A 57,671-nucleotide genomic window follows, 5' to 3' on the forward strand; every position below is an offset into this window, starting at 1 on the left:
AAATTTATTGTTTATATATTTTTAATATAAATTATTTATTTTCTAATTTAAAATTAGAATTTAATTTTATTAAAATTATTAAATCAATATTTATTTTTATTTTTTTTTCGCATTTTTGTTAAATATTTAATTGCATTTAACTGAATTTTTTTAGCAATATTTGATTCTATTCCTTTAATATTAGACCATTCATGTAATGATACATAAGCTAATTCTTCAATAGAAGAAAATCCATGTTGTATTAATAGTTCAGAAATATCCTTCTGCACATTTATTTTTTTTTTAAATAAATTAATTATGTTTTTCTTTTCTTCTATTTTTTTTATATTTAATTCATCTACTGTCATTATATTTAATTCCCAACCACTTAATTGAGAAGCTAATCGAACGTTTTGCCCATTTCTTCCTATAGCTTGAGCAAGATTTTCATTAATTACAGCTACGTCCATTATATTAGAGTTTTCATCTGCTACAATAGAAGACACTTCTGCTGGAGACATAGCGTTTATAACAAATTGAACTGGATCCTTGTCCCATAAAACAATATCTATTCTTTCACCACACAATTCTTCAGAAACAGCTTGTACTCTAGCTCCTCTCATACCAACACATGCACCAACTGGATCTATTCGTGTATCATGAGTTTTTACAGCAATTTTAGCTCTAGATCCAGGATCTCGAGTAGCTGCTTTTATTTCAATAATACCCTCTCCTATTTCTGGCACTTCTATTCGAAAAAGTTCAGTTAACATAGTAATTTGTGATCTACTTACAAATAATTGTGCTCCCTTTGATTCTAAATTTATATTATAAAGTATTCCTCTTATTCTATCACCAGGTCGAAAGTTTTCTCTAGGAAGCATTTCTTCTCGTACAATTAATGCTTCAGCACCGTTTCCTAAGTCTAAAGAAATACTTTCTCTATTTATTTTTTTTACAATTCCAGTAACAATATTACCTATTTTTTCTCTAAATCCTTCAACTATCATCATTCTTTCAGCTTCACGCACTTTTTGAACAATCACTTGTTTAGCTGTTTGAGTTGTTATCCTATCAAAAGTAACAGAAGAAATAATGTCTTCTACATAAGAACCTAACTGAAGAGTAGGATCATCTAATCTGGCAGCTTCTATTGTAATTTCTTTTGTTGGATAACAAACATGATTAACGATTAACCATCTTCTAAAAGTAAGAAAACTTCCATTTTTTCTATTTATACTCACTCGAACTTCTATCTCTTGTTCATATTTTTTCTTAGTAGCAGTAGCTAACGCTAGCTCTAGCGTTTCAAATATTATTTCACGAGGAAGTGATTTTTCATTAGAAACAGCTTCTACAACAGCTAATATTTCTTTGTTCATTTTAAATGATCTCAAATTAAATTATTTATTATTAAAGATAACTTCATATTTTTTAAAATATTTTAATTGTTCAAATTTTTAATGATTTACTATAATAAAATTAATTTTTAATTTTCATTAACAAAAAATTTTTAGACGTAATTATTTTATTAAATATAAAAAATGTAAAAAAAAAAGTTTTTAAAAAATTATTTATTACGAATAATAAGAAGTGTTTTTTAATACATAAAATTATGTATAAACTAAAATAATTTTTGTTAAAATAATAATATAATAATAAAAAACCCCGTTTTTCGGGGCTTTTTTATAAATTCTAGAATTGTTTTTTAATGCACTATATCAATAGTTGGTTTAAAAAACATTTTATTATTTTAGTTCACTAAAAACGAAAAAAATTTATACAAAATTATAGATTTAATCTTATCTGTAAGATAGAAAAAAAAAATTGTGCCGAGAACGGGAATTGAACCCGTACACCTATATTAAGGTACTACTCCCTCAAAGTAGCGTGTATACCAGATTTCACCACCTCGGCAATTTAATAAAATAAATAGTTTTTAGTTTTTAACTATATATATATTTATGTACAGATATGAAAATATATATACGTTTCATATATGAACAATATGATTTGTATCTTTATTAAGGTACATTATATTATTTTTATGTTTAATACTTAAATTAGATAACACTATATTTAATATAAAAAATATTATTGATAAGAAAACTGTAATTTTTACTATAAATTGATTTGTATTACAATTATTATTAAAAATATTAAATATAGAAGAAGAATTTAAATCATAAGATTTATCTATACTTGTTCCTTCTTGTAACATGATAAAAATAATTAAAAAAAATGATGTTAACATAAATAAAAAAAACATAAATTGATACATAAAATATCCTAGAAAATAGCGTATTTTATTTTTTACATCTTAAATTTTATTATACAATATAATTAATACTGTGAGTATATAAAATTAAATTATTGAGTATTTATCTAATAAATACAATTATTTAAAACAATATATTTTTTTTAAAAATAATTAAAAAGACAAACAAATATAAATATAAAATTTAAACAATAATGAATTTTTAAATTTAAAATTTAATAATGCTACATATTATTCAATATTTAAACAATAGTCTTTAATAGATTAAACGACTATTTTTATATAAATAGTTTGTAAAATTTTTTAAAAAATTATTATATATATAGTAAAGAACTGTTTGTATAGATAGCGATAATAGATAACGAATTAAACTTTAGTCGCATTTTAGTACTTATGTACTAAATAAATCAATATTATTTAGAATTAATAATACCACTGTAGTAAATTTATGTTTTTAAGAAATAAAACTTAATATCGAGTATAATTTAATAAAATTAAATAAATATTAAAAGAAATAAATATATTATATATTTTATAAAAATTTAATATTTTGTTTATTCTAGATTTTTTTTATAAAAATACTTATTTTTAGTAATTTAAATATATATTTATAGTATAATCTACAATTAATACTGTTTATTTTAATTCAACTTAATAATGTCATTATATAAATTCAGTTCTTATTAATATAGTTGTAATAAAAAATTAAAAATAAAAAAATAATTTTATTGGTATTAAAAATGAAAAGTTTATATATACAAAATATTTATTTTAATGAGTATAAATATATTTTTTGGTTATATAACTGTAAATAACGATTTAGACTACTAATATTTATATAGATAAAAAATCTTAAAAGATTTTTTATTCTATATATATATATTTTAGTTTACATTTTTTAAATATTAATTTTAATAATATATAATTTGTTATATACAATCAATAATTCATGGTATATACTGATTTTTAAAAAAAAAACAAATTCATTTATTTATATAGGTTTTCTTGACATTAGATTTTCAATTTGGTCGGAATTAATAGTTTCATATTTTATTAAAGCATCTTTCATAGCATGCAAGATATCTAAGTTTTCTTTTAAAATTTTTTTAGCTCTATAATAATTATTATCTATTAATAATTTTACTTCTTCATCAATTATCTTTGCTATTTCATTAGAAATTTGATTAGTTTTCATTGATCTTTTTTCTAAAAAACTATTGTTTTCTTCTTCAGAATATAAAATAGGACCTAATCTAGTTGAAAAACCCCATAAAGTAATCATATTTTTAGCTATATTTGTTGCCATTTTAATATCGTTATATGCTCCAGTAGACACTTGATTTTTTCCATAAATTATTTCTTCTGCTAATCTTCCTCCATATAGAGTTGAAATTTTACTTTCTAATTTTTCTTTATTAATACTAAATTCATCTTCTTCTGGTAAGAAAAAAGTAACACCTAAAGCTTTTCCTCTAGGAATAATAGTTACTTTATGTGCTGGATCGTGATTAGGAACAAGACGTCCAACGATTACATGACCTGATTCATGGTAAGCTGTACATTCTTTTTGTTTATCAGTCATAACTAAAGATCGTCGTTCTGCACCCAATACAATTTTATCTTTTGCTTTTTCTAATTCTAACATAGAAACTGTTTTTCGATTTTTTCTTGCTGCAAATAATGCTGATTCATTTATTAAATTAGCAAGATCTGCTCCTGAAAACCCAGGAGTTCCTCTAGCTATTATTTTAGGATCTACGTTTTTATCTAACGGGATATTTTTCATATGCACTTGTAAAATTTTAGTTCTTCCTTTAATATCCGGAAGATCTACTATTACTTGTCTATCAAATCTTCCTGGTCGTAAAAGAGCGGGATCTAAAATATCTGGACGATTAGTAGCAGCTACAATTATAATTCCAGAATTGTTATCAAATCCATCCATTTCTACTAACATTTGATTTAAAGTTTGTTCTCGTTCTTCATTTCCACTTCCAATATTAAAACCACGTTGACGTCCAACAGCGTCAATTTCATCTATAAAAATTATACACGGTGCTGATTTTCTAGACGTCTCAAACATATCTCTTACTCTAGATGCACCAATTCCAACAAACATTTCTACAAAATCTGAACCAGAAATTGAGAAAAATGGAACTTTTGCTTCTCCTGCAATAGCTTTAGCCAATAAAGTTTTTCCAGTTCCAGGAGGACCAATCATTAACACTCCTTTTGGAATTTTTCCTCCTAATTTTTTAAATTTTAATGGTTCTTTTAAATATTCCACTAATTCTGCTACTTCTTCTTTTGCTTCATCACAACCTTCAACATCTGAAAAAGTAGTTTTAATTTCATTTGAAGAAAGCTTTTTTGCTTTACTTCTTCCAAAAGACATAGGTCCTTTTCCACCACCAATTTGAATGTTGCGAATAAAAAAAAACCATGCTGCAATTAGTAATATCATGGGAAACCAAGAGATAAAAACAGACACAAGTATATTAGGTTTATCTATAATGTTTCCAAAAATTTTTACTTTTTTAATTACTAGATTTTTAATTAATTGTGGATCGTTCATAGGCATGAATGTACGGTAAGTAGTATTATTTTTTTTTATAACTAATATATCGTGTTCATTAATATGCGTTTCTCGAATTTGATTAAGATTAATATCTGATAAAAAAGTAGAGTAGTCTACATTAGGTATATCTTTTTCAATAAAATTAAAACTTTGAAATATAAACATTGATATTAATACAACAACTAGCCATAAGACTAAATTTTTAATCATGTCACTCAAAAGATAAATCTCCTTATAAATAACATAACGGTTTTTAAATAATATCTAGATTAAAATATTTTTTTTAGTCTAGACGCTAAAATATATATTTCGCGAGAAATAGAACGTGATGATTGTGGTTTATAAATTTTAACTAAAACAAAAATCTTGCGCATTTTATCTATGTATTGATTTAATTCTGTTCCCTGAAACGTTTTTACTAAAAAAAAACCATTTTTTTTTAAAACTTTTTTTGCAATAAGTAATGCAATGTTACATAAATTAATAGAACGAACATTATCAACAAGATGAATACCTGTTACATTTGGAGCCATATCTGACATAACTACATTAATAGAAATTGTTTTAAAAAAGTCTAATAATGAGTTTAGTAAACTACTATTGTTAACAATATCGCCTTGATTAAAAATAACATTTTTAATTGGTTTCATTGGTTTTATATCATAAGCATAGACAAGACCTTGATTACCTATTTTAGATGTTGCATATTGTGCCCAGCTTCCTGGAGCTGATCCTAAATCTATTACTTTATTTTTAAGTTTAAACAAACTTTCTTTTGTATCTATTTCTTTTAACTTAAACCATGCTCTAGAACGAATGTTTTTTTTGTAAGATTCTTTAACGTAATAATCATTAATATGATTTTTTATCCAAGAATTAGTTTTAAAAGAAAATTTTTTAATCAAAATTAGATTAAACCTCTTTTATTATAAAATATACATATTATTATTATAATTATTATGTAGTAATAGTACTACACAATAGTAATTTACGTAATATACTTATATATAATTTTTGTTTTAATATTTTAAATATGTTAAATTAATTTTTTATACATAACATTCATTATTAATCATAAATGTAATTTTTTATTATAATAAATATTATTTAAGATCGACTTTAGTTTAATTTTTTTTATATATGTTGAATTTTTAGTATTTTAAAACTTTTTTTTCCGTTTGGTGTCATAATATGAACGATTTGATGCAATTTTTTACTTATTAGTCCTCTTGCTAATGGAGAATTAATAGAAATTAAATTATACTTAATATTTGCTTCGTCATCTCCTACTATTTTATAGGTAATATTTTTATTGTTTTCAGTATTTAAAAGAGTTACTGTTACTCCAAAAATTACTTTTTTGTCATTATTTATTTTTGTTATATCAATAATTTGAGCATTAGCAAGCATTTTTTCAATATTTTGAATTCTTCCTTCACAAAATCCTTGTTCTTCTCTAGCTGAATGATATTCAGCGTTTTCTTTTAAATCACCATGTTTTCTAGCTTCTGAAATAGCAGATATTATTTTTGGACGTTGGACATATTTTAAATATTTTAATTCTTCTCGAAGTTTTTTTTCACCAGATACTGTCATAGGAATATAGTGTACCATAAGCATACCTTCTTTTTTATCTGTCAATTGTTAATTAATTAATTCGAATTGTTTTTTAAAAATCATTTTAATGATATTAATTTTTATAAAATTGTAGATTATTTAGTATAAATATACTATGTTTATTCTTATCTTGAAAAGAATAACTATTCATTTTTAATGAGATTTTTTTATCGAATAAAAAATTTTATTTAGTAAAAACAATGTTTTTAATTTATAATTAAGTTAAAAAATAATTAATATCAATTAAAAACAATAGATCAATTATTATTTTTTACATGAATATTAAGATATACTTAATATGTATTAAGCATTTATATAAAAATTTAAAAAATATTTTAAATGAAAGAATAATAAATTATCTATATTTAGATTAACGTTTAATCATTTTACTTTTTTATTAAAAAAAGTAATAAAATGTTATTATGTGAAATTTGACTATGAAATATAAGAAAATAGAAATTCTATTAAAAACAAATATATGTTTAGAACAAGTATTTGTTAGTGGTGAAAATAATCATATTAATGTAATAGTAATTGGTGATGTATTCATAGGAATGAATCAAGTTAATCGGCAAAAATTAGTATACGAACCATTAATGAAGTACTTTTCTGATGAAAAAATACATTCTATAAATATAGAAGCATATTCTTTAAAAGAATGGAAAAAAAATAAATTGTTAAAATAACAATAAATTACAACATTTTTTACATTTTTAATACATGTATATAATTTAATAAATGATTGTTGTATATTATTTATTGTATATAAATTTCAAAAAAATAAAAATATTTTTTATTTTTGATAAATAATGAATATGTTTATATATATTTTTTATATAGTGAAATATAAAAATATTTAACAAATTATGGTTATACCATTTATTTTTTTTATTAACAAATTATTCAAATATAAAAATTACTATTTTTTAATAATTAAAATGTAATTAATAGGATTTATTTTAAAAAATAAACAAATAAAAATTTTGTTAAATAAATAGTTTTAGACCAAAAATATAGTTTAAATAAACTATATCTTTTACTTAAAACATGAATTAAATAACAAAATTGCGTACAAATAAAATATTTTGTTGGTATAAATAATTTCTGTTTATTTTTATAAAAAATGTATTATAAAAAATATTTTTAATAAATTTTTGATAGTTATATATAAAAAAATTTTAATATTAATTAATAATAATAATCCTTTAAAAATTGAAAATACTTGTAAAGTTAATACATTTTTTAAATTTATAATTATTACTAATAAAAAATAGGTGTTTTTATATGAATACATTAAAAAAAAAACATTTTTTTATTTTTAAATATTTTGAAACTAAATTAATATTATTAATTTGTATGTATAACTATCAATATAAAATATACGAGTATTATTTTTAAATGAAGTGATCATTAGCAATGATTGACATATGCTGGTTTTTATATAAATAACAGGTTTTATATTTTATATCATGTTTTAAATAAAACACATTTAATTATATTTAAGTTTAAATTTTAAATATATTTAATAAAATTAAATTTCATGATTATATATTTAATATACATTAATTTATTTGATAATACATAAACAGAATGGAGAATTATAATGTATGCAATTATTTCAAATGGCGGTAAACAATATAAAGTATGTGTAGGAAAAATTGTTCTATTAGAAAAATTAAATGCTCAAATAGGAGAAAAAATAATATTTAAAAATGTTATCATGCATGTTGGAAAAAAAAATATTAATTTTGGAAATCCGTTTTTAAAAAATGTTTTTATTCATGGAAATATATTAGAACATGGTCGTTTAAAAAAAATACATATTATAAAGTTTAATAGAAGAAAGCATTATAAAAAACAACAAGGTCATAGACAGTGGTTTACAACTATAAAAATTAATAAAATAGAATATAAACATTAAGGAATAGTTTAATTATGGCACAGAAAAAAGCAGGTGGTTCTAGTAGAAACGGACGGGATTCAAAATCTAAAAGATTAGGAATTAAACGTTTTGGAGGAGAAACTGTTACATCTGGAAGTATTATTGTTCGTCAACGTGGAACAAAATTTCATCCTGGTAAAAATATAGGATGTGGAAAAGACCATACTTTATATGCTTTAGTTAACGGATTAGTAAAATTTAAAAAAAAAGGTATAAAAAATAGAAATTATGTTTATATTATAGAAAATAAAACGTAAACAAAACATATTTTTAGTATATTAAATATATAATATATATTTTCAATTTTTACAATGTATTTATTTTAGATTTAGTATACCTACAATTAGGACTTTTCTAAAATGAAATTTGTAGATAAAGTATTCATTAAAGTTATTGCTGGAAATGGAGGAAATGGATGTATTCATTTTAGACGGGAAAAATATACTCCTAAAGGAGGTCCAGATGGAGGGAATGGAGGAGATGGAGGAAATGTTTGGATTCAAGGTGATGAAAACATTAATACTTTAGTAGATTATAGATTTAAAAAAATATTTTTAGCAGGTAATGGTGAATCTGGAAAATCAAATAATTCATCTGGAAGAAAAGGAAAAGATATAACTATTTTCGTTCCATTAGGAACTAGAGTTATAGATTTTGATTCAAAAAATATATTGTTTGATGTGACTATCATGGGACAAAAATTATTATTAGCTAAAGGAGGATGGCATGGATTAGGAAATACTCGATTTAAATCTCCTACTAGAAGAGTTCCTTATAAAAGGACTTTAGGTTCTATAGGAGAAAACAAGGATTTAATTTTAGAATTATTATTAATAGCTAATGTAGGTACATTAGGTTTACCTAATGCAGGAAAATCAACGTTAGTAAATACTATAACAAAAGCTAAACCTAAAATTTCTTCTCATCCATTTACTACCATATATCCTACATTAGGAGTAATTAATAGAATAAAAGATAAAAAAATTATTATTGCCGATATACCTGGTTTAATTTCTGGTTCTTCTAACGGAGTTGGTTTAGGAATAAACTTTTTAAAACATTTGGAACGATGTACTCTTTTATTACATTTAATAGATATTAATCCATATGATAGTTCAAATGTTTGCAATAATATTCAAATAATTATAAACGAATTAAATAACTATAAGAAAAAAATTTTATTAAAAAAACATATTTGGACTGTTTTTACTAAGATTGATTTAGTAAGTCAAAAAAAATTAAATAAATTAGTAAAAACTATTTTGCAGTGCTTTCCTCAAATAAAAAATTATTATCTTATTTCATCAGCTAACTCTTTTGGATTAGAAAAATTATGTAATGACATATCTACTTTCTTTTACAAATAAAAATTTTTATTTATATTTCATAATAAAGGTACATATATACTTTTCTAGAGATAATAATAAGAAATATTAATTTTTATCATGTACATAGATATGTATTTTTGATAGTAAAGTTACTATAAGTAAAATAACCCGGATCGCTCATTTAATTAAACCGGGTTAAATATATGTAAAAAACATAATTAAATGACGATCTTTTATCTAACGTTTAGAAAATTGAGGGCGTCGTCTTGCTTTACGTAATCCTACTTTTTTTCTTTCTACTTCCCTAGAATCTCTAGTTACGAATCCTGATTTTCGAAGTGTAGGTCTAAAAAAATTATCATAATCTATTAAAGCTCTTGTTATTCCTTGTTTAATAGCTCCAGCTTGACTAGATATTCCACCTCCTTTCACTGTTATATATAGATCAAATTTCTCTTTCATATTAATGAGTTCTAAAGGTTGTAAAATTATCATTGAAGAAGTTTTTCTAGAAAAATACTTTTCTAAAGATTTCTTATTAACTATAATTTTTCCTGTTCCTTTTTTTAAAAAAACACGTGCAGAAGAACTTTTTCTTCTTCCAGTTCCATATTTATATGGCATTTTCATAGATATGTCCTAATTAAATTTTTAAATATTGTGGGTTTTGAGCAACATGTAAATGTTTATTTCCTATATATATTTTTAGCTTTTTTAACATAGATTTTCCTAATTGTCCTTTAGGCATCATTCCTTTAACAGCATTATGTAGTATTTTTTTTGCATCTTTTTTAATAAGTTCTTTAAATGTAATTTTTTTTATTCCACCTATATATCCAGTATGATGATAGTAAATTTTATTGTTATTTTTTTTTCCAGTTACTCTTATTTTTTCTGCATTTAAAATAATTAAATAATCTCCTGTGTCTATATTTGGAGTATATTGTTCTTTATGTTTTCCCCTTAGTAAGATAGAAATTTGTGTAGCTAATCTTCCTAAGATTTTATTATTTGCATCTATGTAATACCAAGATTGTAGAAAATTATTTGGTTTGGCAATAAATGTTTTCATGTAAGTTTAACCTAATACGATTTTAGTAAAAATTTAAAAATTTATTTAGTCAAACAAATTTTTTTATAAATATAAGGGTATTTTTATTATAAAATTTTCTTATATAGTTTTTTTTAAATATTTTGTATAAATCTAAATATCATTGATATTCAATCCTAACATATAAATTTATAATTTAAATTTAATAATTTTAAAAAATTAAATATAGTTTTATTTTATATTTGAGTTTTATTAATTTTAAAATTTAAAGTAAAGCACTTTAATATTTAAAGTTTAATTAAATTATTTTAAACATAGAAAATAAAATAATAATTTTGTTATTGATAATAAAATTGTAAAAATGCAAACTGTTTTTAGTTTTGGTTTTCTTGTATATTTATTATTGTATGAACAATTAAGATATAAATATTTTTTTAAATTTTAAAAATAATTAATTAAAATAATATATATACATAAATCTTTTTCTATATAAAATGTATATACACTTATTATAAGTATAAATTTTAAAAAAATAACTATAAATTAGTTTCAAAAAACGTTTGTATAGGAAAAAATTATGACTTTTTTAGATCCTTTATTAGAACTAAGAAAAAACATTAATAATATTGATAAAAAAATAATACTTTTACTGTCAAAAAGACAATTATTAACAAAAAAAATCATTAAAGTTAAAATAAATTATAAAAGAAAAATAAAAGATAAAGAAAGAGAAATAAAAATGTTAAAAACTTTAGTAAAAATAGGAAAAAAAAATAATCTTAATAAAAATTTTATAATATATTTATTTCAAGTTATTATTAAAGAATCAATTCGTGTTCAAAGATATTTATTCGATAAAAATTATTCAAATAAAGAAAGTATTTCAAAAAAAATTTCTTTTCTCGGTCCTAAAGGTTCTTATTCTTATATTGCTTCTTCTCTATTTTTTAAAGAAAAAATAAAAAATATTGAATATTTTCCATGTTCTTCTTTTGAAAAATTAGTTTTGAGTGTAGAAGACAATAAATCTGATTATTGTATTTTACCTATTAGAAACACTTGTTCCGGTCCTATTTTACAAAATTATAAATTACTCTTAACTACTAACTTGAATATTATAGGAGAAATAGAAATTCCTATTAACCACTGTCTATTAACAATTAAAAAGATGTTTATTCAAGACATAAATACTATTTATAGTCATGAAGAAGTTTTTAAACAATGCAGTGTATTTCTTTCTCAGTTTCCACAATGGAAAATTAAATTTGCAAATAGTACTTCTGAAGCAATGAAAATAGTTTCTATGAAAAATAATAAAAATTGTGCTGTTATAGGAAATGAAATTGGGGTTGATCTTTATAATTTATATAAACTAAAGAAAAATTTATCTAATAATATGTTAAATATGACCAGATTCTTTATTTTATCTAAAAAAAATATATTACCTATCAATAAAGAAAATTGCAAAACTACCATACTTTTTAGTATTAATGAAAAAAATAATATTGTTAATAACATTATTTCTTCACTAAAAAAAGTAAATATTTATATAAAAAAAATAAAATTGCTTAATCATTCATTAAACAATGTTAAATCAATATTTCATATGGATATTGCAAATAATTTTTCAAATGAAAAAAAATTAGCAGTTCTTTATAAACTTGTAAAAATAACTAAGTATTTAAAAATATTAGGATGTTATCCATATAAAATAATATAAAAATAGATAAATAATTTTATATATAAACATATATGTATATATATTTAAAAGTTTTAAATTTAGTAAGATACTAACATTAAATATATATTATAAAAGTAGTATGAATGTTATTAAAAATATTTAAGAAATTGACTTTTTTATAAATTTTTTATTTTATTTAAAGATAATAAAAAAAAATAAAATGTAAGATTGTTAACAATCGTTTTTTTACAAAATTTATAATTATTATTATCGAATTAATAATTAAATTAAATATTTAATTCAAAAAAATGTTAAATTGTATTTAAAAAATTCAATAATTATATATTAAATAACATTAACATTATTCAACTTATTATTACAATTAAAGTCAAAAAGTTTTTATTTTTTTTTATTTAATAATTGTTTATATTAGTAAATAACAAAATATAATTTTTATTTTTAATAAATTAAATAAATATTAATTTTATACGTACGAGAAAAAAATATGTTTTATAACCTAACTAAAAGAATTTCAAAATCTATATTTAATATATCAAATAAAGGTAAAATTACAGAATCTAATATACAAAGTACTCTACGTAATATTAGAACGGCTTTATTAGAAGCAGATGTAGCATTAAAAGTAGTTAAAAAATTTATTTTAGATGTAAAAAATGATTCTATTGGAAAAACATTTAATAATAGTTTTACTCCAGGTCAAGAATTTATTAAAATAGTTAAAAAACAGCTAATATATACTATGGGTTCAATTAAAAAAAATGACCATATTTTAAATATGTCTACAGAACCTCCAGCTGTTTTTTTATTAGTAGGTGCGCAAGGAATGGGTAAAACCACTACTGTTGGAAAATTAGCGTTATTTATAAAGAAAGAAAAGAAAAAAAAAGTATTAGTAGTATCAACTGATATTTATCGTCCAGCAGCTATTGAACAACTTGAAATGTTATCTAAACAAGCTTTAGTAGATTTTTTTCCTTGTCATAAAAAAACAGATAGTGTTTTAATTGCTAAAGAAGCATTAAAATATGCAAAAACTAATTTTTATGATGTTTTAATAATAGATACAGTAGGTATAATGTATTCAAATATACACATGATGAATTTAATTCAATCTATAAGTAATAAAGTTAATCCTATAGAAATTTTATTAGTAATAGATGCAATGGTAGGACAGGATGCAATTAATATGATTGAACATTTTAATACATATATACCTATATCTGGTATTATTTTAACAAAGATAGATGGTGACGCTCGTGGAGGTATAGCTTTATCTATAAAATATAGTACAGGAAAAATAATCAAACTTGTAGGAAATGGAGAAAAAATATATGATATTAAATATTTTGAACCTAAAAAAATTGCTGAAAGAATACTAGGAATGGAAAATGTTTTATCAGTAATACAGGAAATTGAAAATAAAATTGATCGTTCTAGTATAAAAAAAATAAAAAATACTTTTTATAACAAAACAGAATTTAATTTATATGATTTTTTAATTCAATTAAAACAAATGAACAAAATAGGAAGTATTGAAAATATATTAGAAAGATTGCCAAATAATAAAATAATTCCAAACGATGTTAAATCGCGCATAAATGATAAATTATTGAAAAAATTTATATCTATAATAAATTCTATGACAAAAAAAGAAAGAATGTTCCCGAATATTATTAAAGGATCTAGAAAAAGAAGAATTGCTTTAGGATCTGGATTTAAAGTACAAGATATAAATAGCATGCTAAAACAGTTTGAAAACATTAAGAGGTTAGTTAAATCAGTAAAAAAAAATGGGATATCTAATATGATCAAAAATATTAGCAATTTTTTTCCTAATAAATTATTTTAAATAAATATAAATGTATATTTACATTAATAAATAAAAAACAGTTTTATATAAATAAATAGTTATTTAATTGAATTTAAATAGAGGTTGATAATATGGTAGTAATTAGATTAGCTAGACATGGAAGAAAAAATTTTCCTTTTTATAAAATAGTAGTATCAGATAGTCGATTTTCAGTAAAAAAAAGATTTATTGAACGTATTGGATTTTTTAATCCTTTTTCATTAGTAAAAGAAAAAAAATTTAACATTAACATAGATCGTTTTCAATATTGGATAAATAAAGGTGCTAAACCATCAGATAGAACTAGAAACTTAATTTCGAAATTTAATTCAATAGATACATAACAGAAACAATTAATTAAATAATGATAATCGTTAAAAATAAATATTTTAAAACAAGCAACGAAACTATTATAGTTGGAAAAGTAGGAAAACCATATGGAATACTTGGTTGGATATATTTAATTTCTTTTACAGAAAAAAAAGAAAATATTTTTAGTTATTTTCCTTGGTTTATAAAGGGAAAAAAAATTATTAATGTGAAATGGAAAAAACATAAACAACGTTATATCTGTTCTGTTGATAAAATTAATGATAGAAATAGTATTTCTATATTTACTAATGAAAATATTGTTATAAATGAAAGTACATTACCTAATTTATCAAATAATGAACTATATTGGAAAGATGTAATTAATTGTCATGTTTTTTCAATACAAAATATATATATTGGAAAAGTTATTGATTTGATCGATAATACTTTTTATGATTTATTAGTTGTAAAAAATAAATATTTTAAAAAAAGTAAAGTAATAACTTTAATTCCTTTTATAGAAATAAAAATTATAAAAAAAATAGATTTAATAAATAAAAATATTATTGTAGACTATAATTTAAGTCTATAAAAAACTAATTATATTTAATAATAATAATTATAAATTATATGCAAATTAATATCATTAGTATTTTTCCAGAAATGTTTTCATCTATAAGTAAATATGGAATTTTAGGAAGAGCTATAAAAAAAAAATTTTTAAAAATAAATTATTTTAATCCTAGACATTTTTCTAAAAATAAAAGAAAAAGAGTTGATAGCAAACCGTATGGTGGTGGACCTGGAATGGTTATGATGTTTCAACCATTAAAATCCGCAATTAATGCTTCTAAAAAAAAATCTAATAATAAAACTAGAGTAATTTATTTAAGTCCTAAAGGTCCTGAATTAAACAAAAAAAAAGCTTTTAGTTTAATAAAACATTCATGCATAACACTAGTCTGCGGTAGATACCAAGGAATTGACGAAAGAATTTTAAAAACAGATATAGATGAAGAATTATCCATTGGAAACTATATCTTAAGTGGAGGAGAATTAGCTGCTATGGTTATAATAGACGTTATTTCTCGATTAATTCCAGGAGTTGTAGGAAATATTAATTCTATTAATTCTGATTCTTTTTCTAATATACTATTAGAACAACCTCAATATACAAAACCAAAAACTATTTTCAATATGTCTGTTCCTAAAATATTATTATCAGGACATCATAAGAATATAAAAGAATGGAAATTAGAAGCGTCTTTGAGAGAAACATTATTAAAAAAACCAGAATTATTATTAAAAAAAAATCTTTCAATTAAAGAACAAAATATTCTTTTATTATTAAAAAAAAAACTATATAAAAAACAGTTTTTAAAATAAATTACTGCAACTTATGTTTTTAAAGGTTACAAAATATGAGTAATATTATTAAAGAATTAGAAAAAAAGGAAATTAATAAAAAAATTATTCCTATGTTTAGACCAGGAGACACATTAGAAATCAATATATGGATTATAGAAGGTACAAAAAAAAGACTACAATCTTTTGAAGGAGTTGTTATTGCTAAAAAAAACCGTGGACTAAATTCTACTTGTACAATTAGAAAAATATCTAATGGAGAAGGAGTAGAACGTGTTTTTTTAGTACATTCTCCAAATATTCATAGTTTTATGATAAAAAGAAAAGGATTAGTAAGAAAAGCTAAATTATATTATTTAAGAAATAGAACAGGAAAATCTGCTCGTATAAAAGAACGTTTAAATTAAATAATATTTAAAATTTACATATATATTTACTATAATAGAATCATGCAGTTCTATTATTTGTTCTGCATGATTATTGTTTAATAATACGATTTACAAACATAGTAAATATATACGAACATAAAATATGTGTCTAATAAAAATTTTTATATTTTATTTTACGGTTCCCCCAACAGTTATTTGATCTATCTTTAAAGTAGGTTGTCCTACTCCAACAGGAAGACTCTGCCCTTCTTTCATGCAAGTCCCAATACCTTCATCCATGTTGAAATCATTTCCTATCATAGAAATGTTATTCATAACATCTATTCCTGATCCTATCAGCATAGCTTTTTTTACAGGATAACTAATTTTTCCTTTTTTAATAACATACGCTTCTGATGTAGAAAAAACAAAATTTCCAGATGTAATATCAACTTGTCCGTCTGAAAAGTTTACAGCATATAATCCATTATCTACACTTTCAATAATATTTTTTCTACTAGAAAAGCCAGATAGCATATAAGTATTAGTCATTCTAGGCATTGGTAAATTTTTATATGATTGGCGACGTCCATTTCCTGTCGATTTTGTATTCATTAATCTAGCGTTAAATTTATCATACATATAATTTATAAGTATACCTTCTTTTATTAAAATAGTTTTTTGACTTAAAACTCCTTCATCATCAATGTTTAAAGATCCTCTTTTATTTAAAAGAGTTCCGTCATCAATAATTGTACATAATTTAGATGTTACTTGTGATCCAATTTTATTACTAAAAATTGAAGTTTTTTTTCTATTAAAATCACTTTCTAATCCATGTCCAATAGCTTCATGCAATAAGATACCTGGCCAACCTGAACCTAGAACTACAGGAAAAGATCCAGAAGGTGTTTCTTTTGCAAAAAGATTTATTAATGCTATTCGAACAGCTTCTTTAGATAAATAATCAATATAATTTTCTCCAATTTTAGAGGATAAGAAAAATTGATATCCAGTTCTTCTTCCACCTCCACTACTTCCTGATTCTATTTTTCCATTATTTTCTACTAAAACAACAATAGATAAATGCACTAAAGGTCTTATATCAGTTGCTAAATTTCCATCTGTTGAAGCAATTAAAATTTCTTCATAGGTTGAAGATAAACATGCATTTACTTCTATAACTTTTGAATTATATCCACGAGCTGTAGAATTTACGCGAAGTAGAATATCCAATTTATCTTTTGTTGTTAAAGAATTTAAAGGGTTTATTGTACTGAAAATTTGTTTTTTTTTAACACTACAAAAAGGATGTAATACAGATTTTTTAAAATTTGTTGCTATTTTAGACGATAGTTTAGAACTTTGTAATAAAGATTTTAAACTAATAGAATTAGAGTAAGCAAATCCTGTAGATTCTCCAAAAATAGTTCTAACTCCTAATCCCTGATCTATATCGTTATATCCTTCTTTTACTATATTATTTTCTAAAATCCAAGATTCGTTAAAAATAGATTGAATATAAATATCAGCATAATCTATATTTTTCTTTAATAAATCAGATAATATATTAAATATATCTTCTTGAGTTATTTTATTTGAGATTAATAAATTGTTAATTACTGAACTGTGCATAATATTATTTCCACTTCTGTTAAAAATTTAATACATTGTTTATAAAAAAAAATAGTTTTTTTTTTAATATATTAAATAGATTAATATTTGTTCATAAAGTATTTAACTTCAATATTTTTAAAAAAATTTGTTATTAATAAATAATAGAGTCCTAATACTTTTTATATAAAATAATTTTAAATCAATAAAGTATATGAATTATTTTTAATAAAATAGTTATCAAATAAATCTACGTTTACTTTACAAGTTTTACAATGTATCATTAAGTTACAATAAATTTAAAATGGTTAAATTACATTTTATTGTATAGAACAATTTGTTAACTTTAAAAACGTATAAAGTATAATCATAATGAAAAAAATTAATGTTTTAATATTAAATGGACCAAATTTAAATCTGTTAGGAAAAAGAGAAACTAAAATCTATGGAAATAATACGTTATCTGATTTGTCAAAAAAATTATATGAAGAAGCTGAGTTATTAAATATAAGTTTAGATATATTTCAATCTAATGCAGAACATTGTTTAATTGAAAAAATTCATTTAGGTTTAAATAAAATTAATTTCATGATTTTTAATCCTGCTGCTTTTACTCATACTAGTATTGCTTTAAGAGATGCAATTTTATCTGTAAATATTCCATTCATTGAAGTTCATATTTCTAATATATATTCCCGTGAAAGTTTTAGATCTCATTCTTGGTTTTCTGATATATCATCTGGAATAATTTGTGGCTTTGGTTTTGATGGATATGTTTGGGCATTAAGAAGTATACCTAAAAAATTGCAAGTTAAATAACAATTAAAACAAATTTTATAAACACAATATGAAATGTGAAAAAATAAATAAATTAGTTTGTAACTAATACAATAGTAACGGATTTAAAAATATTATCGTTACTTTACCTTATTTAAGGTTAATGCGACTTTTACTATTTACAACTAAATTTTTTTTTTAAATAGTCGATAATTAATTGCATATCTTGAGGAATATTAGCGGTATATGACATAAATATGTTTGTTATAGGATGATAAAATTGAATTATTTTAGCATGCAACAGAGGTCTAGATGAATAATTACAAAAAATAGCAAAAATTTCTCTAGAAACTTTTTTACTTTTTTTTAAAAAATATATTTTATCTCCTAAAACAGGATGTTGTATGTGTAGCATATGAACTCGAATTTGATGAGTTCTTCCTGTTTCTAATTCTACTTTTAAATGAGAACAATTAAAAAACTGTTGAATAACAGTAAACCGTGTAGTGGCATCTTTTCCTTTTATATTAACCGACATTAATTTTCTTTGGATACTATGTCTTGAAATAGGTGCATTTATAATTCCTATTTTTGGTGGTTTTCCAAATACAATTGTTTCATAAATTCTAGTAATTTTTCTTAATTTTAACAAATTAACTAATTTATAGTATACAAGTATAGTTTTTGCAATTATTATCAATCCTGTTGTATCTTTATCTAATCGATGAACAATACCTACTCTTGGAACTTTTAATAAGTTACGATTTCTATATATCAAACCGTTAGCTAATGTTTTATTTGGATGTCCAGGACCAGGGTATACAACCATTCCTTTTGTTTTATTTATAATCAATAGGTATTCGTCTTCGTAAACAACTGATAAATTTAGATTTTCAGGTTCAATTATATCATTTTTAGTTAATTCAATAATGGTTGTAATTGTATCTTTTAAAAAAATTTTTTTTTAGGTTTAGTATTAATTAGACCATTAACACTAACTTTTTCGGTTAAAATGCATTTTTTAAAATATGAACGAGAATACTCCGGAAAATTCATTGATAAAACTTTATCTAGTCTTGCATGTTTGTTCGGTAAAGAAAAGACAGTAAATATTCGACGAATAGAATTTTTCATTATTTCCTTTAAATAAAATTTAATCTCTATTTTTATAGAATTTAAATTGTGATTATAATATGAATATATTATATTTAATTTTAATTATATAAAAATATTTAAATGAAAATTTTTTATACATATAAACCATTTTACATATATAAAAATTTGCACATTATTAAAATAAAAAAAAATATAGCATATATATACAGTTACAATTAAACTTTAATTTTATTTTTTTAATTAAAAATTATGTAATATTAAAATGTTGTAAAACATGATTTTTAATCAAAAAACTATACTTTAAAGTTTAACTAGATATTAAATAATACTTAATGTTAAATATGTAAAATTTGCAATAGGAGTTATATGAGTATAAGTTCTGATACTATACGTAACATGTTTTTAAATTTTTTTTTAAAAAAAAACCATCATATTTTTCCTGGAAGTCCATTAATTTCTAATAATGATTCTTCTTTACTATTTACTAATGCAGGTATGAATCAGTTTAAAGATATATTTTTAGGGAAAAAAAAATCTCAATATTCTAAAATTACTACTGTACAACAGTGTTTAAGAACTGGAGGTAAACATAACGATTTAAATAATGTTGGATTTAACTCTAGACACCATACATTTTTTGAAATGTTAGGAAACTTTAGTTTTAATGGATATTTTAAAGAAGAAGCAATTTCTTATGCCTGGGAACTGTTAACTAGTCCTAATTATTTTAATTTGCCTAAAGACAAACTTTGGATTACTACTTATGCTGGAGATCAACAAACTTATAATATTTGGAAAAAAAAAATTAATATTCCATCAAATAAATTAATACAAATAAGCGATAAAAAAAATAAAAAATATGAATCTGATAATTTTTGGCAAATGAGTTCTACAGGTCCTTGTGGTCCTTCAACTGAAATTTTCTTTGATAAAGGAAGTCATTTACAGGGTTTTCCTCCAGGAGGAGATTATAGCACAGGAGATAGATTTATTGAAATTTGGAACTTAGTTTTTATACAGTTTAATAGAATCAATAAAAATAATTTAATTCCTTTACCTAAAGTATTAATAGATACAGGGATGGGATTGGAAAGAATTGTTTCTGTTATTCAAAAAGTTGATTCAGCATATGAAACTGATTTATTTTTATTTTTAATAAGAAAAATTCTAGACATATCTAAAATAAATAGTTTTAACAATTCTTCTATAAGAATTATAGCTGATCATGTAAGATCTTCTGTATTTATTATTTCCAATGGAATTGTTCCGTCTAATGAAAGACAAGGTTATGTATTAAGACGAATTTTACGAAGAGCTATAAGACATGGGAATAAAATAGGAATAAAAGATTTGTTCTTTTATAAATTAGCCTCTTTTTTTATTGAAAAAACAAAAGAAAATAATGTTTTATTATCAGAAAAAAAAGATTTTATTATAAAAGTGATTAAAAAAGAAGAACAGCAATTTTCTTACGTTTTGGAAAAAGGATTATTATTATTAAAACAAAAATTTAATCGTATAAAAAATAATACTTTAGATGGAGAATCCTTATTCTCTATGTATGATACCTATGGTTTTCCAATTGATTTAGTTGAAGATATTTGTAAAGAAAACAATTTTAAAATTGATTTAATTAAATTCAATAATCTGATGGATCAACAAAAAAATAGAGCAAGAAAAAATAACAATTTTTTTCAATTAAATAATTTAAAATTACAATCAAAAATTTCATCTTTATTTCAAGGATATGTAAATACTAAAATTAAATCTGAAATAAAAGAGATTTTTGTAAATAAAAAATTAAAAAAAAAAATAACATTAGGAGAAAAAGGAATAATTATTTTAGATAAAACTACATTTTATCCTGAATCAGGAGGACAAATAGGAGATTCAGGAAAAATTTTTTTTAAAAAAAACATTTTCTTAGTAAAAGATACTAAAAAATATGGAAGAGCCATAGGACATATTGGAGAAGTTATTGAAGGATCATTTGCTGTAAATGATATGGTTAATGCAGAAGTAGATAAAAAAAAGAGGTATTCTATCCAATGTAATCATACTTCTACCCATTTATTACACGCATCGTTACGGTTGGTTATTGGGAAACATGTTGAACAAAAAGGTTCTTTAGTACAAGAAAAATATTTAAGATTTGATTTTGTCAATATTGAAATATTAGATTTAAAAAAAATTTCTATTTTGGAAAGATTAATAAATGAAAAAATTCGAGAAAATATTTGTATCAAAACTAAAATTGTAAAATTTACTAATATAAATAAAGATAATGTAATATTATTACCTAATTTAAAATATAAAACTAATGTTAGAGTATTATCCATAGGAAATTTTTCTAAAGAATTATGTGGTGGAACACATGTAAACTATACAGGAGAAATAGGTTTTTTTAAGATAACCAATGTATCAAATGTAGGTTCTGGAATATCTAGAATAGAAGCTGTTACTGGTAATCAAGCAATTTTAGATATACAAGCAAAAAATGATATTTTAAATCAAGTTGCAGGATTTTTAAAAACTAATATTCATAATATAGAAAAAAAAATCATTCAATTAATTAAAAATAATATTAAATTAGAAAAAATTCATGAAGAAAATATAAATAAAAAAATAAAAAAGATAAGTAAACAATTAATAAAAAATGCTTTTGTTATAAATAATAATAAAGTTATTGTAGAATGTATACATATCAGCGATCATAAAATGATAAAAAAAATAATATCTATGGTATATCAATTATTTAATAGAGGTATAATAGTTATTTTTTATAGTGTAGATAAAAAATTGTATTTTCATGCAAAAATAACAAAAAATGTTATTTGTATAGTTAGTGCAGTTGATATAATAAATAAAATAGCTATAGATATAAATGGAAAAGGAGGGGGGAAGAAAGAATCAGCATCAGGTTCTGGAAGTAATGTTAAAAGTTCTTCTATTTTTTTAAAAAAAATAAAAGACTATATTATTGCAAATATACATAAATTTTATTCTTTAAAAAAGTAATTACATTTAAAATAAATATCATGTTTAAGTTCTATTTGATATAATAAAAAAAATTTTAAATAATCTCAGATTTTTTACAATAAATTTGTATATAAAAATGTTTTGATTTATGTTAAAAATGAGTATTTTAAATTGGAAATGGCAGTATATTATAGTCTGAAACGTTTCAAGGAGTAGGGAATGTTAATTTTAACTCGACGAGTAGGTGAAACATTAATTATTGGTGATGAAATAACAGTGACTGTATTAGGTGTAAAAGGAAATCAGGTTCGAATTGGAGTAAATGCTCCCAAAAAAGTTTCTATACATAGAGAAGAGATATACGAACGTATTCAAGCTGAAAAAAAACAAGTTTAATATTTAATTAATATGAGAATATTATGTATTATTAACAGTAATACAAATACTTTTTCTAAATATTGAAAAAATAAAGTATGAATTTAATGTATTTATTAATAATTAATTAATATATATGTTGTTTACAAAACATATATAAAAATAGTTTTTATAAAAAATTATTGACTTATTGAACAAAAAAGTAATATATTAAGAATATTAATATTAAATAAGCATGAGATGTTGGTGAGATGGCCGAGAGGCTGAAGGCGTTCCCCTGCTAAGGGAATATATAGATAAATCTGTATCGAGGGTTCGAATCCCTCTCTCACCGAAAAGCATCCGTAGCTTAGATGGATAGAGCACTCGGCTACGAACCGAGAGGTCGGAGGTTCGAATCCTTCCGGATGTAATATATATATTAATTTATATAAAAATATAGCTTGTATTTTTTATATAACATTTTTTTATTTACATAAATATTATGTAGTTAACTATATTTAATACACTTATTTTTTATTTTTTAGTACAAATTTTATAAAATTACCCTATCTATAATATTAAACATTTTTTCTAAGAAAAACTAGATTTATGTGTTACAATAAATTTGTTTTTTTAATTAAACGGTAAAATTTTTGTGATTTTTGATCTAATTTATGTATTAGAAATTATTTTATTTAAATGAAAGTTTAAAACTAAAATTATTTTTATGAGAATTCCAAGAATATATCGATCAAAAGAACTTTTTATAAATGATACAGTAGTTTTGTATGAAAAAAAAATAGTTCATTATATTAAAAATGTATTAAAAAAAAAAAAATGATTATATAAAATTATTTAATAATAATAACTATATATTTTTAACAATAATTCAATTTATTTCTAAAGATTTAATTATTTTAAAAATTATTAATAGTATTAATGAAAACAATGAATCGAAATTATATTTACATTTAGGACAAATAATTTCAAAAAATAAAAATATGGATATGATCATTCAAAAATCAGTAGAACTAGGAATTTCTAAAATCACTCCTATTTTCAATAATTTATTAAAAAATATTTTGAATAAAGAGTATCTATCTAAAAAAATGAAACATTGGAAAGAAATCGTTATTTCAGCTTGTCAACAATGTGAAAGAAATATTATTCCAGAAATAAATGAACCGCAATTTTTAAAACAATGGATAAAAGAGGATCAAAAAGAAAAAAAAATTTTTTTTGAAAAAAATGGAAACTATACTATTAAAAATTTAGATAAAAATATAAACAAGATTAAATTTTTGATAGGATCAGAATACGGGTTTTCTGAAAAAGATAGAATACGTTTATTAAACAGCGGATTTATTAATTTATCTTTAGGTCCTAGAACTTTAAGAATGGAAACGGCGGTAATTTCTTCTATTTCTTGTCTACAACTAAAATTTGGTGATTTTTAAACAATTTTATAAAAACTAAACGAAAAATTCTAAGTTATATATATGAAATATATATGTCAATATATTTATATCGAACTAATTAACTATTTTTATCATTTTTTTTTAATATTTTAATTCCTAATTTTCCAGAAGTAATACAAATATCTGCTGATTGTTTTGCAAACAATCCTACAGTAACAATTCCTGGATATGCATTTAATTCTTTTTCCAGTTTTAGAATATTATTAATTTTAAGATTATACACGTCAATTATTTTGTTCCCATAATCTGTAGTAAAATTTTTTCTAAGTATTGGAAAAGCACCTAAATTAATCAATTTTTCTTTAATATAGGAAATACTCATAGGAATGACTTCTATAGGAATTGGAAATTTTCCTAATTTTTTTACTATTTTACTTTCATCAACAATACAAATAAATTTTTTAGATTTTGAAGCAAGAATTTTTTCTCCTGTTAGGGCACCTCCTCCTCCTTTGATCATCATAAAATTATTATCAATTTCATCTGCACTATCAATATATAAATCTATTTTTTTAACGTTATTACAGTTTAAAATACAAAATTTATATTTTTTTAAAATATTTAAAGATTTCAAAGAACTTGATACAACGCCTTTAATAAAATATTTTAATTTTCTTAAGTGTTTAATAAAATGTAGTACAGTGCTTCCTGTTCCTATCCCTATTATTGAATTTTTTTTTATATAATTGATAGAAAATAATGAAGCTGAATATTTATACTTTTCTTGATACAAATTTCTTGCTCCTATTTTTAATGTTTAAAATAGATGTGTTATTTAACAAATATAATATTTTTATCTTTTAATAAGAATGTTCTGGGGTACCTGGATTTGAACCAGGGATGCCGATATCAAAAACCGGTGCCTTACCACTTGGCTATACCCCAATCATTTTGTCTTATAACAAGCAATTATTATTACTTGTACAAAAGAATAATTATTTAGTAGTTCTGGGGTACCTGGATTTGAACCAGGGATGCCGATATCAAAAACCGGTGCCTTACCACTTGGCTATACCCCATTTTAAAAATTATAAATATAAACTATTTAAAAATTAATTTATCATTACATACGGAAGGCGAGACTTGAACTCGCATACTTTTCAGTGCCAGAACCTAAATCTGGTGCGTCTACCAATTTCGCCACTTCCGCTTATTGGTAATATAATAAATATATATATAATAATGTTTAGGATTACTATTTCATAGTAGCTACGATGGGATTTGAACCCATTACCTCAGCGTTATGAGTGCTGTGCTCTAACCTATTGAGCTACGTAGCTATTTAAACTTATTTAATAAAAAACAAAATATATAGTATATTAATGTTATTATATCATATAATAAATTAATAAAGGAATAAAAAACATTTTAAATTTAAAAATAGAACTATTACTTTATTTTATTTAACATTGGTTATAAATTATAATGAATTTATAATTTATTGTTTTTAAGGAAAAATATGTTAAATACATACGGCAATCATTTTATTGAAAAAATAATTAATAAAGATCTAAAAAATCAAGTATATAGAAAACTACGAACACGATTCCCACCTGAACCCAACGGGTATTTACATATTGGTCATGCTAAATCTATATATTTAAATTTTTATTTAGCGAAAAAATTTAATGGATATTTTTATTTAAGATTTGATGATACTAATCCAATAAAAGAAAAGATATCTTACGTAAAAGCTATTAAAAAAGATCTAAAATGGTTAGGATGCATGTGGGACGGAACTGAAAAATATACTTCTAGTTATTTTAATTATTTATATAAATATGCTATAGAACTAATTAACAAAGGTTTAGCTTATGTTGATAAACTAAAAAAAAATGAAATAAAAAAATATCGTGGTACATTAATTAAACCAGGAATTAATAGTCCTTATAGAAATCAAACTATAGAAGAAAATTTATTATTGTTTGAAAAAATGAAGAGAGGTGATTTTCCTGAAGGAAATGCATGTTTACGTGCTAAAATAGATATGAAATCTTCATTTATAATAATGAGGGATCCTGTTTTATACCGTATAATATTTTCTAATCATCATCAAACTAGAAATGCATGGTGTATTTATCCTACTTATGATTTTGCTCATTGTATATCAGATGCTATTGAACATATTACGCATTCTTTGTGTACTTTAGAATTTCAAGATAATAGAAGACTATATGATTGGATTCTAAATAATATATCTATTAAATATAGACCTAAACAATACGAATTTTCGAAATTAAACGTAGAATATTCAGTATTGTCTAAGAGAAAACTAAAAACTATTATTGAAAAAAAAATAGTAGATAATTGGGACGATCCAAGACTGTTAACTATTTCAGGATTAAAACGAAGAGGATATACTCCTGAAGCAATAAAAAATTTTTGTATGAAAATTGGAGTAACTAAACAAGAAAATTCAGTTCAATTATCATTATTAGAATCTTGTATTCGATCAGATTTAAACGTAAGAGCTCCTAGAGCAATGGCTATCTTAGATCCAATTAAAGTAATAATATACAATATGCCTGATTCTCAAAAAGAAATTATAACAATCCCTAATCATCCTAACAATAAAAAAATGGGAACTAGAAAATCTATATTTTCAAAAGAAATCTATATAGATAGATCTGATTTTAATGAAAAACCAAGCAAAAATAATATAAAATTATCTCATGGAATATTTATTCGACTTAGATATGCATATGTTATTACAGTTACTAAGATTAAAAAAAATAATTTTGGTAAAATTATTTGTTTAATTTGTAAATATGACAAAAATACATTTCGTAAAAATCCTATAAATTATCGTGTTAGTGGAGTTATTCATTGGATTGCAAAAGAAAATGTTTTAAATGCTATATTTAATATTTATTATCCTTTATTTAAAATAAAAAAACCTGACCTAGAAAAAACATGTTTACCGTTTATAAATAACAATTCATTAGTACAAAAGAAAGGAATAGTAGAAAAAAGTATTATTTTAAATAGTAAAAAAAATTTTTATCAATTTGAAAGGGTAGGATATTTTTGCATTGATAAAGATAGTCTAGAAAAATTACAAAAAAAAAATCATATAATTACTTTTAATAGAATAGTTACATTAAAGGAAAGGAAAAGTAATAAATTATTAAAAAAACAACAACACTAAAAAAATTTTTTTTGTTAATTTTATTATTTAAACAATTTTATTTAATTAAATTTAAATAAAATTTAAGTTTTTTATTAAAAATTTGTTTTAAATATTTTTTAAAATTGTTTTTAATTTAATTAAATAAATTTATTTTATTTTTATTCAATAATTTAAATTTTATATGTAAAAAAACATATCCTATATTAATAAAAAAAATAAATAATAATAAATTTATTGATTGTTTATTTTTATAAATAGTATCTATTTATTTAAGATAAACGAGTTATTTTATATAAATAGAACTAATTAAATAGTAACTTACTAAATTAGTTTATTTTAAATTTAATTAATTTAAAAAAACTAAATATAAAATATAATATTTACTTATGAAATTAAAAAAATTATATAATGATTAATATTTTGTAAAGTAAAATATAGAATATTAATTTTTTTTTTAATTGAAAAAAAATTTTATTAAAACAAAAAAATTATCTGTTCAAATATTATACTATATGCAATATTTAATAATTAAAAATAAAAAAAATTTATTGTTTAATTTTATAGTAAGTAATATTACTTATATTTTAATTATTAAAAAAATAATAAACATGTATTATGTTATTTATTTAAAATTATGAATAAATATTAATTTTTTTATAATTATTAAAATAAATAAAATATAATTAATGATAATGTTGATCTAAAAGATATATATACATAATTATTAAATTAAAAAAATCTTTGTTTTATTAAATGATTATTGTTTTATTATATATTTTAATATAATAAACATATACACAATAAGTATTATTATTAATAAATACTATTAATAGTATTTATTTTATTAAACATAATATTTTAATTTAAATTATCAATTGATTGTTTATAATTATAAAAATAAAAATTTATATATTAATTATTAATGATGCTAAAATTTAACTTTATTTTTTTTAAGATAAGTATTTCATGTCAAATTAACATATAGAAACAATGTTTTATTAAGAATACAGTTAAAATGATTCAATTAAATTACAATTTTTATAAAAAATATATACATATAGTTGTATATACAAAAATCTATTATATAGGAAATAGTAATGTCAAAAATAAGAAAAATAATTTCTAGAGAAATACTTGACTCAAGAGGATACCCGACTGTTGAAACAGAAGTTTATTTACAAAATGGTATTTTTGGAAGAGCATCATGTCCATCAGGAGCTTCAAAAGGAAAACAAGAAGCTGTAGAGTTGAGAGATAATGATCCTTTGAGATTTTGTGGAAAAGGAGTAAAAAAATCTGTTCATTTAATTAATAAGGATTTAAATAATCTTTTAAAAAATTATGATTGTGCTGATCAAAATAAAATAGATTTAACTATGATAAATTTTGATGGAACTAAAGATAAATCTAATATTGGAGCAAATAGTATTCTATCTGTTTCTTTGGCAGTAGCAAAAGCTGCATCAAAATGTAAAAAAATACCTTTTTTTCAATATATTTCCGAAATAAATAATACAAATAATAAATTTTCTATGCCACTTCCTATGATTAATATAATTAATGGTGGAAAACATTCAAATAACAATTTAGATATACAAGAATTCATGATTCGTCCTATAGGAGCAAAAAATATAAAAGAAGCTATAGAAATAGGAGCAAAAATATTTCATTCTTTAGGAAGAATTTTAAAAAATAGAGGAATGAGTACTGCAGTAGGAGATGAAGGAGGATATGCTCCTAATTTAAAAAATAACGAAGAAGCTTTGCAATTAATCAAAGAATCTATAGAAAATTCCGGTTACATTTTAGGACAAAATATTTCAATTGCTATTGATTGTGCTGCTTCTGAATTATTTTCTTCTAAAGAAAAAAAATATATTTTAGATAATAAACGAAAAAGATTTACATATAAAGAATTTACTGATTATTTAGAAGAATTATCCGACAAATACTTTATATCTTCAATAGAAGATGGACAACATGAGTCAGATTGGAATGGTTTTGAATATCAAACTAAAAAATTGGGAAAAAAAATACAAATAGTAGGAGATGACTTGTTTGTTACTAACTCTAACTTATTAAAAAGAGGAATAAAAAATAATATTGCTAATGCTATTTTAATAAAACCTAATCAAATAGGAACATTAACTGAAACATTAAAAACTATTAAAATAGCACAAAAAGCAAATTATAAAGTTATTATTTCACATAGATCAGGTGAAACTGAAGATGTTACTATTGCAGATTTAGCTGTCGGAACTAATGCTGGACAAATTAAAACTGGATCTATGAGCAGAACAGAAAGAGTAGCAAAATATAATCAATTGATAAGAATTGAAGAAAGAATAGGAAAAAAATTAGCTCCTATATATTCTTTTATATAAGAAAGTTACATTAACTTAATAAAAAATATTTGTATATGTATTATTTGTTAAATAACAAGTATTTTTGCTATGAATAAAATATTAAATATTATCTATAATTTTTTTTTACACATGTTGTATTAGAATTTACTAATACAACAAAGATTAGATTTAACAAATATTAAAAAAATAATAATTATTGTTAATTATTATTAAATACTTTTATATAAAATATTGTTTTTTATATAAAAAACTTTATTAATTTTTAATTTTAAAATACATTATACATACAAAATATATTTTAATTTATAAAAATATAAATTATAAATTGTTACATATAAATTTTATTTATTTAAATAAAGAATTCTTATTTATCTAATAAATATTTTTATACTTTACTAATAATTATATTAAATATTATTTCTTTTTGTACATTTTATTTACTTAGATCTAAAATTTAATAATTAATTGTTCGTATAAAATAACAAGTATTTACTAAAAATTAATATTTTGCATAAAATATGTATTATTTGATTTAAATTTAATAATTAATTAGATTTACACAGTAAAAAAAAAATATATATATAACAATTAAAAATTAAAATAGTTAAATATATTTAATGTTAAAATTTTTTTTATTTAATTTATTAAAATTTTTTTTAAAAAATTAAGTATTTTTAATGATTTTAAAGGTTTTATTTTGTTAAAGTTAATTTTATTTATTAATTTAATTGCATTTATAATAGGCAAATTTTTTTCTTTATAGATCTGTTTTAACTTTTTTTTAGCATTTAAAACAACTTTTTTAGGAAATCCAGAAAGTAAAGCTACAGATAAACCATGGCTTTTTTCCGTAAATCCTTTTTTTAAAACATAATTAAAAAAAATTTTATTATTTTTTAATAAAGAATCAAAATAAATATTTTTTATACTTTTATATTTTTTTTCCAACTCTGATAATTCAGAATAATGAGTAGAAAAAAGAGTCATACATTTTATATCTTTAACTAAACTTTTAGCACAAGACCAAGCTAAAGATAATCCATCTCGAGGTGAAGTTCCTCTTCCTAATTCATCTATAAGCACTAGACTATTTGATGTAGCATGGTTTAAAATATGAGCTGTTTCCAACATTTCAATCATAAATGTTGATTTTCCAGAATACAGATCATCATGAGCACCAATACGTGTAAATATTTTATCAATAGGACCTATAGATACTTTTGTGGCTGGAACATAACTTCCAATGTAGGATAAAATCACTATAATTGCTATTTGGCGCATATAAGTACTTTTTCCACCCATATTAGGACCAGTAATTATTGACATTCTTTTTTTTGAAGATAAATAAGTTGAATTAGGAATAAAACTTTTATTTCTTGCTAACTCAACTATTGGATGTCTTCCATTAATTATGTTAATACCATATTTTTTTGTTAAAGTAGGACAAACATAATTTAAATTGATTGCTATTTTTGCAAAATTATTTAATACATCTAATTCTGCAATAGAATAAGAGGTAGTTTTTAATTTTTTTAAAAATGGAGTAATTTTGTGTAAAATATTTAAATATATTTCTTTTTCAATATTAACAGCAATAGTTTTTGCATATAAAATTTTTTCTTGATAATTTTCTATTTCAGGTATCATATATCTTTCTGTATGCTTTAAAGTTTGCTTTCTGAAATAATTATTAGGAATTAAATGACTATCTTTTTTATTTACTTGTAAATAATATCCAATAATTTTATTAAATCCAATTTTTAAAGAGTTTGCTCCAATTTTTTTTTTTTGTTTCAGTTCAATTTTTTTTAAGTAGTTTAAGGAATCGTTAGCTATTTCTCGCCATCGATCAAGTTTTTTGCTAAATCCAGTAGCAATAACATTACCATAATTGATACAATAAGACGGTATAAGTTGAATAGCATTGTGTAAAAGTGTGTTTAAACTTTTACATAAATGTATTCCATGATTTAAACGAATTAAATTTTTTTCTAATATTTTAGAAAGAGTTGTTTTTAGTTTTGGCAATAGCGATAATAAATTTCTTAAATTTATTAAGTCTTTTGGAATAGCTTGATTTAATGATAAACGAGTTATTATTCTTTCTAAATCATGGAATCTTTCTAAAATAGAAGTTATTTTCTGATGGTTTTTTAATAAAATAGTTACGCTATTTTGTCTATTGACGATTTCGTTTACATTACATATGGGGGAAAAAACCCATCTTTTTAATAATCTACTTCCCATTAATGTAGACGTTTTATTGATTATAGATAATAAGGAACTATTTTTATTAGAAACATTTGTGTTTTCATTAATTTCTAAATTTTTTCTAGTAGAAAAGTTCATATATATATAAGTGTTTTTATTTTTTATTTTTAAATATTGAATATGAGATGGAATATTTTTTTTTATATATTTGATATAACGTAAAATACTACCTGCCGCTCGAACTCCTAATTTTTTTGTTTTAAGCTTGTTTCTTTGCTTTTCATCACTTAAAAAATGTGATATGAGTACATGATATGATCTTGTCAAATTAAAATTTAATATAGATCTTTTTTGTATTCCTGTTCTTTTATTAAATAAAAATAAATAAGCAAAATTTTCTGGTAACAAAATTTCCTCTGGATTATTTTTTTCTATTTCTGACATTAAGTCATTTATATTATTAAATTCTAAAATTTCTAATTTTCCTAAACATAAATTCAAGACAGCATATCCAAAAGAATTATTCTTTTCAAAAATAGATACTAATAAATTATCTTTTTTTCCATTTAATAATTCTTCATTAACTACAGTTCCAGGCGTAATAACTTGTACTATTTTTCTTAGTATAAGACCATTATTAAATAATTTATTATCAATTTGATCACAAATTACAATAGATTTACCTAATTTAAGTAATTTTTTACAATAATAATTTATTTTTTGACACGGAAAACCCGCCATTGGAATAATTTTTTTTGCAGAAAAACCTTTTTTAGTTAAAACAATTTTTAATATTGACGCTGCAATTTTTGCATCTTCGTAAAAAAGTTCGTAAAAATCGCCTATTTGAAAAAATAAAAACATATTGGGGTATAATTTTTTTATCGATAAATACTGTTGAATTATTGGAGTATGTTTATAACAATTTGTATTTAGCATAAATATTCCATATTGATAATTTTAAAAATTTTAACAGTTGTTATACAAAAAAATATTAAGAATTGTATGGATAAATTTGTATTGTTTAAAATTCAAATATAAATTTTTTTATCAAAAATATATTTATATTATAAATTTACTTAAATCCATTTATATAATATATAGAATAAAATTTCTTAGAATAAAAATCATTCCTATAGATATAAAAGATATGGTAAATGTTAATAAAACTAAAAAAATACTGTAAAATTATATATATGCATCTTAAATGCTAATTAAAATTAAATTTTAAAAATATGAATATAAATATATTTATATATAAAAAAGTGCATTTAGAGCTATTAATGTTTTAAATTTTATTTTTTTATCATCTTATTTGTTAAAGAAATTATATTTATTAATTAATTCGTTTTGTTTTATTGGATTTTATTTTTATTAAAAATAAAAAAGAAATAATATAAAATTAATAGATGTACATTTTTATTAATTAATTTTTTTTAAATTAAACATATCGTATATAAAAATTGATCGTATTAAATATTTTTTATCTTTTATAGTAAAAATACTTGGTATTTAACATGATAATCAATTATTAGTTAAAAAATTTAATATATTTTTTTAAAGTTAAATATCTTTATATTTGGTATTTTATAGTTTTATTAAAAATTCATACAATAATACAATCAGTATTGTTTAAAAAAAATAAAAATTATTTTTTATAAATTACTAGTTATTATTCTAAATAATTAATTTTTAAATTAAATCTACAATTTATAAATTAAATATCCTTAATTAAAAAAAATTAGTTCAATAACATTTATTATATTTAATAGTAAAAATATAAATGTAAATTTGTATTATAAAACTTAATTAGTTATATATATTTTTAATATATTTCATAAGTGTAAATATAAAATATATAAATAATTTATTTGTAAATGTTTTTAATATTGGAATACTGATATGAAAAATATACATCAAAGAAGTTTAATTTTAGTAGATGGAACGTCTTGTCTTTATCGGGCATATTATGCTTTTCCATTTTTTTTTAATTCGAAAGGAAAGCCATCAGGAGCTATTTATGGAGTCTTAAATATAATTCGAAGTTTATTTTTAAATTATAATCCATATACAATGATTATTGTTTTTGATTCTTCTAGAAAAAACTTTCGTAAAAAATTGTATAAAAAATATAAAAAAAATAGATTATCTATGCCTGAAAATTTAAAACTGCAAATTAATCCTTTATATCAAGTTATTGAATATCTTGGTATTCCTTTAATAATTGAATCTAATGTAGAAGCAGATGACGTTATCGGAACATTATCAAAAATAGCAGAACAAGAAAATTTTTCTGTTCTTATTAGTAGTAATGATAAAGATATGGCTCAATTAGTTAATAAAAATATTTCGATTATAGATAACTCGAAAAAGTGTGTTTTAGGACCTAAAGAAATAAAAAAAAAATATGGTGTTAAAGCAGAATATATAAACCATTTTTTAGCATTAACAGGAGATGTTTCAGACAATATACCTGGAGTTTCTGGAATAGGAAAAAAAACAGCATTAGTTTTAATAAATAAATTTAAAAGTATAAAAAACATTTATAAAAATCTTAAAAAAATTCAAGAACTACCATTAAGAGGAAAGATAAGAATTCAAAAGAATTTAAAAAAATACCAAAAAATTGCTTTTTTATCACTTAAATTAACAACAATTAAACTAAATGTTTATTTGAAAGACAAAATAGAAAATATGGTATTATTAAAACCAAAAATTAAATTATTATTACATTTCTTTAATTACTACGAATTTAGCTATTTGCATAAATTTTTTTTAGAAAATAAATGGTTCGTTCCGAATAATCATAATTGTATAGTCAAAAAAAAAGAAAATTATGAAAAATATGAAAAAAATTATTTTAATAATATGATTTTAGATAAAAAAAAATTTGAAATGTGGTTAAGTAAATTTAAAGAAAATAAAAAATTTTCTTTTTTTTTCGATTTAAATTATATAAACGAAACAGTTTTTGATATTAATGGAATAACATTTTCTACAAAAACAAATAAATTTTGTTATTTAGTTTTTAAAAATAACAAATTAAATATTGTTAGTGATCTTAATATAAACACAGTCTTTAAAAAATTAAAGATTATATTCGAAAATCCAAAAATTATAAAAATAACAGAAAATTTAAAACTGCAATATTTTATCTTGTTTTTTTTAAAAATAAAAATATGCAACATATATTTTGATACAATGTTGGAATTACATTTATTTAAATATAATAAATTATCGTATGATCTGACAAGTGTTTTTATTACAAATAATATTTTTAAGTATTCTCAATACGAACAATTGTTAGAAAATTCCAATGAATCAATAAACTTAGATAAAATTTATTCTAGTAAAACTACATCGTTAAATCATATAAAAAAAATAATAAAAAAAAGTTACTTTATATTCAAAACTCACATACATATATTTCCTTTGATAAAAAAAAATAAAGTTATATTTAATTTGTACCATAACATTGATTTACCACTAGTAAAAACACTTTTTCAAATGGAATTAAATGGGGTATTAATAGATTGTAATTTACTAAAATCATTTTCTAAAATTATAACTAAAAAATTAATCAAATTAGAAAAAGAAGCTTATATGCTTTCTGGAATAATATTTAATTTATCATCTACAAAACAAATTCAAAAAATTTTCTTAAAAAAAAAACTATTTGTTGTTAAAAACAATAAAAAATTTTCTACTAATAAAAAAGTATTATTGACATTATCTAAATATGATCCTCTTCCTAAGATTATATTAAAATACCGTAGTTTAAGAAAGTTGCAATCTACTTATATAAATAAACTTCCTAAAATGGTTAGAAAAGATTCAAAAAGAATACATACTTCTTATTATCAAACTATTACAAATACTGGAAGACTATCTTCAAAAAATCCTAATTTACAAAATATTCCTATTGATAAAAAAAAAGAAAAAAATATTCGAACAGCATTTATAGCACCAAAAAATTTTATAATCATGAGTGCTGATTATTCACAAATAGAACTAAGAATTATAGCTCATTTATCAAACGATAGAGCTTTAGTTCATGCTTTTAATACTGGAAAAGATATACATAGTATAACTGCATCAGATTTATTTCATGTAAACGTTAACTCAGTAACATTTGAACAAAGAAAAATAGCTAAAACAATTAATTTTTCTGTAATATATGGTATTAGTGCTTTTGGATTAGCACAAAAACTAGATATTGATATTGTGGCTGCTGAAAAATATATTAATTTATATTTTAAAAAATATAATGGCGTATATAAATATATAGAAAAAATTAAAATTTTTGCAGCAAGAAAAGGTTATGTAAGAACAATAGATAAACGAAAGTTATATATTCGAAATATACAATCTAGTAATAAAAATTATCAAAAAGCTGCTGAAAGAGTTGCTGTAAACGCTCCTATTCAAGGTACAGCTGCAGACATTATAAAAAAAGCTATGATATATGTTAATAATGATTTGGATCAATATTTTTCAAAACATGCAGGAATGATAATGCAAGTTCATGATGAATTAGTATTTGAAATAAGAAAAGAAAAATCTTTTTATATTGCTAAGCATATACAAAAAATTATGGAATCATGTGCAAATTTAAACGTACCTTTAAAAGTTAATATAAAAATAGGAAAGAATTGGAATTCAGTTTTATAAATAATATTTTTTGTTCAAAAATTAGTATATTTTATAGTATTTAAAATATTTCAAAACGATTAATAAGATTTAAATTAATATAACTTATAATTTAATCTAAATATTAAATAAATATTTTTTATTCTAATTGCAATTTAAACAAAATATTTTCATTTTTTTAAATTTTTTAGAAACTTTTTTTAATTTTTATACCAATAATCTATTTTTTTTTTTAAATAATCAATACCAGTTTTTTTCAAAGCAGAAAATAAAATTATATCTATGTTATTATGTTTTAAAGATAGTTTTTCTCTTATTTTTACTATCCTTGTTTTTTGAGAATTTAATGTAATTTTATCTGATTTATTTAATAGAACTAATACAGGAACATTATTTTCGAAAGCTTTTTTTATAAAAAATAAATCAAAATTTTTTAACGGATGTCTAATATCCATAATATTAATTAAACCTTTTAAATTTTTGTTGGTTTTAATATACTTAGTGAGTTCTAACATTAGTTTATTTTTTATTTTTTTTTGAATAGTTGAATAACCATATCCAGGAAAATCTACTAATTTTAAATTAGTTGATACTTGAAAAAAATTAATTGTTTTTGTACTTCCTGGAGTTTTTCCAATACGAGCTAAATTCTTTTTGTTGATTAATGCATTTATTGAACTAGATTTTCCAGAATTTGAATAACCAAAAAAAGCAATTTCCGTCCAAGAATTTAAATTTTTAGAAGGAACTTTTAATGTACTGGTTAAAAATTTTGTATTTTCATAATTATAATTCACTGTTTATGTCCTTATCAAAATAATGTTATAACTATTTATAATAAAATTTTACTTTTTAAAACAAACTATTATTATATAAATAAAAGATTAGTTTTAACGTAAGAATAAATTTTTTATAAAATTATATTTATATTATTATAAAAAGAATAATTTGTATCTATTTTTTATTTATAAAAATTTTTAATTAAATATTATATTTAATAAGTTTTTTTTTGAATTCAAAGTACTATATGTACACAAAATATAGTGCTAAATCACTATTAGTTTATAACAGGTATTTAAACATTAATTTTATAAAAAAATTAAACAAAAGATTATTTCAAATTTATTAATATGAATTCATATTTAAAAATTTGTCAATAATATAGTTTATTTAGTTTATAAAAAATTTAATTTTATATTATTTTGAGAAAATATGAATAAAAAACTAAGAAACGTTGCTATTATTGCTCATGTAGATCATGGAAAAACAACATTGTTAGATAAATTATTGCAACAATCTGGTGTATTTCAAGATCATGAAGAAACTACAGAAAGAGTTATGGATTCTAATGTATTAGAAAAAGAAAGAGGAATTACTATTCTTGCTAAAAATACTTCGATTATATGGAAAGAATATAGAATAAATATAATAGATACTCCTGGACATGCAGATTTTGGTGGTGAAGTAGAAAGAGTTCTATCTATGGTTGATTCAGTACTATTAGTTGTAGATGCTCTTGATGGTCCTATGCCACAAACAAGATTTGTTACTCAAAAAGCATTTAAACATAATATTAATCCTATAGTAGTAATAAATAAAATAGACAGAGAAAATTCGCGTCCTGATTGGGTATTAGATCAAATATTTGATTTGTTTGTAAGTTTAAAAGCTTCTGATAAACAATTAGATTTTCCAATTATTTACACTTCTGCTCTATTAGGTGTCGCTGGTACCGATTACTTAAATATGGAAAAAAATATGAACCCTTTATTTAAGGCAATTATAAAATATGTTCCGAAACCATCTATAAGTAATAATCCTTTTTTTCAAATGCAAATTTCACAATTAGGATATGACAATTACTTAGGAACAATCGGTATTGGAAAAATACAATCAGGAAGTGTAAAACCTAATCAGAAAGTAGTAGTCATTGATAATAATAATTGTACTAGAATAGGAAAAATTAATACAGTTCTTGGATATTTAGGTTTAAAAAGAAATGAGATAAAATTAGCAAAAGCAGGCGATATTATAGCTATTACTGGAATTGATAATTTGTTAATTTCTAATACAATATGTGATCCTGATAATATTCAAGCAATGCCGATTTTAAAAGTTGATGAACCTACTGTAAAAATGTTTTTTTGTGTAAACACTTCTCCTTTTTGCGGAAAAGAAGGGAAAAATGTTAATTCTCGTCAAATTATTGCCCGTTTAAGAAGAGAAATAAAGTATAATGTAGCTTTGCAAGTAGAAGAAACTATAGATGCTAATGTTTTCTGTGTTTCTGGAAGAGGAGAATTACATTTATCTATATTAATTGAAAATATGAGAAGAGAAGGGTTTGAATTAGAAGTATCTCGTCCAACTATAATATTTAAATTTATTAATAATGTTGAGCATGAACCATTTGAATCTCTCATTATAGATATTGAATCAAAATATCAAGGTATTATTATGAAAAATATAGGAGAAAAAAAAGGAGAATTAAAAAATATTTTTTCAGATGATACACACAGAGTTAGATTAGAATACATTATTTCTAGTAGATCTTTAATAGGTTTTAGAACTGAATTTATGAATATAACATGTGGTACAGGATTATTTTATTCCGCTTTTAGCCATTATGAAAAAATTCAGAAAAATAAAACAATACAAAGAAGAAATGGAGTTTTAATTTCTAATAAAACTGGAAAAGCTACAGCATTTGCTTTATTTAATTTACAAGAAAGAGGAAAATTGTTTTTAGAACATGGAGATGTAGTATATGAAGGGCAAATCGTAGGAATACATAATAGAACAAATGATTTAACAGTAAATTGTTTAACCGGTAAAAAACTCACTAATATGAGAGCATCTGGATCTGATGAAGCTATTGTTCTAACACCTCCTGTAAAATTAACTTTAGAACAATCGTTAGCTTTTATTAATGATGATGAATTAGTTGAAATAACTCCTATTTCTATTCGATTAAGAAAGAAAAATTTAACTGAAAGCAAAAGAAAACAAGCAATACGTAAAAATAAAATTTCATAAATAAAATAAATGTATTTCACTTTAAGTATATAATATATATATCTTATATATTTGTTACATACGATAGTTATCACCTAGATAGGATTATCTGAATAATTCTATCTAAATAATCTATATTAAAATCATAAGCAAACTAATAGAATAAAATTCTATTTTTATATCATATATTTATTAAAAAAAATAACTACAAAATTTTATACATAAATTTTAAAAAAATTAATGAGTTTAATTATTTTTTTAAAAGATTTTGAATTAAATCAACATTATGTTTTTTTTGATATTCTACAGATAAGCGTTGTGACAATATTATATATTTAATATTTAACAAAGATGTATTAAAATCATCATTAATTATAATATAATCATATTTATGAAATCGACTTATTTCAGTTTTTACCATTTTCATTCTTTTAGAAATAATGAAGTTACTATCTTGATTTCTTTTTTTTAATCTAGAAATTAATTCTTTTTTTGAAGGAGGTAATAAAAAAATGCTTTTAGAGTTAATAACTTTTTTCTTTATTTGTTGTGCTCCCTGCCAATCAATATCTAAAAAAACATCTTTTCCACTAATTAGTTTATTAATAATTGATGTATAAGATGTTCCATAATAATGATTAAAAACTTTTGCATATTCTATAAACTTATTTTTTTTTACCATGATTTTAAATTTTTTTATAGAAATAAAATAATAATCTTTCCCGTCTAATTCTCCAGGACGAATTGATCTAGTAGTATGAGATACAGATACTTCTACATTATTTATAATTTTTTTCTTTAAAAAAGCTCTGATTAAACTAGATTTACCTGTACCGCTAGGTGCAGAAATGATAAATAATGTTCCTTTTGTCATTATATAGAATACGCTGTATGTGCAATAATATTTACTAAATGAGAAAGTTTATCTAAATTTTTTTTATAAATAAAATAAATCTTAAAATTCTTTAATTTAGTGAATAAAAAATATTAATAATAAATTTAAAAATTATGTATATCATATAAATACATTTTATTTTATATACATTAATTTGAAATTTCAAAAATTAAAATCTAATACAATTTTTGTAAAAACGTTTTATATACAATAAATAACAAACATAAAATTTTTATAAAAAAATTTTATTAATTGATAATATATAAGATTTATTAATTTTTAATCTAAAAGACATAGATTGACAATAATTATTATTTAATACTGCTTGAATCCAAGTGAATTGATTTTTTATGTAAACGTAAGTTAATATAACTCCTGCAGTATACCACATTTCATTTTTTTTAACTTCTAAAATATTACCTATTTTTATATCTTTAATTATTTCTTTACTAATCATCCAAGATAAAACTCTTTTATTTTTTTTTTTAAATCTAGTAATAGAGATTATTTCTTGTCCTTTATAACATCCTTTATTATAATTAATTCCATTTAACGCACACATATTTAATGCTTGAGGAAGAAATTTACTAGTATTTTCTATCTCAATTATAGGATATCCTAACTTAATATCTATCGACAACCATTTTTCGTTATTTAATATTTTAAATTTGTTAATTAAAAAATTATTTTTTAATAATTTTAAATGTGAATAGTTACTAACTATTATTAAATAACGCAGTTTAAAAAAACTCATATTTACAATAATAAATTTATTTAAAACATATGTATGATTTTTATGGTTAAATTTTTGTTTAAAATATGTTTCTAACAAATTGTTAGAATTTTTACCTCTAATACCTATTAGATGTAATTTTATTTCATCAATAATTAATACTTTAGAAAAAACAGCATATTTTTTTAGTTCATCAATAACTATAATTTTTACACTAGAACGAAAAAATAAATAATATTTTTTTTTGCATTTAAAAATCACTAAGCTGGTTAATACTTTTCCTGATACATTGCATAAAGCACAAAATTGCATAGTATTTTTAGGTAAAGAAATAATATCAATCGTTAATTGATTTTGTAAGTACGGTGTTGCATCAATTCCTGAAACTGATATTATACTCCATTCTTTTAAAAAAAACATAGAAGGCTTTTTTTCTAAACGAGAAAAATTAATAGTTTTTATTGTTTTTTTTATAATCATTAATATTTCCTAAAATAATTGGATTTTTATTGATGTTTAATAAATAAAAATTTTATTTTTAAAATAAATTAATATTAATCTATTTTTAATTTTATTTCATATATTTTTAATTATGTTATTGCAATAAAAAAAGTTATTATATATATAAAAATATGTCTATAAAAAAAATTTTTCACTATATGAGAGTTCTTTTTAAAATTAATAACTATATTTATTAGTAATAATAAAAAATATTCATGTTTTTTTAAAAAAATTTATATTTATAATGTTACTTTTATTATTAAAAAAATTAAATTCATATTAAAGGACATAAACAACTATGTATTCAATTAATTTTGTAAAAAAGTTATTAAATTCTATTTATAAAAAAAAAAAAATTTATGTATTATATTTGAATATTGTAAAAAAAAAGAACGTCTTGCAGAAATAAATATAGAGTTACAATCTATTAAAATATGGAAGGAGATTAACATTTTAAAAAAACTGCTAAAAGAAAAATCTTTTTTAGAAGAATATTTATTTCCTATTAATAGGATACAGGAAAAAATAAATTATTTTAAAGAATTATTAATATTAGTAGAACAAGAAAAAAAAAAAGATGAAGAAGTACTAGGTGATATTGTTAAAGAAATTTATAATTTAAAATTTAAAATTAAAAATTTAGAATTTTTAAAAATGTTTTCAAAAAAATATGATTTTTTAAATTGCTATATAGATGTACAACCTGGTTCTGGAGGAGAAGAATCTCAAGATTGGGCTAATATGTTATTAAAAATGTACCTTAAATGGATATATAGTAAAAAGTTCAAAATTAATATCTTAGAAAAAACGTTAGGAGAAAATAATGGAATAAAATCAGCAACTATTAAAGTTAGTGGAAATTATGCTTTTGGATGGCTTAGAACAGAAGCAGGAATTCATAGACTTGTTAGAAAAAACCCTTTTGATACTAATAATAAACGACATACTTCTTTTTGTTCTATATTTATTTATCCTGAGATCAATAAAGATTTTAATACGGAAATTAATCAAAATGATTTACGTATAGATGTTTATAAATCATCTGGAGCAGGAGGTCAACATGTTAATAAAACAGAATCTGCTGTTCGAATTACACATATACCCACAGGAATAGTAGCACAGTGTCAAAATGATCGTTCTCAGCATAAAAATAAAGAACAAGCTATGAAACAATTAATATCTAAAATTAATCATTTATCTTTAAAAAAAGAACAATTAAAAAAGAAAAAAATAGAAGATTCTAAACCAAATATTACTTGGGGAAATCACATTCGATCTTATGTATTAGATGATTCTAGAATAAAAGATATAAGAACAAATATAGAATCTAGAAATATTCAAAAAGTATTACATGGTCATTTAGATAAATTTATAAAAGCTAGTTTAAAACTAGGATTTTAGGACATAGAATATGAATAAAAATTTAATATATAGTGAGTTAAGACAACAATCTACAGAAAAAAAAACCAGATATGAAAAACTAGGTTTTATGAAAAAAAATGGATTTAATTTTCCAAATTCTTTTAAAAGATCCCATACTGCTGATTCACTTCATAAAAAATATAAAACTTATACACGAGATATGCTTAAAAAAAATATAGTTAAAGTTAGTATAGCAGGAAGAGTTATGCAAAAAAGAATTATGGGAAAAAGTTCGTTTTTAACACTAAAAGACGTAAATACTTTAATTCAAATTTATTATAAAGAAAATTGTATAGAGAATAATATATATTTATCATCTAACAATATTCTAGACATAGGAGATATTTTAGGGATCACAGGATATCTATTTAGAACTAAAACTAAAGAATTGTCTGTATATTGTAAAAATATAGTTTTATTAACGAAATCTATTAACTCGTTTCCAGATAAATTTCACGGTTTATTAAATAAAGAATTATGTTATAGAAAAAGATATTTAGATTTAATAATGAATAAAAAAACGTTTTTTAGGTTTCAACAAAGATCTTATATCTTATCTAAGATTCGACGTTTTATGGAAAAAAACAAATTTTTAGAAGTAGAAACACCTATAATGCAAAATATTCCAGGAGGAGCTAATGCTCGTCCGTTTATAACGCACCATAATAGTTTAGACATAGACATTTACTTACGAATAGCTCCAGAATTATATTTAAAGCGGTTAATTATAGGTGGATTTGATAAGATTTTTGAAATAAATAAGAGTTTTAGGAATGAAGGTGTATCTATTCGACATAATCCAGAATTTACTATGATGGAAGCATATATGGCTTATTGTAACTACAAAGATGCTATGGGGTTTATAGAAAATTTATTTTTATATTTATGTACTATTATTACAGGAAAGTATGTAATTGAATTTGATAAATATGTAATAAATTTTAAAAATAAATTTAAAGTCATGTCTATGAAAGAATCTATTTTATTATTTAATTCTAACATTAAATCTTCAGATTTAAATGATTATAAAAAATTACAAAATATTTCTCTTTCTTTAGGAATAAAAAAAGATAAAAAATGGGGAATTGGAAAAATATTAAATGAAATTTTTGAAAAAACAGTAGAAAAAAAATTAATCGAACCTACATTTATTATTGATTATCCAACAGAAGTTTCACCATTAGCTAAAAATAAAAAAAATAGTATAGAATATACAGAACGATTTGAATTATTTATAGGAGGATATGAAATAGGAAATGGTTTCTCTGAATTAAATGATTCTGAAGAACAAAAAACCAGATTTTTACAACAAAAAAACTATTATAAAAATGCGAAACAAGAAAATTTTTTTTATGACAATTCATATATTAACGCTTTAGAATACGGATTACCTCCAACTGCAGGATTAGGAATTGGTATTGACCGTTTAGTAATGTTATTTACTAATCAAAAAAATATACGAGATGTCATTTTATTTCCAGTTCTTCGTCCTAAAAATATTAAATAATTTATTACTATATACTTTGTATATTAACTTAAACAATATTTAATTTTAGTATATTTTTACATGAATTTTAAATTTAACTCTTTTTTAAAAAAATAAATACAACTAATAATTGTCTGAAATTATTACAATAATAATCATAAAAAATGATATATTATATATGTTAATTCTAAAATTATATTTTATAAAATTATTTAAAATATTTTAGTAATAAAATTTTAAGTTTTAACTAAACTATATATAATAATTTATTAATAATAAAATATGTATATTTAATATTAGCATTTTAAGAGAAAAAATATGCCTTGTTCTGTTTTTACTACTAAAAGTGAACTAAATAAAAAAAATATTTTAAATTCTGTTTCTTTATATAAAACACCATTATGGATATATGATGCAAATATTATAAAAAATCAAGTAAAAAAACTAAATAAATTTAATGTTATTAGATATGCACAAAAAGCATGTTCTAACATTCATATATTACGTTTGTTGAAAAAATATGGAGTAAAAATAGATGCTGTCTCCTACGGAGAAATTGAACGAGCTTTAATATCTGGTTTTAATTCTAAAAATGACGAAATTGTTTATACAGCTGATTCCTTCGATGAAAATTCTTTAAATAAAGTTGTATCAGATAATATTACAGTCAATATTGGATCTATAGATATGTTGCATCAACTAGGTAATATTTCTCCTAATCATAGGATATGGATTCGAGTAAATCCAAAATTTGGATATGGACATCATAAAAAAACAAATACAGGAGGAGAAAACAGTAAACATGGAATATGGGATTTACAATCAGCTATTAAAGTAGTTAAAGTTTATAACTTTAAATTAGTAGGAATTCATATGCATATAGGATCTGGAGTAAATTATAAAAATTTAAAAAAAGTGTGTGAATCTATGCTGTCATGTGTTACTAGTTTAAATTATGACATATCATCCATATCAGCTGGAGGAGGTATCCCTATTTCATATAAATTAAACCAATCTTGTATTAATATTGATGAATATTTTACAGTATGGAATACTGTACAGAAAAAACTAACCAAGTTTTTCAATCATCCTATAACATTAGAAATAGAACCTGGACGTTTTTTAGTAGCAGAATCCTGCATTCTTGTAGCAAAAGTAAATGCTGTAAAAAGGATAAAAGATGTATATTTTGTAATTACAGATGCTGGATTTAATGATCTTGTTAGACCGGTGATGTATGGCAGTTATCATCATATATCTGTTATTTCTAATAGTTGCAAATTAATTAATAAGAAATTAAAGAGAAAAACAGTAATAGCAGGACCTATTTGTGAATCAGGAGACATATTTACTCAATCTAATGATGGAGAAGTTAAACCAAGATTATTACCCTTAATAGAAATTGGAGATATTATTATATTTCATGATACAGGTGCTTACGGATCTTCTATGTCTTCAAATTATAATAGTAGGCCTCTAATTCCTGAAATATTATTTAATTCAGGAAAATGTCAAATTATTAGAAGACGACAAACTATCTCTGAAATGATTTCATTAGAACTTTAATTTAATTTTTTCAATTTTTTTTAACTTATATTTAATATTTATGTCTAAACATAGATAAAATATATTAATATGTAATTATTGTAAAAAAATAAATTTCAATAAGTAATTTTATGCAAAAGTATTTAACATTATTAAAAACTATTATTAATAAAGGAACTATAAAAAAAAATAGAACAAGTATTGATTCTAAATCTATTTTTGGTTATAGAATGAAATTAAATCTTAATGATGGATTTCCATTATTAACAACTAAAAAGTGTAGCATTAAATCTATAATTTATGAATTATTATGGTTTTTGAGAGGAGATACAAATACAAAATATTTAAAAGAAAATAACGTATCTATTTGGAATAATTGGGAAGACATCAATGGAAACTTAGGACCTATTTATGGAAAACAATGGAGGAAATGGAAAACATACGATGGAAAATATATTGATCAAATTAATGAAGTAATTCATTTAATTATGACTGATCCCAATTCTAGAAGAATGGTAGTATCTGCATGGAATGTTGCTGAAATAAAAAATATGTCATTACCTCCATGTCATCTGCTATTTCAATTTTATGTTGATGGACAATTTCTTAGTTGTCAATTGTATCAACGTTCTTGCGATGTTTTTTTAGGATTACCATTTAATTTAGCTAGTTATTCTTTACTAATGCATATGATTGCACAACAATGCAATTTAAGAGTTGGAAATTTTTTATGGATTGGAGGAGATGTACACTTATATGTTAATCATATTAATTTAGCTAAAATTCAATTGAGTAGAAAACCTACAACTCTTCCTAATATTGTATTTAATAGAAAACCATGTTCTATATCTGATTACCAATTTAATGATTTTAAAATAATTAACTATTATCCTCATCCTGTAATAAAAGCAGAAATTGCTATATAATAAAATTCAATATTAAATGTTATTAATTTTCAATAAATTTTTATATGTATAAAAAATTTATTTTTTATAAATTTATTACAAAACATAGTCAATATAATAAAATCATTTACTAATTTTTTATAGCATCAATATTTTTTATAATAAAAATGTATTATATTCAATAAATATATAAAAAATAAAAAATTATTTTTCTTAACAAAACTAAAATAACAATAAACTTATTATATATAAATAAATTAACTTTAACAGAAATAATAGTCTTGAAAAATTTTAGTTTTTAATAAAAATTATTTATTAAATAAAACTAATGAAATAGCAATTTTAAAATAAAAAAATGAAAAAAGTATATATTAAAACATGGGGTTGTCAAATGAATGAATACGATTCTACTTTAATTAAAAGTTTTTTAGAAAAAAAAGAATCTTATTTATTAATTGATAATGCAAAAAAAGCTGATATTTTAATTTTGAATACTTGTTCTATAAGAGAAAAAGCTCAAGAAAAATTATTTCATCAATTAGGAAGATGGAGAAAATTAAAAAAGGATAACCCAAATATAATCATAGCGGTTGGAGGTTGTGTTGCTACTCAAGAAGGAATAAAAATTTTTAATCGAGCTAATTATATTAATATAATCTTTGGAACTCAAACCTTACATCGATTACCTAATATGATTAAATCTGCAATTGTTTCAAAAAAATTAATAGTAGATGTTATAAATTATAAATCTATAGAAAAATTTGACAATATACAATATACAGTCACATCTATTTCAAGAATTTCTTCTTTAGTAGCTATTATGGAAGGATGTAACAAATATTGTTCTTTTTGTATTGTACCGTATACAAGAGGAAGAGAAGTTAGTAGACCTGTCATTGACATAATTAATGAAATTAAACAATTAACAAAACTAGGAACTAGAGAAGTTATTTTATTAGGACAAAATGTAAATTCTTATTTTGGAGAATATATTAACGGAAAAAAATGTGATTTTTCTAAATTATTATATTATATTTCAGAGATTAATGAAATTTACAGAATTCGATTTATTACTAGTCATCCTCTTCATTTTACAAATAATTTAATTCATGCATATTCAAAAATACCTCAACTAATTGATTCACTTCATCTTCCTGTTCAAAGTGGATCAGATAGAATTTTGAAACTTATGAGGAGACGATATTCTACCGTCCAATATAAAATAATAATAGAAAAATTGAAATCCATTCGACCAAAAATGCATATTTCTTCTGATTTTATAATTGGTTTTCCAGGAGAAACAGAAATAGATTTTAAAAAAACTATGGCATTAGTAAAAGATGTATATTTTGATATGAGTTTTAGTTTTTTATATTCGCCACGTCCTGGAACCCCTGCTTCTATTTTAAAACAAAATACAAGTATTGAAGAAAGAAAGAAAAGACTTTTTATGTTACAAAACAAAATTATCATTCAATCAAAAAAATTAAGTTTAAATATGTTAAACACAACTCAATCTGTTCTTGTTGATGGTATTGCAAAAAATGACATTATGAAATTATCAGGAAAAACAATGAATAATAGAACTGTTTATTTTGAAGGAAGACATTCTTGTATAGGGAAAATAGTAAAGATAAATATTACTAATGTAAGTAGACATACTTTGATTGGAAGAGTAATTTAAACAATTGTATTAATATTTTTTATATAATAGAATTATACATTAAATTATGAATAAATACAGTGTAAAATTAGATTTATTTAAAAATAAAGATTCAAGAATACCATCTAAAAAACATTTTAAAAATTTAGTTCAAATTATTTCTAATATTCAAAAAAAATCTATATTTGTTTCTATAAAATGTGTTAAAAAAATTGAGATGATTCGTTTAAACAAATTATATAGAAATATTAATAAAGAAACTAATATTCTTGCTTTTCCATTTAAAGGACCAATTGTTAATCAAGAATTAAAAAATTTTGTTGGAGATTTAGCTATATGTTATGAAACAGTCATTCAAGAAGCAATACAAGGAAATAAGTCTATACTTTATCATTTCTCACACATTATAATTCATGGGATATTACATTTAATTGGATTCGATCATTTAAATAATAGTTCAGCAAAAAAAATGGAATCTTTAGAACGAAAAATATTATTAATTTTGGATTAAATTTTTTTAGATTTTTATTTTTTTAAGATCTCATATATATAGTTTTTTTAAATAAAAAAATACATTTATAAAAAAATTTTATATTAATGAATTATTTAATAATTTAAACATAAAATCATGAGCAATAATCAATCAAAAAAAAAAATTTTTTTTCTCTGTTATTTCATCGATTATTTAATGATGAACCGAAAAATAGAAAAGAATTATTATCTTTAATAAAAGAATCTGAACAGAATTCTTTAATAGATCACACTACATGTAAAATGATAGAAAGAGTTATAGATATCACTAAACGCCGTGTGAAAGAAATAATGATACCTAAACCAAATATTATAACTTTAGAATTAACATTTACTCTTGAAAAATGTTTAAATATTATCATTAAATCAGCACATTCTAGATTTCCAGTTATAAGTGCAGATAAAAATTATGTAGAAGGATTTTTAATAGCAAAAGATTTGTTATCTTATATGAAAAATCCTAAAAAAAAATTTTTCGTTAAAGATGTATTGCGTCCTGCTATTATAGTACCTGAAAGTAAATATGTTGATGATATGCTTAAAGAATTTAAAGCTAAAAGATTTCATATAGCAATAGTAATAGATGAGTTCGGAGTAGTATCTGGATTAGTAACTATTGAAGATATTTTAGAATTAATTGTTGGTGATATATATGATGAATTTGATACAAACGAAGAGGAAAATGTTTTTAAAATCAATGAAAAGAACTTTATTGTAAAAGGATTCACTTCTATTAAAGAATTTAATGAAAAATTTAATACTAATTTTAAAAGTTATAACGTAGATACTATAGGAGGATTTTTAACAAAAAAAATAGAAAGACTACCTATAGAAGGAGAAATAATATCTATAGAAAATTTAAAATTTGAAATATCAATATTGAATAATAGACATATTGTTCAAATGAAAGTATCCATTTTAAATATATAAAATAAATATGTAATATATAAATATTTATTTCTATACACAGTTATTATTTCTTAAAGATAGTTTAAAAAAAAATTTTTTAAATTGTCAAATATCAACATATTTTTAACTAAAATTATTTGAATAATAATTCAATATTAATATGTATCTATAATATATATATATATTTATGTTTTATTTAAAATTAATTATTGTAAATAATAAAAATGAAAACAGAATACATACCACAAAAAATTGAATCGATTGTACAAAAATATTGGAAAAAAAATGATATTTTCAAATCGATTAAAAATGAAAAAAAAGAAAAATTTTATTGTCTTTCAATGTTGCCATATCCATCTGGAAATTTACATATTGGACATGTAAGAAATTATACAATAAGTGACGTAATAGCTCGTTATCAAAGAATGTTAGGAAAAAATGTATTACATCCAATCGGATGGGATGCTTTTGGTTTACCAGCTGAAGAAGCAGCTATAAAAAATAATATAATTCCAGAATTATGGATTAAGAAAAATATAAAAAATATGAGAAAACAACTCCAATTAATTGGATTTAGTTATGATTGGAGCAGAGAAATTAATACATCTAATGTGGAATTTTATCGTTGGGAACAATGGTTTTTTTTAAAATTATATAAAAAAAATTTAGTGTATAAAAAAAAATCTTTAGTACATTGGTGTCAGTTTCATAATACAGTATTAGCTAATGAACAAGTACAAGATGGATTATGCTGGAGATGTAATCAAAAAGTAACTGTAAAAAAAGTTTATCAATGGTTTTTAAAAATTAGTGATTACTCCAACAGGTTATTAACTGATTTAAAAAAATTATCTAAATGGCCTAAAGAAGTAGTAGATATGCAAAAAAATTGGATAGGAAAAGAACAAGGAAAAGAAATAAAATTATCTATTCTTAATAGTGATAAAACTTTATTTATATTTACTACTAAATTAAAAACATTAATAGATGTAACATATATTGCTATTTCTCCTTTTCATAATCTTATAAATAGTTTTTTAAAATTTAACAAAAAAGATGATTTATTGATCACTAAGTACAAATCTGTGCATTTTAACGAAAGAAGTAAAAGTTTAATAGGAATCAACACTAAAAATTATGTTATTCATCCTATAACAGAAGAAAAAATACCACTATGGATAGGTATGTATGTTGATAAAGATTATAGAACAGGAGTTGTTGCAGGATCTCCAAGAAATAACAAAAAAGACTTTCAATTTTGCTTGCAGAACAAAATTCCTACTATATCTTCTTTATTTCAAATAAATAAAAAAAAATTTATTTTACGTCAATTAAGAAATTTAGGAAAAAAATCATGTATTAATTTATTAAATAACATTCATAAATTTAACTATTTTAAGTTAGAAACTGAAATATTTAATGTTTTAAATGAAAAAAAAATCATAAAAAATAAAACATTTTTTAAATTAAAAGATTGGAGTATTTCTAGACAACGTTATTGGGGAACTCCTATTCCTATAGTGACGACTAAAGAAGGAAAAATATTACCTATTTTAGAAAAGGAACTTCCAGTAGTTTTACCTATAGTAAAAGATTTAAAAAATATCCATAATTCTATGAAATGCAATAAAAAATGGTTTAATGTTATTATTAACAATAAAAAAGCTACTAGAGAAACTGATACCTTTGATACTTTTATGGAATCTTCATGGTATCATATTAGATATACGTCACCTAATTTTAAATATGGAATGGTAGATATACAAGAATCCAATTATTGGCTTCCTATAGATCAGTATATTGGAGGAATAGAACATGCTACTATGCATTTAATCTATTTAAGGTTCTACCATAAGTTATTATATGATCATGGATTAGTTTCTTCATCTGAACCAGTAAAAAAACTTTTATGCCAAGGAATGGTATTAGGCGATGCTTTTTATTTTTTTGATAATAAAAAACAAAAACACTGGATATCTCCTTCTTTAATTAATTGTATTAAGGATAAAAAAGGAAAAATTATTCAAGCTAATATTGCTAGTAATAATCAACCAGTTATTCATGCAGGTATGATAAAAATGTCTAAATCAAAAAATAACGGAATAGAACCTAAACAATTAGTATTAAAATATGGAGCTGATACCGTACGTTTATTTATCATGTTTGCCGCGCCAGCAACTATGGCGTTAGAATGGAATGAACATAATTTAATAGGTATTCATAGGTTTATAAAAAGGATATGGAATTTATATTATTGCTTAATAAATAGTAAAGAAGAGAATTTAGAAATTCTTGATCCGCTATTATTTGATAACAAACGAAAAATACTATATAGTATTTTACATCAAACTATTAAAAAAGTGTCTGATGATATTGAAATACGGCAAACGTTTAATACAGCTATATCTTCTATTATGTCTTTAGTAAATTATGTATCAAAATTTGAAATATTAGACAAACAAGATAAAGCAATTTACAGAGAATGTTTATTAATTATATTAAAATTACTTTATCCATTTATCCCTCATGTATGTTTTTATATATGGAAAAAAATAACTAAAAAAAATTCTTTAGATAAAGAGAATTGGCCTGTTTTTAAAGAAAAATTTGTTATTTCTAATACTAATGTTGTTATTCAAGTAAATGGAAAAAAAAAATATTTGATTCAAGTTAAAAAAAATTTAACAAAAAGTAAAATACTAGAGTATGTAAATACAAATCTTTTAATTAAAAATTATCTAAAATCAATAAAAATAAAAAACGTTATATATGTTCCTAATAAAGTGCTTAATTTTGTTATTGAAACAACTAAATAAATACATTATAGTTAAACATTAAAAATTAATATTAAATTTATATGTAGACAATTTTAAATGTTAAAAATTACTCCTGAAAAAGTTTCTTTAAATTTAAAAAAGAATAATTATGTATGTTATGTATTATATGGAATAGAAGTTTTTTATTTAGAAGAAACTAAAAAAAAAATATTAAATAAAGCAAAAAAAAAAGGTTTTTGTTTATTAAAAATATTTTATCTCAAAAAAGAAAAAGATATATTAAAATTTTTAAAAATAAAAACTCAAAATAATCTTTTTTTTTCAAAAAAAATTATTATTTTATATATACAATATAATATACAAAAAACTATTTTTAATTATTTATTAAAAAAAATATTTAATAAATTAGATAAAAACTTATTATTAATAATTTATTATTTTCAATCTAAATTTCATTATCTAAACAATTCTCAAAATTTTCCATGTTTATTTATAGAATGCACTATTCCAAATAATAATCAACTTTTAATATGGTTAAGAAAAAAAATATTAGATATAGATTTAAACATAGATCCTGTTGCAATAACAATGTTATGTCAATACTACGAAAAAAATATTTTAGGTTTATCAAATGCAATAACAATTCTATTTTTAGTTTTTAAAAAAAAAAAAGTCACCTATAAAAAAGTTTTAAAAATAATTTCAGATTCTTCAAAATTTTTAGTGTACGATTGGTTATTTTCTTTATTTAATCAAGAATTAGATAAATCTATTCGAATATTAAATCATTTGGTATTGAAAAAAAATCAAATTTTATTATTAATAAAATTATTACAAAAAGATATATCTCAACTGATTTATTTAAAAAAAACTTCTACTTTTTATCAACAAAAAAAATTTTTATCTTTTTTTGAAAAATTAAAAAATAATTTTTTAAAAAAAAAATCAATATTTTTTTCTTTAGAAAAATTACATAAAATATTACAATATCTAATTAGTATAGAAATAATTTATAAAAAATCTTATGAATATATTGTTATTGATAAATTAAAAAAAATAATAATACTAATTTGTTGTAAAAAGCAATAATAACAAATAATTATGAAAAAAATAATAAGCATTTTAGGTGGTACGTTTAACCCCATACACAACGGGCACTTGTTGTCTGCAAAACGTTTACTAAAAGAAATACATTTACAAAATATATTTTTATTACCAAATAATATTCCACCTCATAAACTAACACTCGATATACAAAATAAACATAGATTAATAATGATAAAATTAGCTATATGTAGTTTTTCCAAATTAAAAATGAATTTACTTGAAATAAAAAATAAAAACATATCCTATACGTTTGAAACATTAGTTAAAATAAGACAAAAAATTGGAACATCTATATCTTTAATTTTTATAATTGGTGAAGATAATTTATATGAGATTAATAGATGGGAAAATTGGAAAAAATTTTTAAATTTTTGTCATATTGTTGTTATTCCAAGAAAAACAAAATTAGTCAGAAAAATTCACGATTCTGTTTTGTACTGGATTAATACATATACAATAGATGACATTTCCATTTTTCATTACTATAGTTCAGGTTTTATTTTCTTTTCTAATATAAAACAAGAAAACATTTCATCTTCAAAAATACGACGTTATATAAAAATCAAGAAAGAATATAAACAATTTGTACCTATTAAAGTATATCACTATATAAAAAAAAATAATCTATATCTTGAATTATAATAACAATATTAAATATAAAATATACTAAATTAACAATGGATTTATAAAATGAAAAAAATTTTTGAAAAAAAAAGAAATATTTTAGATCTACGTGGATTATATTGTCCAGATGTTGTGTCTTCGCTGAGAAAAACTATGAGAAATATTAAAAATGGAGATATAATTTTAGTTATTTCTGATGATATTTCTATAAAACAAGATATACAATATTTTTGTAACTTTATGGGACATAATATTCTAGATTATCATGATAAATATATACCTTTTCGTTATTTACTAAAAAGAGGGAGTTCTACAATAACATAGTATTATATTTATATTATTTCAATAAATACTATGTTAATCTTTAAATTAATTTAAATGTTATAAATAAGCTAATATAAAAATATTTATATTTAATTAGTTAAAAATATATATATATTTTTTTTATATATTATGTTATTTCACAAGAATACATAGTATTCTTCTTAAGGGTTCAGCTGCACCCCATAATAATTGATCTCCTACAGTAAAAGCAGATAAATATTTTTTTCCTATATTTAATTTTCTAATTCTTCCAATTGGAGTAAATAAGGTTCCACTAACATATGCCGGATTTAAATATTTTAAACTTGATTCTGCAGTATTTGGAATAATTGATACCCATTTATTATGGTTTCTTAGTATAGTTTCAACTTCTATTATTGAAATATCTTGTTTTAATTTTATTACAAAGGATTGACTATGACATCTCAATGTTGCAATTCTTACACAATTTCCATCAATTAAAATTTTTTTATTCGAAGAAATGATTTTGTTAGTTTCTGCTTGTATTTTCCATTCTTCTCGAGTTTGTCCTATATTATGAATAGAATCAATCCAAGGAATTAAATTTCCTAATAATGGAATTTTGAAATATTTCTTAGGAAAATTTTTTGATTTATATAAATTAGTAATTTTTTTTTCAATATTTAGTATAGACATGCTTTCATTTTCTAAATCGCTATCTATATTTTTAGAAATAAAGTTCATCTGATTTAATAATTCCAGCATATGTTTAGCACCTGCTCCTGAAGCGGCTTGATAAGTTGATACAGAAATCCACTCAATTAAATTAGCGGAAAATAAACCTCCTAATGACATTAACATTAAACTAACAGTACAATTGGCTCCTACAAACGTTTTTATTCCTGAATCTATAGATTTATTTATTTCTTTTAAATTTATAGGATCTAAAACAATACAAGATTCTTGTATCATTCTTAGTTCAGATGCCGCATCTATCCAATAACCTTTCCAACCTATTGATCTAAGCTTATAGTACATAAGATTGGTATATTCAGTACCATAACATGTTATTATAATATCTAAACTATATAAAAGATCTATATCATAAGCGTTCTGTAATAACTTTGTATGATTACAATCTTTAATAATGGGTGATTTTTCTCCAATTTGAGACGTTGTGAAGAAAATAGCATTAATTTTTTTGAAATCTTTTTTTTCTATCATTCTTTGTAATAATACTGATCCTACCATTCCTCTCCATCCAACAAATCCAACTGTTTTTTTTCTATTTTTATTCATAATAATAAACTCTCAATTATTAAATTTAACAATACATCTACTACTAGTTTATAAATAAATAAACATATAATTTTTTTTTTTAAATATTTTATAATCAATATTTATTATCAATAAATAAACTTATATACTAATACTAAACTTATCGGTATAAAATCATTTATATTTAATAATTACACATAATAAACAATTATTTTTATTTTTATTAAATTGAGTAAGTTTAATATGAATATCTTGAATCTATTTAACAAAAAAATATAACATTTAAATTTATAAAATATTTATTTTAAATAATCAATCAAAATATATTCATAGAAAAATAGTTATATATAACTATTTTAAATTTTTTTTTTCTATATTTAATATACATAATAATAATAAAAACGTATTTATATATAACTAATATTATTTATATAACAACAAATTTATGTAAATAAACACAATCATCCAAATAATTTATATCAACGTCATTATAGGAGAATTCTATGTATAATATATTATCTCAAATTATATTACTTTTATTAATTATGGACCCATTAGGAAATTTACCAGTTTTTGTATCTATTTTAAAAAAAATAAATCCAAAAAGAAGAAATATTGTCCTAATTCGAGAAATGATTATAGCTTTATTCATTATGTTTTTATTTTTACTTTTTGGAAAAAATTTGTTAAATATTTTTCATGTAACAACAGAATCAGTGTCAATATCTGGTGGAATAATTTTGTTTTTAATTGCTCTAAGAATGATTTTTCCAAGTCCTGAAATATCATTAAATTCTGAAAAAGATAATGAAGAACCATTTTTAGTACCATTAGCTGTTCCATTAGTTTCCGGACCTTCCTTATTAGCTACGCTTATGTTATTATCGCATAAATATCCTCAATTTTTAACTTCATTATCTATATCTTTGTTTATAGCATGGATAATAA

At 21.2% G+C, this 57,671-nt stretch carries 44 protein-coding genes, 7 tRNA genes and 2 pseudogenes (1 of these 53 running past the window's edge); 32 read left to right on the forward strand and 21 right to left on the reverse strand.

Annotation, left to right across the window (positions count from 1 at the left end):
- Positions 1–325: 325 nt before the first annotated feature.
- The 6 genes and pseudogenes from nusA to greA all read right to left on the reverse strand — a co-directional run.
- A pseudogene (gene nusA, locus D9V65_RS01485) lies at positions 326–1,361 on the reverse strand (transcription termination factor NusA); the annotation flags it as partial.
- Between the two features lie 448 nt (positions 1,362–1,809).
- Positions 1,810–1,896: transfer RNA gene (locus tag D9V65_RS01490), tRNA-Leu, on the reverse strand.
- 76 nt (positions 1,897–1,972) lie between these two features.
- Complete coding sequence (gene secG / locus D9V65_RS01495; RefSeq protein ID WP_158341841.1) at positions 1,973–2,260, reverse strand: preprotein translocase subunit SecG; 288 nt, start codon at positions 2,258–2,260, stop codon at positions 1,973–1,975.
- Between the two features lie 988 nt (positions 2,261–3,248).
- The gene (gene ftsH, locus D9V65_RS01500; RefSeq protein ID WP_158341843.1) at positions 3,249–5,045 is read right to left on the reverse strand and encodes an ATP-dependent zinc metalloprotease FtsH; all 1,797 of its coding nucleotides are present in this window, start codon (positions 5,043–5,045) and stop codon (positions 3,249–3,251) included.
- 59 nt (positions 5,046–5,104) lie between these two features.
- Positions 5,105–5,740, reverse strand: a complete 636-nt coding sequence (locus D9V65_RS01505; protein ID WP_261978533.1) for an RlmE family RNA methyltransferase — start codon at positions 5,738–5,740, stop codon at positions 5,105–5,107.
- Positions 5,741–5,969: 229 nt separating this feature from the next.
- Positions 5,970–6,449: a transcription elongation factor GreA gene (greA, locus tag D9V65_RS01510; RefSeq protein WP_158341847.1), complete on the reverse strand. Its 480-nt coding sequence runs from the start codon at positions 6,447–6,449 to the stop codon at positions 5,970–5,972.
- A gap of 440 nt (positions 6,450–6,889) precedes the next feature.
- On the opposite strand from greA, the gene D9V65_RS01515 reads away from it, so the two are divergent.
- The 4 genes from D9V65_RS01515 to cgtA all read left to right on the forward strand — a co-directional run bounded on the left by D9V65_RS01515 (position 6,890) and on the right by cgtA (position 9,761).
- Positions 6,890–7,138, forward strand: coding sequence for a BolA family protein (locus D9V65_RS01515; protein WP_158341849.1), 249 nt, complete (start codon positions 6,890–6,892; stop codon positions 7,136–7,138).
- A gap of 917 nt (positions 7,139–8,055) precedes the next feature.
- Complete coding sequence (gene rplU / locus D9V65_RS01520; RefSeq protein WP_158341851.1) at positions 8,056–8,373, forward strand: 50S ribosomal protein L21; 318 nt, start codon at positions 8,056–8,058, stop codon at positions 8,371–8,373.
- A gap of 14 nt (positions 8,374–8,387) precedes the next feature.
- Positions 8,388–8,651, forward strand: coding sequence for a 50S ribosomal protein L27 (gene rpmA, locus D9V65_RS01525; protein ID WP_158341853.1), 264 nt, complete (start codon positions 8,388–8,390; stop codon positions 8,649–8,651).
- Positions 8,652–8,753: 102 nt separating this feature from the next.
- Positions 8,754–9,761 carry an Obg family GTPase CgtA gene (gene cgtA, locus D9V65_RS01530; RefSeq protein WP_158341855.1) on the forward strand — a complete coding sequence of 336 codons (1,008 nt, stop codon included), beginning with the start codon at positions 8,754–8,756 and terminating at the stop codon, positions 9,759–9,761.
- A gap of 198 nt (positions 9,762–9,959) precedes the next feature.
- Here the strand turns inward: cgtA and rpsI are convergent, their stop codons facing one another.
- Both rpsI and rplM read right to left on the reverse strand, forming a co-directional pair.
- Entirely contained in the window at positions 9,960–10,352 is a 393-nt protein-coding gene (rpsI, locus tag D9V65_RS01535) for a 30S ribosomal protein S9 (protein WP_158341857.1), read from the reverse strand.
- 13 nt (positions 10,353–10,365) lie between these two features.
- Complete coding sequence (gene rplM / locus D9V65_RS01540; RefSeq protein ID WP_158341859.1) at positions 10,366–10,794, reverse strand: 50S ribosomal protein L13; 429 nt, start codon at positions 10,792–10,794, stop codon at positions 10,366–10,368.
- 556 nt (positions 10,795–11,350) lie between these two features.
- Here rplM and D9V65_RS01545 point away from each other — a divergent pair.
- From D9V65_RS01545 to rplS, 6 genes are all read left to right on the forward strand, one after another.
- The gene (locus D9V65_RS01545; RefSeq protein WP_158341861.1) at positions 11,351–12,493 is read left to right on the forward strand and encodes a prephenate dehydratase domain-containing protein; all 1,143 of its coding nucleotides are present in this window, start codon (positions 11,351–11,353) and stop codon (positions 12,491–12,493) included.
- A 466-nt stretch (positions 12,494–12,959) separates the two neighbouring features.
- Complete coding sequence (locus D9V65_RS01550) at positions 12,960–14,324, forward strand: signal recognition particle protein (RefSeq protein WP_158341863.1); 1,365 nt, start codon at positions 12,960–12,962, stop codon at positions 14,322–14,324.
- Positions 14,325–14,416: 92 nt separating this feature from the next.
- Positions 14,417–14,668 (forward strand): 30S ribosomal protein S16, encoded by a 252-nt coding sequence (gene rpsP, locus D9V65_RS01555; RefSeq protein WP_158341865.1) that lies wholly within the window; start codon positions 14,417–14,419, stop codon positions 14,666–14,668.
- Between the two features lie 20 nt (positions 14,669–14,688).
- The gene (rimM, locus tag D9V65_RS01560) at positions 14,689–15,228 is read left to right on the forward strand and encodes a ribosome maturation factor RimM (protein WP_158341867.1); all 540 of its coding nucleotides are present in this window, start codon (positions 14,689–14,691) and stop codon (positions 15,226–15,228) included.
- Positions 15,229–15,266: 38 nt separating this feature from the next.
- On the forward strand, positions 15,267–16,022 hold the full coding sequence (gene trmD, locus D9V65_RS01565) for a tRNA (guanosine(37)-N1)-methyltransferase TrmD (protein ID WP_158341869.1): 756 nt from the start codon (positions 15,267–15,269) through the stop codon (positions 16,020–16,022).
- A 35-nt stretch (positions 16,023–16,057) separates the two neighbouring features.
- Positions 16,058–16,408 carry a 50S ribosomal protein L19 gene (rplS, locus tag D9V65_RS01570; protein WP_158341871.1) on the forward strand — a complete coding sequence of 117 codons (351 nt, stop codon included), beginning with the start codon at positions 16,058–16,060 and terminating at the stop codon, positions 16,406–16,408.
- Positions 16,409–16,558: 150 nt separating this feature from the next.
- Here the strand turns inward: rplS and tldD are convergent, their stop codons facing one another.
- The gene (gene tldD / locus D9V65_RS01575; RefSeq protein WP_158341873.1) at positions 16,559–18,004 is read right to left on the reverse strand and encodes a metalloprotease TldD; all 1,446 of its coding nucleotides are present in this window, start codon (positions 18,002–18,004) and stop codon (positions 16,559–16,561) included.
- A 351-nt stretch (positions 18,005–18,355) separates the two neighbouring features.
- Here tldD and aroQ point away from each other — a divergent pair, with 351 nt between their 5' ends.
- Positions 18,356–18,802 carry a type II 3-dehydroquinate dehydratase gene (gene aroQ / locus D9V65_RS01580; RefSeq protein WP_410049983.1) on the forward strand — a complete coding sequence of 149 codons (447 nt, stop codon included), beginning with the start codon at positions 18,356–18,358 and terminating at the stop codon, positions 18,800–18,802.
- Between the two features lie 133 nt (positions 18,803–18,935).
- Here aroQ and D9V65_RS01585 read toward each other — a convergent pair whose 3' ends face one another.
- Positions 18,936–19,718 carry an RluA family pseudouridine synthase gene (locus D9V65_RS01585; protein WP_158341877.1) on the reverse strand — a complete coding sequence of 261 codons (783 nt, stop codon included), beginning with the start codon at positions 19,716–19,718 and terminating at the stop codon, positions 18,936–18,938.
- Positions 19,709–19,894, reverse strand: coding sequence for a hypothetical protein (locus D9V65_RS01590; protein WP_158341879.1), 186 nt, complete (start codon positions 19,892–19,894; stop codon positions 19,709–19,711). Before D9V65_RS01590 ends, D9V65_RS01585 begins: the two co-directional genes overlap by 10 nt.
- Before the next feature lie 348 nt (positions 19,895–20,242).
- Between D9V65_RS01590 and alaS the strand changes: the two genes are divergently transcribed.
- The 5 genes and pseudogenes from alaS to D9V65_RS01615 all read left to right on the forward strand — a co-directional run.
- Positions 20,243–22,894 (forward strand): alanine--tRNA ligase, encoded by a 2,652-nt coding sequence (gene alaS / locus D9V65_RS01595; RefSeq protein WP_158341881.1) that lies wholly within the window; start codon positions 20,243–20,245, stop codon positions 22,892–22,894.
- Between the two features lie 180 nt (positions 22,895–23,074).
- Complete coding sequence (gene csrA, locus D9V65_RS01600) at positions 23,075–23,251, forward strand: carbon storage regulator CsrA (protein WP_158341883.1); 177 nt, start codon at positions 23,075–23,077, stop codon at positions 23,249–23,251.
- Between the two features lie 224 nt (positions 23,252–23,475).
- Positions 23,476–23,564: transfer RNA gene (locus D9V65_RS01605), tRNA-Ser, on the forward strand.
- A 4-nt stretch (positions 23,565–23,568) separates the two neighbouring features.
- Positions 23,569–23,642 (forward strand) — tRNA-Arg (locus D9V65_RS01610).
- Between the two features lie 412 nt (positions 23,643–24,054).
- Positions 24,055–24,669 (forward strand): annotated as a pseudogene (locus D9V65_RS01615) (RsmE family RNA methyltransferase); the annotation flags it as partial.
- A 79-nt stretch (positions 24,670–24,748) separates the two neighbouring features.
- On the opposite strand, the gene rpiA reads toward D9V65_RS01615, so the two are convergent.
- The 5 genes from rpiA to D9V65_RS01640 form a co-directional block, all read right to left on the reverse strand.
- Entirely contained in the window at positions 24,749–25,423 is a 675-nt protein-coding gene (gene rpiA / locus D9V65_RS01620) for a ribose-5-phosphate isomerase RpiA (protein WP_158341887.1), read from the reverse strand.
- Between the two features lie 81 nt (positions 25,424–25,504).
- A tRNA-Gln gene (locus D9V65_RS01625) sits at positions 25,505–25,575 on the reverse strand.
- A gap of 63 nt (positions 25,576–25,638) precedes the next feature.
- Positions 25,639–25,709: transfer RNA gene (locus D9V65_RS01630), tRNA-Gln, on the reverse strand.
- 49 nt (positions 25,710–25,758) lie between these two features.
- A tRNA-Leu gene (locus D9V65_RS01635) sits at positions 25,759–25,840 on the reverse strand.
- 56 nt (positions 25,841–25,896) lie between these two features.
- Positions 25,897–25,970 (reverse strand) — tRNA-Met (locus tag D9V65_RS01640).
- A 179-nt stretch (positions 25,971–26,149) separates the two neighbouring features.
- On the opposite strand from D9V65_RS01640, the gene glnS reads away from it, so the two are divergent.
- On the forward strand, positions 26,150–27,838 hold the full coding sequence (gene glnS / locus D9V65_RS01645; RefSeq protein ID WP_158341889.1) for a glutamine--tRNA ligase: 1,689 nt from the start codon (positions 26,150–26,152) through the stop codon (positions 27,836–27,838).
- 1,079 nt (positions 27,839–28,917) lie between these two features.
- The gene (gene eno / locus D9V65_RS01650; RefSeq protein ID WP_158341891.1) at positions 28,918–30,204 is read left to right on the forward strand and encodes a phosphopyruvate hydratase; all 1,287 of its coding nucleotides are present in this window, start codon (positions 28,918–28,920) and stop codon (positions 30,202–30,204) included.
- Between the two features lie 618 nt (positions 30,205–30,822).
- Here eno and mutS read toward each other — a convergent pair.
- A complete protein-coding gene (gene mutS / locus D9V65_RS01655; protein ID WP_158341893.1) occupies positions 30,823–33,336 on the reverse strand; it encodes a DNA mismatch repair protein MutS in 2,514 nt (837 codons plus the stop codon).
- Positions 33,337–34,299: 963 nt separating this feature from the next.
- Between mutS and polA the strand changes: the two genes are divergently transcribed.
- A complete protein-coding gene (polA, locus tag D9V65_RS01660) occupies positions 34,300–37,068 on the forward strand; it encodes a DNA polymerase I (protein ID WP_158341895.1) in 2,769 nt (922 codons plus the stop codon).
- 179 nt (positions 37,069–37,247) lie between these two features.
- On the opposite strand, the gene yihA is transcribed toward polA, so the two are convergent.
- Positions 37,248–37,844: a ribosome biogenesis GTP-binding protein YihA/YsxC gene (gene yihA / locus D9V65_RS01665; protein ID WP_158341897.1), complete on the reverse strand. Its 597-nt coding sequence runs from the start codon at positions 37,842–37,844 to the stop codon at positions 37,248–37,250.
- Positions 37,845–38,259: 415 nt separating this feature from the next.
- Here yihA and typA point away from each other — a divergent pair, with 415 nt between their 5' ends.
- The gene (gene typA, locus D9V65_RS01670) at positions 38,260–40,083 is read left to right on the forward strand and encodes a translational GTPase TypA (RefSeq protein WP_158341899.1); all 1,824 of its coding nucleotides are present in this window, start codon (positions 38,260–38,262) and stop codon (positions 40,081–40,083) included.
- A gap of 229 nt (positions 40,084–40,312) precedes the next feature.
- Here typA and gmk read toward each other — a convergent pair whose 3' ends face one another.
- Both gmk and ygfZ read right to left on the reverse strand, forming a co-directional pair.
- Positions 40,313–40,936, reverse strand: a complete 624-nt coding sequence (gene gmk / locus D9V65_RS01675) for a guanylate kinase (protein ID WP_158341901.1) — start codon at positions 40,934–40,936, stop codon at positions 40,313–40,315.
- A 253-nt stretch (positions 40,937–41,189) separates the two neighbouring features.
- Entirely contained in the window at positions 41,190–42,170 is a 981-nt protein-coding gene (ygfZ, locus tag D9V65_RS01680; RefSeq protein ID WP_158341903.1) for a tRNA-modifying protein YgfZ, read from the reverse strand.
- Positions 42,171–42,489: 319 nt separating this feature from the next.
- Between ygfZ and prfB the strand changes: the two genes are divergently transcribed.
- The 11 genes from prfB (at position 42,490) to tusA (ending at position 55,484) form a co-directional block, all read left to right on the forward strand.
- Positions 42,490–43,592 (forward strand): peptide chain release factor 2 gene (prfB, locus tag D9V65_RS01685; RefSeq protein ID WP_158341905.1). Its coding sequence is split into 2 segments (ribosomal slippage): positions 42,490–42,565 and positions 42,565–43,592, totalling 1,104 coding nucleotides; the frame shifts between segments, so codons are not numbered across the junction.
- Positions 43,593–43,602: 10 nt separating this feature from the next.
- The gene (lysS, locus tag D9V65_RS01690; protein ID WP_158341907.1) at positions 43,603–45,120 is read left to right on the forward strand and encodes a lysine--tRNA ligase; all 1,518 of its coding nucleotides are present in this window, start codon (positions 43,603–43,605) and stop codon (positions 45,118–45,120) included.
- A gap of 297 nt (positions 45,121–45,417) precedes the next feature.
- On the forward strand, positions 45,418–46,665 hold the full coding sequence (gene lysA / locus D9V65_RS01695; RefSeq protein WP_158341909.1) for a diaminopimelate decarboxylase: 1,248 nt from the start codon (positions 45,418–45,420) through the stop codon (positions 46,663–46,665).
- 110 nt (positions 46,666–46,775) lie between these two features.
- Positions 46,776–47,570 (forward strand): thymidylate synthase, encoded by a 795-nt coding sequence (thyA, locus tag D9V65_RS01700; RefSeq protein WP_158341910.1) that lies wholly within the window; start codon positions 46,776–46,778, stop codon positions 47,568–47,570.
- 334 nt (positions 47,571–47,904) lie between these two features.
- On the forward strand, positions 47,905–49,233 hold the full coding sequence (gene miaB, locus D9V65_RS01705; RefSeq protein ID WP_158341911.1) for a tRNA (N6-isopentenyl adenosine(37)-C2)-methylthiotransferase MiaB: 1,329 nt from the start codon (positions 47,905–47,907) through the stop codon (positions 49,231–49,233).
- Between the two features lie 46 nt (positions 49,234–49,279).
- A complete protein-coding gene (gene ybeY, locus D9V65_RS01710) occupies positions 49,280–49,723 on the forward strand; it encodes an rRNA maturation RNase YbeY (RefSeq protein WP_158341912.1) in 444 nt (147 codons plus the stop codon).
- Between the two features lie 131 nt (positions 49,724–49,854).
- Complete coding sequence (locus tag D9V65_RS01715; protein ID WP_158341913.1) at positions 49,855–50,673, forward strand: HlyC/CorC family transporter; 819 nt, start codon at positions 49,855–49,857, stop codon at positions 50,671–50,673.
- Between the two features lie 203 nt (positions 50,674–50,876).
- Positions 50,877–53,468 (forward strand): leucine--tRNA ligase, encoded by a 2,592-nt coding sequence (gene leuS, locus D9V65_RS01720; protein WP_158341914.1) that lies wholly within the window; start codon positions 50,877–50,879, stop codon positions 53,466–53,468.
- Positions 53,469–53,525: 57 nt separating this feature from the next.
- Positions 53,526–54,518, forward strand: a complete 993-nt coding sequence (holA, locus tag D9V65_RS01725; protein ID WP_158341916.1) for a DNA polymerase III subunit delta — start codon at positions 53,526–53,528, stop codon at positions 54,516–54,518.
- Between the two features lie 12 nt (positions 54,519–54,530).
- Entirely contained in the window at positions 54,531–55,178 is a 648-nt protein-coding gene (nadD, locus tag D9V65_RS01730; RefSeq protein WP_158341918.1) for a nicotinate (nicotinamide) nucleotide adenylyltransferase, read from the forward strand.
- A gap of 48 nt (positions 55,179–55,226) precedes the next feature.
- Positions 55,227–55,484, forward strand: coding sequence for a sulfurtransferase TusA (gene tusA / locus D9V65_RS01735; protein WP_158341920.1), 258 nt, complete (start codon positions 55,227–55,229; stop codon positions 55,482–55,484).
- A gap of 132 nt (positions 55,485–55,616) precedes the next feature.
- On the opposite strand, the gene asd is transcribed toward tusA, so the two are convergent.
- Positions 55,617–56,744: an aspartate-semialdehyde dehydrogenase gene (gene asd / locus D9V65_RS01740; RefSeq protein WP_158341922.1), complete on the reverse strand. Its 1,128-nt coding sequence runs from the start codon at positions 56,742–56,744 to the stop codon at positions 55,617–55,619.
- Positions 56,745–57,226: 482 nt separating this feature from the next.
- On the opposite strand from asd, the gene D9V65_RS01745 reads away from it, so the two are divergent.
- On the forward strand, positions 57,227–57,671 hold the 5' portion of the coding sequence (locus tag D9V65_RS01745) for a YhgN family NAAT transporter (protein ID WP_158341924.1). Its footprint extends 149 nt past the window's final position; 445 of the gene's 594 nt are visible here — the first part of the coding sequence; it begins with the start codon at positions 57,227–57,229; the stop codon falls past the right edge of the window.

It is taken from the genome of Buchnera aphidicola (Anoecia oenotherae), from assembly GCF_005080765.1.
GTDB lineage: Bacteria > Pseudomonadota > Gammaproteobacteria > Enterobacterales > Enterobacteriaceae > Buchnera_E > Buchnera_E aphidicola_AB.

Bases quoted from the DNA above. Each gene is read 5' to 3' on its own strand.
- secG (WP_158341841.1), bottom strand. From the start codon at position 2,260: ATGTATCAATTTATGTTTTTTTTATTTATGTTAACATCATTTTTTTTA.
- ftsH (WP_158341843.1), bottom strand. From the start codon at position 5,045: ATGATTAAAAATTTAGTCTTATGGCTAGTTGTTGTATTAATATCAATG.
- greA (WP_158341847.1), bottom strand. From the start codon at position 6,449: ATGGTACACTATATTCCTATGACAGTATCTGGTGAAAAAAAACTTCGA.
- D9V65_RS01515 (WP_158341849.1), top strand. From the start codon at position 6,890: ATGAAATATAAGAAAATAGAAATTCTATTAAAAACAAATATATGTTTA.
- rplU (WP_158341851.1), top strand. From the start codon at position 8,056: ATGTATGCAATTATTTCAAATGGCGGTAAACAATATAAAGTATGTGTA.
- rpmA (WP_158341853.1), top strand. From the start codon at position 8,388: ATGGCACAGAAAAAAGCAGGTGGTTCTAGTAGAAACGGACGGGATTCA.
- cgtA (WP_158341855.1), top strand. From the start codon at position 8,754: ATGAAATTTGTAGATAAAGTATTCATTAAAGTTATTGCTGGAAATGGA.
- rpsI (WP_158341857.1), bottom strand. From the start codon at position 10,352: ATGAAAATGCCATATAAATATGGAACTGGAAGAAGAAAAAGTTCTTCT.
- rplM (WP_158341859.1), bottom strand. From the start codon at position 10,794: ATGAAAACATTTATTGCCAAACCAAATAATTTTCTACAATCTTGGTAT.
- D9V65_RS01545 (WP_158341861.1), top strand. From the start codon at position 11,351: ATGACTTTTTTAGATCCTTTATTAGAACTAAGAAAAAACATTAATAAT.
- D9V65_RS01550 (WP_158341863.1), top strand. From the start codon at position 12,960: ATGTTTTATAACCTAACTAAAAGAATTTCAAAATCTATATTTAATATA.
- rpsP (WP_158341865.1), top strand. From the start codon at position 14,417: ATGGTAGTAATTAGATTAGCTAGACATGGAAGAAAAAATTTTCCTTTT.
- rimM (WP_158341867.1), top strand. From the start codon at position 14,689: ATGATAATCGTTAAAAATAAATATTTTAAAACAAGCAACGAAACTATT.
- trmD (WP_158341869.1), top strand. From the start codon at position 15,267: ATGCAAATTAATATCATTAGTATTTTTCCAGAAATGTTTTCATCTATA.
- rplS (WP_158341871.1), top strand. From the start codon at position 16,058: ATGAGTAATATTATTAAAGAATTAGAAAAAAAGGAAATTAATAAAAAA.
- tldD (WP_158341873.1), bottom strand. From the start codon at position 18,004: ATGCACAGTTCAGTAATTAACAATTTATTAATCTCAAATAAAATAACT.
- aroQ (WP_410049983.1), top strand. From the start codon at position 18,356: ATGAAAAAAATTAATGTTTTAATATTAAATGGACCAAATTTAAATCTG.
- D9V65_RS01590 (WP_158341879.1), bottom strand. From the start codon at position 19,894: ATGAAAAATTCTATTCGTCGAATATTTACTGTCTTTTCTTTACCGAAC.
- alaS (WP_158341881.1), top strand. From the start codon at position 20,243: ATGAGTATAAGTTCTGATACTATACGTAACATGTTTTTAAATTTTTTT.
- csrA (WP_158341883.1), top strand. From the start codon at position 23,075: ATGTTAATTTTAACTCGACGAGTAGGTGAAACATTAATTATTGGTGAT.
- glnS (WP_158341889.1), top strand. From the start codon at position 26,150: ATGTTAAATACATACGGCAATCATTTTATTGAAAAAATAATTAATAAA.
- eno (WP_158341891.1), top strand. From the start codon at position 28,918: ATGTCAAAAATAAGAAAAATAATTTCTAGAGAAATACTTGACTCAAGA.
- mutS (WP_158341893.1), bottom strand. From the start codon at position 33,336: ATGCTAAATACAAATTGTTATAAACATACTCCAATAATTCAACAGTAT.
- polA (WP_158341895.1), top strand. From the start codon at position 34,300: ATGAAAAATATACATCAAAGAAGTTTAATTTTAGTAGATGGAACGTCT.
- typA (WP_158341899.1), top strand. From the start codon at position 38,260: ATGAATAAAAAACTAAGAAACGTTGCTATTATTGCTCATGTAGATCAT.
- gmk (WP_158341901.1), bottom strand. From the start codon at position 40,936: ATGACAAAAGGAACATTATTTATCATTTCTGCACCTAGCGGTACAGGT.
- ygfZ (WP_158341903.1), bottom strand. From the start codon at position 42,170: ATGATTATAAAAAAAACAATAAAAACTATTAATTTTTCTCGTTTAGAA.
- lysS (WP_158341907.1), top strand. From the start codon at position 43,603: ATGAATAAAAATTTAATATATAGTGAGTTAAGACAACAATCTACAGAA.
- lysA (WP_158341909.1), top strand. From the start codon at position 45,418: ATGCCTTGTTCTGTTTTTACTACTAAAAGTGAACTAAATAAAAAAAAT.
- thyA (WP_158341910.1), top strand. From the start codon at position 46,776: ATGCAAAAGTATTTAACATTATTAAAAACTATTATTAATAAAGGAACT.
- miaB (WP_158341911.1), top strand. From the start codon at position 47,905: ATGAAAAAAGTATATATTAAAACATGGGGTTGTCAAATGAATGAATAC.
- ybeY (WP_158341912.1), top strand. From the start codon at position 49,280: ATGAATAAATACAGTGTAAAATTAGATTTATTTAAAAATAAAGATTCA.
- leuS (WP_158341914.1), top strand. From the start codon at position 50,877: ATGAAAACAGAATACATACCACAAAAAATTGAATCGATTGTACAAAAA.
- holA (WP_158341916.1), top strand. From the start codon at position 53,526: ATGTTAAAAATTACTCCTGAAAAAGTTTCTTTAAATTTAAAAAAGAAT.
- nadD (WP_158341918.1), top strand. From the start codon at position 54,531: ATGAAAAAAATAATAAGCATTTTAGGTGGTACGTTTAACCCCATACAC.
- tusA (WP_158341920.1), top strand. From the start codon at position 55,227: ATGAAAAAAATTTTTGAAAAAAAAAGAAATATTTTAGATCTACGTGGA.
- asd (WP_158341922.1), bottom strand. From the start codon at position 56,744: ATGAATAAAAATAGAAAAAAAACAGTTGGATTTGTTGGATGGAGAGGA.